50 protein-coding genes and 1 pseudogene are annotated in these 56,485 nt (G+C 73.0%); 25 read left to right on the top strand and 26 right to left on the bottom strand.

The genetic code is table 11. The features are described from left to right. Window positions 1-214 precede the first annotated feature (214 nt). The 3 genes from MRBLMG1_RS20090 (at window position 215) to MRBLMG1_RS20080 (ending at window position 2,568) form a co-directional block, all read left to right on the top strand. The gene (locus MRBLMG1_RS20090) at window positions 215-877 is read left to right on the top strand and encodes a DUF4097 family beta strand repeat-containing protein (RefSeq protein ID WP_367825467.1); all 663 of its coding nucleotides are present in this window, start codon (window positions 215-217) and stop codon (window positions 875-877) included. Window positions 878-994: 117 nt separating this feature from the next. Then, a complete protein-coding gene (locus tag MRBLMG1_RS20085; RefSeq protein WP_367825466.1) occupies window positions 995-2,311 on the top strand; it encodes a hypothetical protein in 1,317 nt (438 codons plus the stop codon). A gap of 32 nt (window positions 2,312-2,343) precedes the next feature. After that, window positions 2,344-2,568 (top strand): FmdB family zinc ribbon protein, encoded by a 225-nt coding sequence (locus tag MRBLMG1_RS20080; protein ID WP_367825465.1) that lies wholly within the window; start codon window positions 2,344-2,346, stop codon window positions 2,566-2,568. Between the two features lie 367 nt (window positions 2,569-2,935). On the opposite strand, the gene MRBLMG1_RS20075 is transcribed toward MRBLMG1_RS20080, so the two are convergent. From MRBLMG1_RS20075 to MRBLMG1_RS20065, 3 genes are read right to left on the bottom strand one after another with little or no spacing between them, the layout of a single operon-like run. Further along, window positions 2,936-3,769: an HAD family hydrolase gene (locus tag MRBLMG1_RS20075; protein WP_367825464.1), complete on the bottom strand. Its 834-nt coding sequence runs from the start codon at window positions 3,767-3,769 to the stop codon at window positions 2,936-2,938. Then, window positions 3,766-6,330 carry a phosphoribosyltransferase gene (locus tag MRBLMG1_RS20070; RefSeq protein ID WP_367825463.1) on the bottom strand — a complete coding sequence of 855 codons (2,565 nt, stop codon included), beginning with the start codon at window positions 6,328-6,330 and terminating at the stop codon, window positions 3,766-3,768. Before MRBLMG1_RS20070 ends, MRBLMG1_RS20075 begins: the two co-directional genes overlap by 4 nt. 18 nt (window positions 6,331-6,348) lie before the next feature. Then, window positions 6,349-7,533, bottom strand: coding sequence for an HpcH/HpaI aldolase/citrate lyase family protein (locus tag MRBLMG1_RS20065; RefSeq protein WP_367825462.1), 1,185 nt, complete (start codon window positions 7,531-7,533; stop codon window positions 6,349-6,351). Between the two features lie 186 nt (window positions 7,534-7,719). Here MRBLMG1_RS20065 and MRBLMG1_RS20060 point away from each other — a divergent pair, with 186 nt between their 5' ends. Next, a complete protein-coding gene (locus tag MRBLMG1_RS20060) occupies window positions 7,720-8,577 on the top strand; it encodes a TerD family protein (RefSeq protein WP_367825461.1) in 858 nt (285 codons plus the stop codon). A gap of 60 nt (window positions 8,578-8,637) precedes the next feature. Here MRBLMG1_RS20060 and MRBLMG1_RS20055 read toward each other — a convergent pair whose 3' ends face one another. The 6 genes from MRBLMG1_RS20055 to MRBLMG1_RS20030 all read right to left on the bottom strand — a co-directional run bounded on the left by MRBLMG1_RS20055 (window position 8,638) and on the right by MRBLMG1_RS20030 (window position 13,028). After that, the gene (locus tag MRBLMG1_RS20055) at window positions 8,638-9,375 is read right to left on the bottom strand and encodes a TerD family protein (RefSeq protein WP_367825460.1); all 738 of its coding nucleotides are present in this window, start codon (window positions 9,373-9,375) and stop codon (window positions 8,638-8,640) included. A gap of 103 nt (window positions 9,376-9,478) precedes the next feature. Continuing rightward, a complete protein-coding gene (locus tag MRBLMG1_RS20050; protein ID WP_367825459.1) occupies window positions 9,479-10,627 on the bottom strand; it encodes a DUF475 domain-containing protein in 1,149 nt (382 codons plus the stop codon). A 28-nt stretch (window positions 10,628-10,655) separates the two neighbouring features. Continuing rightward, the gene (locus MRBLMG1_RS20045) at window positions 10,656-11,231 is read right to left on the bottom strand and encodes a TerD family protein (protein WP_367825458.1); all 576 of its coding nucleotides are present in this window, start codon (window positions 11,229-11,231) and stop codon (window positions 10,656-10,658) included. An 82-nt stretch (window positions 11,232-11,313) separates the two neighbouring features. Further along, window positions 11,314-11,889 (bottom strand): TerD family protein, encoded by a 576-nt coding sequence (locus MRBLMG1_RS20040; protein WP_026058190.1) that lies wholly within the window; start codon window positions 11,887-11,889, stop codon window positions 11,314-11,316. Between the two features lie 138 nt (window positions 11,890-12,027). Continuing rightward, complete coding sequence (locus MRBLMG1_RS20035; protein ID WP_367825457.1) at window positions 12,028-12,486, bottom strand: peroxiredoxin; 459 nt, start codon at window positions 12,484-12,486, stop codon at window positions 12,028-12,030. 119 nt (window positions 12,487-12,605) lie between these two features. After that, complete coding sequence (locus MRBLMG1_RS20030; protein WP_367825456.1) at window positions 12,606-13,028, bottom strand: DUF3052 domain-containing protein; 423 nt, start codon at window positions 13,026-13,028, stop codon at window positions 12,606-12,608. A gap of 418 nt (window positions 13,029-13,446) precedes the next feature. Between MRBLMG1_RS20030 and aceE the strand changes: the two genes are divergently transcribed. Together aceE and MRBLMG1_RS20020 are read left to right on the top strand one after the other, a co-directional pair. Then, window positions 13,447-16,179 (top strand): pyruvate dehydrogenase (acetyl-transferring), homodimeric type, encoded by a 2,733-nt coding sequence (gene aceE / locus MRBLMG1_RS20025; RefSeq protein WP_367825455.1) that lies wholly within the window; start codon window positions 13,447-13,449, stop codon window positions 16,177-16,179. Between the two features lie 80 nt (window positions 16,180-16,259). Beyond that, complete coding sequence (locus MRBLMG1_RS20020; RefSeq protein ID WP_414721617.1) at window positions 16,260-17,030, top strand: potassium channel family protein; 771 nt, start codon at window positions 16,260-16,262, stop codon at window positions 17,028-17,030. Here the strand turns inward: MRBLMG1_RS20020 and MRBLMG1_RS20015 are convergent. Both MRBLMG1_RS20015 and MRBLMG1_RS20010 read right to left on the bottom strand, forming a co-directional pair. Next, window positions 17,011-17,499: a peptidase inhibitor family I36 protein gene (locus MRBLMG1_RS20015; protein ID WP_367825453.1), complete on the bottom strand. Its 489-nt coding sequence runs from the start codon at window positions 17,497-17,499 to the stop codon at window positions 17,011-17,013. The genes MRBLMG1_RS20020 and MRBLMG1_RS20015 overlap by 20 nt on opposite strands. Window positions 17,500-17,656: 157 nt before the next feature. Next, window positions 17,657-19,279 carry an MFS transporter gene (locus tag MRBLMG1_RS20010; RefSeq protein ID WP_367825452.1) on the bottom strand — a complete coding sequence of 541 codons (1,623 nt, stop codon included), beginning with the start codon at window positions 19,277-19,279 and terminating at the stop codon, window positions 17,657-17,659. A 117-nt stretch (window positions 19,280-19,396) separates the two neighbouring features. Between MRBLMG1_RS20010 and MRBLMG1_RS20005 the strand changes: the two genes are divergently transcribed. The 7 genes from MRBLMG1_RS20005 to MRBLMG1_RS19975 all read left to right on the top strand — a co-directional run bounded on the left by MRBLMG1_RS20005 (window position 19,397) and on the right by MRBLMG1_RS19975 (window position 27,276). Then, a complete protein-coding gene (locus MRBLMG1_RS20005) occupies window positions 19,397-20,032 on the top strand; it encodes a TetR/AcrR family transcriptional regulator (protein ID WP_367825451.1) in 636 nt (211 codons plus the stop codon). A gap of 144 nt (window positions 20,033-20,176) precedes the next feature. Then, window positions 20,177-21,391 carry an alpha/beta hydrolase gene (locus MRBLMG1_RS20000; protein WP_367825450.1) on the top strand — a complete coding sequence of 405 codons (1,215 nt, stop codon included), beginning with the start codon at window positions 20,177-20,179 and terminating at the stop codon, window positions 21,389-21,391. Window positions 21,392-21,465: 74 nt separating this feature from the next. After that, window positions 21,466-22,398 (top strand): DUF4429 domain-containing protein, encoded by a 933-nt coding sequence (locus MRBLMG1_RS19995; RefSeq protein WP_367825449.1) that lies wholly within the window; start codon window positions 21,466-21,468, stop codon window positions 22,396-22,398. A 219-nt stretch (window positions 22,399-22,617) separates the two neighbouring features. Further along, entirely contained in the window at window positions 22,618-24,090 is a 1,473-nt protein-coding gene (locus MRBLMG1_RS19990) for a sensor histidine kinase (protein WP_414721616.1), read from the top strand. Next, window positions 24,087-24,773 carry a response regulator gene (locus MRBLMG1_RS19985; protein ID WP_367825448.1) on the top strand — a complete coding sequence of 229 codons (687 nt, stop codon included), beginning with the start codon at window positions 24,087-24,089 and terminating at the stop codon, window positions 24,771-24,773. Before MRBLMG1_RS19990 ends, MRBLMG1_RS19985 begins: the two co-directional genes overlap by 4 nt. A gap of 308 nt (window positions 24,774-25,081) precedes the next feature. Next, window positions 25,082-26,062 (top strand): alpha/beta hydrolase, encoded by a 981-nt coding sequence (locus tag MRBLMG1_RS19980; protein WP_367825447.1) that lies wholly within the window; start codon window positions 25,082-25,084, stop codon window positions 26,060-26,062. Continuing rightward, complete coding sequence (locus tag MRBLMG1_RS19975) at window positions 26,059-27,276, top strand: acyltransferase family protein (protein ID WP_367825446.1); 1,218 nt, start codon at window positions 26,059-26,061, stop codon at window positions 27,274-27,276. The genes MRBLMG1_RS19980 and MRBLMG1_RS19975 overlap by 4 nt, the downstream gene beginning before the upstream one ends. 44 nt (window positions 27,277-27,320) lie before the next feature. Here the strand turns inward: MRBLMG1_RS19975 and MRBLMG1_RS19970 are convergent, their stop codons facing one another. Both MRBLMG1_RS19970 and MRBLMG1_RS19965 read right to left on the bottom strand, forming a co-directional pair. Further along, on the bottom strand, window positions 27,321-28,343 hold the full coding sequence (locus tag MRBLMG1_RS19970; RefSeq protein ID WP_367825445.1) for an aldo/keto reductase: 1,023 nt from the start codon (window positions 28,341-28,343) through the stop codon (window positions 27,321-27,323). Then, the gene (locus MRBLMG1_RS19965; RefSeq protein ID WP_367825444.1) at window positions 28,340-28,756 is read right to left on the bottom strand and encodes a MerR family transcriptional regulator; all 417 of its coding nucleotides are present in this window, start codon (window positions 28,754-28,756) and stop codon (window positions 28,340-28,342) included. Before MRBLMG1_RS19965 ends, MRBLMG1_RS19970 begins: the two co-directional genes overlap by 4 nt. Window positions 28,757-28,807: 51 nt before the next feature. On the opposite strand from MRBLMG1_RS19965, the gene MRBLMG1_RS19960 reads away from it, so the two are divergent. Continuing rightward, window positions 28,808-29,635, top strand: coding sequence for a serine hydrolase domain-containing protein (locus MRBLMG1_RS19960; RefSeq protein ID WP_367825443.1), 828 nt, complete (start codon window positions 28,808-28,810; stop codon window positions 29,633-29,635). Window positions 29,636-29,671: 36 nt separating this feature from the next. Here the strand turns inward: MRBLMG1_RS19960 and MRBLMG1_RS19955 are convergent, their stop codons facing one another. Genes MRBLMG1_RS19955 through MRBLMG1_RS19935 form a run of 5 tightly spaced genes read right to left on the bottom strand, consistent with a single transcriptional unit; the run spans window position 29,672 to window position 35,451 of the window. Then, on the bottom strand, window positions 29,672-30,259 hold the full coding sequence (locus MRBLMG1_RS19955) for a hypothetical protein (protein WP_367825442.1): 588 nt from the start codon (window positions 30,257-30,259) through the stop codon (window positions 29,672-29,674). Next, entirely contained in the window at window positions 30,256-31,824 is a 1,569-nt protein-coding gene (locus MRBLMG1_RS19950) for an ATP-binding protein (RefSeq protein WP_367825441.1), read from the bottom strand. The genes MRBLMG1_RS19955 and MRBLMG1_RS19950 overlap by 4 nt, the downstream gene beginning before the upstream one ends. 8 nt (window positions 31,825-31,832) lie before the next feature. Continuing rightward, window positions 31,833-32,516: a response regulator gene (locus tag MRBLMG1_RS19945; RefSeq protein ID WP_367825440.1), complete on the bottom strand. Its 684-nt coding sequence runs from the start codon at window positions 32,514-32,516 to the stop codon at window positions 31,833-31,835. 59 nt (window positions 32,517-32,575) lie between these two features. Beyond that, the gene (murJ, locus tag MRBLMG1_RS19940) at window positions 32,576-34,264 is read right to left on the bottom strand and encodes a murein biosynthesis integral membrane protein MurJ (RefSeq protein WP_367825439.1); all 1,689 of its coding nucleotides are present in this window, start codon (window positions 34,262-34,264) and stop codon (window positions 32,576-32,578) included. Continuing rightward, window positions 34,261-35,451: a lipid II:glycine glycyltransferase FemX gene (locus MRBLMG1_RS19935; protein ID WP_367825438.1), complete on the bottom strand. Its 1,191-nt coding sequence runs from the start codon at window positions 35,449-35,451 to the stop codon at window positions 34,261-34,263. Before MRBLMG1_RS19935 ends, murJ begins: the two co-directional genes overlap by 4 nt. 206 nt (window positions 35,452-35,657) lie before the next feature. Here MRBLMG1_RS19935 and MRBLMG1_RS19930 point away from each other — a divergent pair, with 206 nt between their 5' ends. Beyond that, a complete protein-coding gene (locus tag MRBLMG1_RS19930) occupies window positions 35,658-36,848 on the top strand; it encodes a L,D-transpeptidase (RefSeq protein WP_367825437.1) in 1,191 nt (396 codons plus the stop codon). 4 nt (window positions 36,849-36,852) lie between these two features. Here MRBLMG1_RS19930 and MRBLMG1_RS19925 read toward each other — a convergent pair whose 3' ends face one another. Then, on the bottom strand, window positions 36,853-37,527 hold the full coding sequence (locus MRBLMG1_RS19925) for a pirin family protein (RefSeq protein ID WP_367825436.1): 675 nt from the start codon (window positions 37,525-37,527) through the stop codon (window positions 36,853-36,855). A 253-nt stretch (window positions 37,528-37,780) separates the two neighbouring features. Here MRBLMG1_RS19925 and fasR point away from each other — a divergent pair, with 253 nt between their 5' ends. The 5 genes from fasR to fabF all read left to right on the top strand — a co-directional run bounded on the left by fasR (window position 37,781) and on the right by fabF (window position 42,712). Then, window positions 37,781-38,962: a fatty acid biosynthesis transcriptional regulator FasR gene (fasR, locus tag MRBLMG1_RS19920; protein WP_367825435.1), complete on the top strand. Its 1,182-nt coding sequence runs from the start codon at window positions 37,781-37,783 to the stop codon at window positions 38,960-38,962. A gap of 89 nt (window positions 38,963-39,051) precedes the next feature. Beyond that, a complete protein-coding gene (locus tag MRBLMG1_RS19915; RefSeq protein WP_367825434.1) occupies window positions 39,052-39,969 on the top strand; it encodes an ACP S-malonyltransferase in 918 nt (305 codons plus the stop codon). 18 nt (window positions 39,970-39,987) lie between these two features. Then, the gene (locus tag MRBLMG1_RS19910) at window positions 39,988-41,058 is read left to right on the top strand and encodes a ketoacyl-ACP synthase III (protein ID WP_367825433.1); all 1,071 of its coding nucleotides are present in this window, start codon (window positions 39,988-39,990) and stop codon (window positions 41,056-41,058) included. 63 nt (window positions 41,059-41,121) lie between these two features. Further along, window positions 41,122-41,370 carry an acyl carrier protein gene (locus MRBLMG1_RS19905; RefSeq protein WP_093876267.1) on the top strand — a complete coding sequence of 83 codons (249 nt, stop codon included), beginning with the start codon at window positions 41,122-41,124 and terminating at the stop codon, window positions 41,368-41,370. Between the two features lie 79 nt (window positions 41,371-41,449). Further along, complete coding sequence (gene fabF / locus MRBLMG1_RS19900) at window positions 41,450-42,712, top strand: beta-ketoacyl-ACP synthase II (RefSeq protein WP_367825432.1); 1,263 nt, start codon at window positions 41,450-41,452, stop codon at window positions 42,710-42,712. A 500-nt stretch (window positions 42,713-43,212) separates the two neighbouring features. On the opposite strand, the gene MRBLMG1_RS19895 is transcribed toward fabF, so the two are convergent. Continuing rightward, a complete protein-coding gene (locus tag MRBLMG1_RS19895; protein ID WP_367825431.1) occupies window positions 43,213-43,707 on the bottom strand; it encodes a DUF3145 domain-containing protein in 495 nt (164 codons plus the stop codon). Window positions 43,708-43,966: 259 nt separating this feature from the next. On the opposite strand from MRBLMG1_RS19895, the gene MRBLMG1_RS19890 reads away from it, so the two are divergent. After that, window positions 43,967-44,848 (top strand): SGNH/GDSL hydrolase family protein, encoded by an 882-nt coding sequence (locus MRBLMG1_RS19890; protein WP_367825430.1) that lies wholly within the window; start codon window positions 43,967-43,969, stop codon window positions 44,846-44,848. 57 nt (window positions 44,849-44,905) lie between these two features. Here the strand turns inward: MRBLMG1_RS19890 and MRBLMG1_RS19885 are convergent, their stop codons facing one another. Continuing rightward, window positions 44,906-47,356 carry a beta-glucosidase family protein gene (locus MRBLMG1_RS19885; RefSeq protein ID WP_367825429.1) on the bottom strand — a complete coding sequence of 817 codons (2,451 nt, stop codon included), beginning with the start codon at window positions 47,354-47,356 and terminating at the stop codon, window positions 44,906-44,908. A 159-nt stretch (window positions 47,357-47,515) separates the two neighbouring features. Here MRBLMG1_RS19885 and MRBLMG1_RS19880 point away from each other — a divergent pair, with 159 nt between their 5' ends. Continuing rightward, entirely contained in the window at window positions 47,516-48,091 is a 576-nt protein-coding gene (locus tag MRBLMG1_RS19880; protein ID WP_367825428.1) for a TetR/AcrR family transcriptional regulator, read from the top strand. Window positions 48,092-48,136: 45 nt separating this feature from the next. On the opposite strand, the gene MRBLMG1_RS19875 is transcribed toward MRBLMG1_RS19880, so the two are convergent. Next, the gene (locus MRBLMG1_RS19875) at window positions 48,137-48,931 is read right to left on the bottom strand and encodes an NAD(P)-dependent oxidoreductase (RefSeq protein ID WP_367825427.1); all 795 of its coding nucleotides are present in this window, start codon (window positions 48,929-48,931) and stop codon (window positions 48,137-48,139) included. Window positions 48,932-48,980: 49 nt separating this feature from the next. Here MRBLMG1_RS19875 and MRBLMG1_RS19870 point away from each other — a divergent pair, with 49 nt between their 5' ends. Together MRBLMG1_RS19870 and MRBLMG1_RS19865 are read left to right on the top strand one after the other, a co-directional pair. Further along, window positions 48,981-49,919, top strand: coding sequence for a LysR family transcriptional regulator (locus MRBLMG1_RS19870; RefSeq protein WP_414721615.1), 939 nt, complete (start codon window positions 48,981-48,983; stop codon window positions 49,917-49,919). A gap of 8 nt (window positions 49,920-49,927) precedes the next feature. Next, window positions 49,928-50,641 carry a carbon-nitrogen hydrolase family protein gene (locus tag MRBLMG1_RS19865; protein WP_367825425.1) on the top strand — a complete coding sequence of 238 codons (714 nt, stop codon included), beginning with the start codon at window positions 49,928-49,930 and terminating at the stop codon, window positions 50,639-50,641. Window positions 50,642-50,780: 139 nt separating this feature from the next. Here MRBLMG1_RS19865 and MRBLMG1_RS19860 read toward each other — a convergent pair whose 3' ends face one another. After that, window positions 50,781-52,970: a M4 family metallopeptidase gene (locus tag MRBLMG1_RS19860; RefSeq protein ID WP_367825424.1), complete on the bottom strand. Its 2,190-nt coding sequence runs from the start codon at window positions 52,968-52,970 to the stop codon at window positions 50,781-50,783. Between the two features lie 147 nt (window positions 52,971-53,117). Between MRBLMG1_RS19860 and MRBLMG1_RS19855 the strand changes: the two genes are divergently transcribed. Beyond that, a complete protein-coding gene (locus MRBLMG1_RS19855; protein WP_367825423.1) occupies window positions 53,118-54,092 on the top strand; it encodes a LysR family transcriptional regulator in 975 nt (324 codons plus the stop codon). A gap of 30 nt (window positions 54,093-54,122) precedes the next feature. On the opposite strand, the gene MRBLMG1_RS19850 is transcribed toward MRBLMG1_RS19855, so the two are convergent. From MRBLMG1_RS19850 to MRBLMG1_RS19840, 3 genes and pseudogenes are all read right to left on the bottom strand, one after another. Beyond that, window positions 54,123-54,941, bottom strand: coding sequence for a pectate lyase (locus MRBLMG1_RS19850; RefSeq protein WP_367825422.1), 819 nt, complete (start codon window positions 54,939-54,941; stop codon window positions 54,123-54,125). Window positions 54,942-54,952: 11 nt separating this feature from the next. Continuing rightward, window positions 54,953-55,780, bottom strand: a complete 828-nt coding sequence (locus MRBLMG1_RS19845; protein ID WP_367825421.1) for an EI24 domain-containing protein — start codon at window positions 55,778-55,780, stop codon at window positions 54,953-54,955. Window positions 55,781-55,822: 42 nt separating this feature from the next. After that, a pseudogene (locus tag MRBLMG1_RS19840) lies at window positions 55,823-56,485 on the bottom strand (serine/threonine protein kinase); the annotation flags it as partial.

Here is a 56,485-nt window from a genome sequence, read left to right as displayed (position 1 = left end):
AGGGTACATGGGGCGGGGGTGGGTGGGGCAAACCGGTTGGGGGTGGGGGTGGCTGGATGGGGTGGGGGGTGGGGGCTCGTACGGTCGGGGGAGGGGTTGGTCGGGTGGGTGGGAGGGGTGGGGGTTGTGGGGTTTGGGGTGCGGGTGTGGGGGGCGGGTTTGGGGGCGGTGGGGGCGGTTGGGGGTGTGGGGCCGGGGATGTGGAGGGGCGCCGGTGGAGGGGAGGGTGTTCGGGTTTGTGGGGGAGGTGTTGACGGTGGATGCGGATGATTCGGAGTTGGTGATCACGGCGGCGGATGTGACGGGGGTGAGGGTGGAGAGGCAGGTGGACGGGTGGGTGTTCATGGGGTCGGGGCCGGAGGCGAGCTGGAAGTTGGTGGACGGGCGGCTGACGTTGCGGGTGGAGTGTGGCGGGGTGGCGTCGAGCTGTGGGGCGGTGCATCGGATCCAGGTGCCGCGGGGGGTCGCGGTGACGGTGGAGGACGACAACGGGGATGTGACGGCGGAGGGGTTCGAGACGCCGTTGAAGGTGCGGTCGGACAACGGGGACGTGCGGGTGCGGAGGGGTGGCGGGGCGCTGGACCTGGGGAGCGGGAACGGGGATGTGGTGGTCGAGGAAGGGGTCACCGCGCCCGAGCTGGTCGCCCGGTCCGACAGCGGGGACGTGAGGATCACCCTCGGGGCCGTACCGCGCAGGGTCGACGTCGTCACGGACAACGGTGATGTGAGCGTGTCGGTGCCGAGGGGCGAGTACGAGGTCGCGGACGGCAGTGACAGCGGGGACGTCCGGTTCGACGTGCCGCGGCGGGACGGAAGCGGGCATGTCGTGAGCGTGCGCACGGACAACGGCGATGTCGTGGTGCGGACGGTGAACTGATCGGCCCGTGTGTTCGTCCTTACCGGGTGGGAGAATGAACCCGGACCGGGCACGGCGGACACAGCACGGGAGAGGTACGTGGCGGCGAGCGATACGAGGGACAGCGCGACGCCCAGGATGACGTCCACGTTCCGGCTGGCTCTCGCGTTGCCGCTGCTGGCGGGGGCGCTGCTGCCGCAGGCCTTCGCCGGCGGGGGGACGCGGCGCTGGTTCGGCGGGCGCGGGGAGAGTCAGCGAGCCGAGGCGCAGGCCGCGAAGGACGCGGCCGCGGCGGCGTTCTACGAGCTCGACACCGCCCAGCGCGGGTTGCGGATCTCCATCGAGACGATCACGGCGGTGGACAGCTCCCCGGAGGCGCGCCGGGCCGTCGAGGGGTTCGAGGCGCTGGGGCGCCGTATCGACGAGGTCAGTCACGCGTACATCAGTGCCGTCGACGCCCACGATCTCGACCGTGACGAGCTGGACGCGGCGACCGCGAACCGGGCCCGCGGCGAGCTGCACCACGCCAAGGAGGAGCTGGACCGGGTCAAGGGCGAGTTGGACCGGTTCGAGGAGGGGCTCGCTCCGCTCCTCGTACGGGCCGAGACGCAGCTCGCGCGGCTCGCGCCGGCGGTCGAGCGGGCCCGGCAGGCCTTGCGGGGTGCGAGCGGCGCCCTCGACGCGGTACGGGAGAGCGGGCTGCGCGCCGACGACCTCGCGCTCCGGCTCGCCCAGCTGGGGCCGGAGCTGACGCGGCTCAACGAGGGCGCGGGGCGCCACGGCGTCCCCGAGACCCTCCAGCGCGCCGACCGGGTGTTGCGGGACGCCGAGGCGGTACGGGCGGAGGCCGAGCGGCTGCCGGAGCGGGCCGCCGAGATCGACCGGCGCCTGGTGTCCCTCCGTACCCGCACCGAAGCGCTCACCACCCGTGCCGGCGGTGTCGAACCGGTCCTCTCCGAGCTGCGGCGGCGGTTCTCCGCGGCCTGCTGGCAGGACCTCCAGCACCTCCCTGAGCAGGGAGCGGAGAGCCTCAAGCAGGCCGGAGAGCGGCTCGCGGAGGCCGGGAGGGCGCGGGCCGAGCAGCGCTGGCCGGACGCGACCTCGCTGCTGTCCACGGTCCGCGCGCTGCTCGACTCGACCGACGAGGCCGTCTCGGCCGCCGGGGAGCGGCTGCGTCGTCTGGACGCCGTCGCGAAGGACCCGACGGCGGAGGTCGACCGCACCCGGTTCGCGGTGCGGGACGCCCAGCGGCTGGCGATGGCGGGCCGGAACACCCCCGACCCGCGCCATGCCCGGCCTCTCGACGAGGCCGTCGCCCGGCTCGACCGGGCCGTCGGCTCCCTGGAGGGCCGCCACCCGGACTACTGGCACTTCCTCACCGAGCTCGAGGCCGTCCGCGCGTCGGCCGCGCACGTCGTGGGTCTGATCCGGGAGGAGCGCGGGGCCGGTCACTGATGCCGGGCGCGTCCCGCCGCTAGCCTGTCCCCATGCCTCGTTACGAATACCGCTGCCGCACGTGTGGCGACACCTTCGAGCTCAGCCGTCCGATGGCCGAGTCCTCCGCTCCCGCCGCCTGCCCCGCCGGGCACGACGACACCGTGAAGCTGCTCTCGGCCGTGGCCGTCGGCGGCATCAGCGGCGGCACCGCCACGCCCGCACCGAGTGCGGGCGGCGGCGGTGGCGGCTGCTGCGGCGGGGGCTGCTGCGGCTGACCCCCCAGGTCAGGGGCTCGCGCCCCAGGTCGGCAGGGCCGGCTGATCCCCCGGGGGGACAGCCGGCCGAGTCCTGGTTCTCACCCGCTGATCCGCGCGGGATTCGTGACCGAGCTGATCCGCGCGGGCTCGTGTCCGAGCTGATCCGCGCGGCGCTCGTGACCGAACCGGCGGGCCCGGTTGGCCCGACGGGCCCGGCCGACCTGGCTGGCCCAGGGGCCCGGCTGGCCCGGCCGACCCGGCTGGCCCAGGGGCCCGGCTGGCCCCGCCGACCGGCTGCCCGGCCGACCCCGGCCGACCCCGCCGACCCAGGGCCCCAGCCGGCCCGACGCCCCCCCTTACTCGGTGACGCCGTTTCCCTCCCGGGTCAGGCGGTGACCGCGGCGCGGAAGCGGCGGAGGATCTCCTCGCCGGCGGCGACGCCGCGTTCCGCGAGGACGTCGAGGTGGGGGGCGGTCCAGTCGTTGTCGGCGAGTTCGCCGTGGCCGGGGCGCCAGGCCCGGTCCGCGGCGAGCAGCAGGTCGGCGTCGAGGAGGGAGTCGCCGGCGGCGAGGGTGAGGGTGGCGCCGATGCGGCGGGCGACCTCGCGGACGGCGGCGCTCTTGGTGAGCGGCTTGGGTACGGCGTACACCTTGCGGCCCTGGAGGGAGACGGTCCAGCCGCGCTCCCCCGCCCAGGCGCCGAAGCGCGCCAGCCAGTCCTCGGGGAGTCGTTCCCGCTCGACGACGAGGTAGGCGAACAGGTCCTCGGCCACCCGGTGCTTGCGCACCCAGGACAGGTCCGTGGTGGCGGTGAGGTAGGCGCGGATCTCGGAGAGCGGCGCGCACTCGTCGGCGAGGCGGTGGAGTACGGATTCGTGCCAGTCGCGGTCGGAGACGCCGTCGACGAGGATGTGCCCGCCGTTGGCGCAGATCGCGTACCGGGGTGTGGCGCCCGGGAGTTGGATGCGCTGGTACTGCTTGCGCGTCCGGGTGGTGGTGGGGACGAAGACGGTTTCGGCGGCCAGGCGGGCGAGGAGGTCGGCCGCGTCCTCGGTCATGTAGGACAGCGGCTTGGACTCGTGGACCTCGACGCAGAGGAGGCGGGGTGCCTGGGCGTCGGGCATGCCGAGGGAGAGGGCCGCGGACGAGTAGATCAGGGTGCGGTCGAGGTCGCTCGCGACCAGCGTCGTCCGCCCGTTCGTCGTCGCAGGGGTGCTCACTGGGATACCACCGCCTTGCCGTCGGCGCCTGTCGCGCCGCGGGTGTACTGAGGGTGGATCAGTCCGACGCAGCTGTACGGGAGTTCGTCGACCTCCTCGACCGGTACGCCGCGCTGCTCGGCGAGCAGGCGGACGTGGGCGAGGTCGGCGTCGGCGCCGCGCTTGGCGAGGATCTTCCAGGGGACGCGGCGGAGCAGGACCCGGGTGGTCTCGCCGACGCCCGGCTTGACGAGGTTGACGTCGTGGATGCCGTACTCCTCGCTGATCCGCTCGACGGCCGCCCAGCCCTCCCAGGTGGGGGTGCGGTCGGTGGCGAGGAGCTCCTTGACGTCGGTGTCGACGGTCTCGGCGACCTCGTCGAAGCGGGCGGCGACGGCGTCGAGGAAGTCCTCGGAGACGTCGGCGCCGGCCAGTTCGCGGTAGTACTTGGCGCCGTGGAAGTCGTGCGGTCCGACGAGGTCGGAGCGGAGCACGGTCCGCGATATCAGGCCGGAGACCGTGGAGTTGAGGCAGGCGGAGGGGATGAGGAAGTCCTCGCGGGTGCCGTGGACGCGGACGCAGGAGCCGGGGTCGGCGAGGACGGCGATCTCCGGGTCGAAGCCCGTGATCCCGTCGCTCGCCTCGAACTCCTTGAGCGCGTCGGCGAGTTCGCGGGTGATCGCGCCCTTGCCGGTCCAGCCGTCGACGAACACGACGTCGGCCGGGTCGTGGTGGGCGGCGAGCCAGCGGAGCGCGTTGGCGTCGATGCCGCGGCCGCGCACGATGGAGACGGCGTAGTGCGGGAGGTCGAGGTCGTGGCGGGCCAGTGCCCAGCGGCGCATGAGGACGCCGACGGGGGTGCCGGCGCGGGCCAGCGAGACCAGGACGGGGGTCCGGCCGGGGCGCTCCGCGAGGACGGTCTCGGTGACGGTGCCGACGGCGCGGGCGATGCGGGCGGCGGAGCTCTCCAGGGCGGTGTGGAACAGCTCCTGGTAGCGCTCGCTGGGCTGGTACTCGACGGGGAGCGACTCGGCGTAGTGCGCGCCGCCGCTCTGGATGGCTTCCTCGCGTTCCTCGGTGGGCGCCTCCAACTCGACGTCCGAGAGGTCCTGGAGCAGCCAGCCGACCTCCTCGGGTGCGTACGACGAGAAGGCGGGGCCGCGGAGGGGCTCGGGCAGCATGGAGCTCCTTTCGGGAGCTTCGGAGACCGTGGGCGTGTACGGGGCGCCCGTGGGCGCGTACGACGGGACCGTGGGCATGTACGAGGGGACGACGGCGAGGACGACGCGCGGGATGTGCGCGGCGAGCCGGGCGAGCAGGCCGTCCGGGGCGTGCAGGGCCGGGGTGTCGGCGGTGGAGTCGACGACCACGACGACGGCGTCGAAGCCCGCGCCGGCCACGTTGTACGCGTAGCGCTCGCCGGGGCCGTCGGCGGGGTCGTCGTGGGCGGGGAAGACGAGCCGGGTGCGGATCGCGTACCCCGGGTCGTCGACGGCGAGCACGGGTGACCGGGTCGTGGTGGAGTAGCGGACATCGTGGCCCGCCTCCTCCAGGGCCGTGCCGAGCCGCAGCGGCGCGTACATCAGCTCCTCGAAGCCGAGGACGAGCACGCGGGGCCCGGCCACCGGGTCGCGGCGCAGGGCGTCGGCGATCCCGTCCGCCGGGTCGCGGCGCAAGGCCTCGGCGATCCTGTCCGCCATGGCCGGCAGGGCCGCCTCAAGGCCGGCCCGGTGGTCGGGGGTGAAGCCGTGCCGCCCGCCGTCGGGGAGCCCTTCGGGCCAGTCGAGCCCGACCCGTACGGGAGCCTCGGCGACGCCGGGCGCCTGGGGGGACGGCGCGGCGGCGGGTGCGCCATCGGCGCCGGCCTCGGCCCCACCGGCGGCCCGTTCCTGCGCCGCGACGAGGGCCTGGCCCTTTTCCAGGACGTCTTCGGGGAGTCGTACGGTGCCGGCGGCGCCGGAGACGAGGTCGACGCGGGCACCGATCTCGGCGGCGAAGGCGTCGAGGCGGCCGAGGTCGGCGGCGGAGCGCATGTCGACGAGGGCGACGACGACGTAGCGCTCGCGCGGGTAGCGCTCGTGGAGGGCGCGGACGGTGTTGAGGACGGTGTTGCCGGTGGAGAACTCGTCGTCGACGAGGACGAGGGGTCCGTCGCCGGCGAGGAGCTTGGGGTCCTCGGGGAGCAGGAGGTGCGAGGTGGCGTGGGAGTGGGACTCCTCGAAGCCGCCCGCGCGGGCGACCCCGGCCACCGGCCGCCGGGTGGAGTGGAGGTACGGGGCGAGGCCGAGGCCGTCGGCGACGGCGTGCCCGAGGGCGGTGGCGGTCTCCGCGTAGCCGAGGACGACGGAGCGGGCGGCCTCCTCGTCGCCGAGGAGTGCCCGGACGCGCCGGCCGAGGTCGAGGCCGGAGCCGTACACGACCGAGGGGCGCTGCGGCACGTGCTTGCCGAGCACGCTGGAGACCAGCAGATGCGCCCGCTTGGGGTTGCGGCGCAGTGCGAGCCCCAACAGGGTCGGCAGCTCCTCGTCGCCGATCAGTTCGACGCCCAGTCGCTCCGCGACCCACGTTCCGGTCCACACCACGTCGTCGACGTCCCTTCGTCAGCCGGCAAGTCCGGCGGTGAGCAGATCCACGAAGCCGACGTCTTCCTTGGCGACGCCGAAGACCTCGGCGCGCTGGAGGGTGCGTTCGGCCCACGCGCGATGCGGCTTCACTTCGTTCATCTTGTTCGTATAGGAGGAGCGGAGCACTCCGCCGCCGCCCTGTTCGGGCCGCAGGATGTCCTGGGCGTCGCTCCACTCCTCGTGGCTGACCACGGAGAGGGCGTGCACCGGCACCACGTGGGTGGGGTGGATGCAGGTCTTGCCGAGGAGGCCGTTGGCGCGGTCGAGCTCGATCTCGCGGAGGAGCCCGTCGAGGTCGTGTTCGATGAGCGCGGTGCGCAGGTCCTCGGCGCGGCCCTCCAGGAAGGGGCTGCGGCGCAGCTGTGGCTTGAACATGCGCTCGCCGGGTCGGAAGTACTCCCAGACGGGTCCGGTGACGGTGAAGCCGGTGCCGTCGGAGCGGCCGAGGACGTTGACGACGTCGGCGATGACGTGGGCGACGATCTTGACGTCGTACGCGGTCATGTCGGGCGAGCGGCGGAGCCCGTAGGCGGAGCAGAAGTCGGTGACGCCGAGGCGCAGGGCGAGGACGCGGTCGCGGTACTTGTCGGTGATCGAGGCGATCCCGGCGAGGGTCTCGGCCCGGGTCTCCAGGTGGAGGAGCTCGGGGGACTCGAGGACGGGCATGGCGAAGAGGCGCCTGCCGCTGGTCCGCTCGGCCTGGGTGAGCGCTTCGAGGAAGGCGCGGCCACGGTCCGCGGTGAACTTGGGCAGTACGAATCCGGACAGCAGCCGAACCGTTTCGCCGAGGCGGTCGACGAGGTCGGTGATCTGCCGCGGTTCGCGGACCCGGATGAAGAGCAGGGGCACGTCCGTGGCGGTGTCGGCGTCCGTCACGGTGCCCGCGGCGAGGTCGGCGAACTGTCGGACGAGGTTGTCCTCGCCCGCCTCGACCTCGGCGTCGCCGATGGAGTCCTCCAGGCAGAGCACCATGGAGACCACTCCGCGGGCCGCCTGCTTGCGCACGTCGTCGGCGAGCCGCGGCCGGGTGGCCGGGCTGTAGAGCGTGGCTCCGAGCGCGACGGCGAGCGTGCGCGCGGGTGAGTCGGACGTGAAGTCGACCGGCTCGCGGTGGAACAGCCCGGCCCGCGTTGCGGACGGGATGTGCCCGAAATGACGCATGTAAGTATCCCGTCTGCCCCTCTGGGCCCTGACAACAGGTGGCCGGTAATAGTACGTAGGTGCGGGTGTCCGTAGTTCCCTCGGTGCATGAAATTCAGGTAACTCGTCAGCATCCGTCGTCTCGGCCCGGTATCGGTGGTGCCCCCGCGTTGTCCGCGGGTCGGCAGGGAGGGCAGGATTGCGGTCATGACGCACGCGATGCTGAAGGGCTCCAACGTCCCTCTCGACACCGCGGCCGTACGGGCCGTGCTCCGCTGGACCCCGGGCCCCGGGGTCCCCGACGTGGATGCCTCGGCCCTCCTGCTCGGGCCGTCCGGGCGCGTGCGGTCCGACGAGGACTTCGTGTTCTACAACCAGCCGCGCCATCCCTCGGGCCTGGTGCGGCGGCTGCCGAAGAAGCGGGTCGCCGAGGGTCTGACGGACACCGTCGAGGCCGACCTGGCCGGCCTCGACGGTTCGGTCGACCGGGTGGTGATCGCGGCCTCCTCGGACGGCGGCACCTTCCGCTCCGTCTCGGACCTGCGGATCCTGGTGTACGACGCGGCAGCCGGGCCGGACCGCGAGCCGCTGGCCTTCTTCGACGTGACGGCCGAGACCGGCGAGGAGACGGCGGTCATCTGCGGTGAGCTGTACCGGCGCGGGGACGCCTGGAAGTTCCGCGCGGTGGGACAGGGCTACCCGACGGGCCTGATCGGCCTCGCCACCGACTTCGGCATCTCGGTGGACGAGGACGCCGCGCAGGAGGCCGCCCAGGAGGCCCTGGACGGCTCCGCCGGCGTCCTGGAGGGCTCTCCGGGCGGCTCCCCCGACCTGGACCTGACCCTGGTCCACACGCCCGCACCCGTGCCGCCACAGCCGACGGTGCCGCCCCGGCCCGACCGGGCGCCCGGCTACGGCTACCCGCCGCAGGGCCCGGGGGGACAGCCGGCGCACGCCCCGGCCCCCGCGTACGGCTATCCGCAGCCCGTGGCCGCCGCCGAGCACCACCCGGCGCCCGACTTTCGGATGCCGCCGATGGGCCCGCAGTTCGTCAGGTCGTCCTGAGGACGCCGGCGACCGTCCCGCGGTCGCCGGCGCGTCCGCGCGCGGCCGCGTGGGCAAGGGCTATGCCTTGGTCTTGTAGCCGCGCCCCCACTGGAGCCCCCAGCCGTACAGGCGGTCCAGCTCGGCCTGGAAGCCGTACACGAACCGCACCTCGCGGCGGACGGTCAGCTCGCCCTTGACGTTCTCCATGGAGAAGACCGCGCAGGAGCGGGCCTGCGGGGCGCGCTCGTCGAGCTCGATCTCGATCCGGGGCCCGTTGCTCGGGTAGAGCGTGACCTTGGCGTGCGTGCGGTCGAAGGCCGGCGTCTGGTCGTAGATGTACGCGAAGAACAGCAGCCGCTTGATCTCGTCGCGGTGGTCCAGATTGACGAAGATCGTCTCCCCGGAGGAGCCCCCGAAGCGGTCGTCCCCGCTCAGCTTCACGTACGGGGCCGCGTTCAGGTCCCCGAAGAAGCCGCCGAGCGGCTGGACCACTCCCTTGCTGCCGTCGGTCAGCTCGTAGAGGCAGCCCAGGTCGAGGTCGACGTTGACCATGCCCTGGGTGTGGGCCTGGACGACCTCGGGCTTGAAAAGCTGCGCCGGGTTCCGCAGCAGCCGTCCGCTCTGCCGGGAGCGGCCCTCGATGTCGGAGGTCCGCATCCGCCACGAGAGGTTCACCCGGAGGTTGCCGGTGGCGGCGCCCTGCTTGGTGAGCGACACGGACGGGCGCCGCTTCGTCAGGTCGATCGCGTTCGACGCGGCACTGCCCGAGTCGAACTGTGCCGTCCTTCCCGGAAAAAGGTTGTCCCAGAAGGCCATGACGCCTTCACCCCCCACTGTTCTTCGTCTGCCCGCACATGCCTGCGGGGCGGCCGGGTGCACCGGCCGCCCCGCAGAGAAGCGTTCCTCGTTGCCGGGGGTGTCACACCCCGGACGGCACCTCGGTCTTGTCGTCCGAGGAGCCGGGCCCGCCCTCGGCCGCCGCGAGCGCCTTGTTGCGCCGCACGGAGGACCAGAAGGACCAGCCGATGAGCGCGACGCCGAGGCCGCCGGTGACGACCTCGGGGATCTCGTACTGGATGGTGACCAGGAGGAGGACCGCGAGGGCGCCGATCGCGTAGTGCGCGCCGTGCTCCAGGTAGACGTAGTCGTCGAGGGTGCCCTGGCGGACCAGGTAGACCGTGAGCGAACGGACGTACATGGCGCCGACGCCGAGGCCGAGCGCCATCAGGACGATGTCGTTGGTGATGGCGAAGGCGCCGATGACGCCGTCGAAGGAGAAGGAGGCGTCGAGGACCTCCAGGTAGAGGAACATGAAGAAGGCGGCCTTGCCGGCCAGCTGGACCGCGGAGACCTTCTTGCCGGTGCGCTTGGCCTCTTCCTCGGCCTCCTGCTCGCGCTCCTCTTCCTCCTCCAGCTTGTTCTCGAAGTAGCCGGAGAGACCGCCGACGACGAGGTACGTGATGAGGCCGGCGATGCCGGAGATCAGGACCGTCTGGGCCTTGTCGACGTGCGTGCCGCCGTGCTGGTGGGCGTGGGTCGCGAAGGTCATGGCGCTGACGAGCAGGACGACGAGCGCGATGCAGACCGACAGCATGTCGACCTTGCCGAGCTTGGCGAGCGGGCGCTCGATCCAGCGCAGCCACTGGATGTCACGGTCCTCGAAGATGAAGTCGAGGAAGATCATCAGCAGGAACATGCCACCGAACGCGGCGATCGACGGGTGCGCGTCGGTGACCAGTTCCTGGTAGCGGTCGGCGTCGTTCAGCGCGAGGTCGACGGCCTCGATGGGGCCGATCTTCGCGCTGATGGCGACGATCACGACGGGGAAGACGAGCCGCATGCCGAAGACGGCGATGAGCACACCGATCGTGAGGAAGATCTTCTGCCAGAAGGCATTCATCTTCTGCAGGATTCCGGCGTTGACCACCGCGTTGTCGAACGACAGCGAGATCTCGAGGACGCAGAGGATCGCGACGATACCGAAGGCCTCCCAGCCCCCGTAGAGCACCGCGGCCGCCAGGCCGAGCACAGTGATCGCGAACGACCAGCCGAAGGTTTTCAGAATCACTGTCTACCCCATCGTGGAATTCATGGCTTTACGAAACGTTGACCCCGAAGTCTAGAGCGATGCCCCGGAGCCCGGACGCGTACCCCTGACCCACCGCCCGGAACTTCCATTCGCCGTTGTAGCGGTAGAGCTCGCCGAAGATCATCGCGGTCTCGGTGGACGCGTCCTCGGAGAGGTCGTACCGGGCGAGTTCCTGACCGTCCAGCTGGTTCACGACGCGGATGAAAGCGTTGTTGACCTGGCCGAAGCTCTGACCGCGGTTGTCGGCGTCGTGGATCGACACCGGAAAGACGATCTTGTCGCAGTGCGCCGGGACCTTGTCGAGGTCCACGATCAGCGACTCGTCGTCACCGTCACCCTCGCCGGTGAGGTTGTCGCCGGTGTGTTCGACGGAGCCCTCGGGGCTGCGCAGCTGGTTGTAGAAGACGAAGTACTCGTCCCCGAGCACCCGGCCGGCCTGGCACAGCAGGGCGCTGGCGTCGAGGTCGAAGGGGGCTCCGGTGGTGGAGCGCGCGTCCCAGCCGAGTCCGACGAGGACCTTGGTGAGGTTGGGTGCGGCCTTGGAGAGGGAGACATTGCCTCCCTTGGCGAGCGTGACGCCCATGATGCGGTTCCTCCCCGGTGGTGATGAGGCACGTCCGGCGCCGCACGGGAGGTGCGGCGCCGGACGTTTCGAACGGTTCGGCTCAGACGTTGACGCCGAAGTCCTGCGCGATGCCGCGCAGGCCCGAGGCGTAGCCCTGGCCGACGGCGCGGAACTTCCACTCGGCGCCGTGGCGGTACAGCTCGCCGAAGACCATGGCGGTCTCGGTCGAGGCGTCCTCGGAGAGGTCGTACCGGGCGATCTCGGCACCGCCGGCCTGGTTCACGACGCGGATGAACGCGTTGCGCACCTGGCCGAAGGACTGCTGGCGGTTCTCGGCGTCGTAGATCGACACCGGGAAGACGATCTTGGCCACGTCGGCCGGCACGGTGGCCAGGCTGACCTTGACCTGCTCGTCGTCGCCCTCGCCCTCGCCGGTGAGGTTGTCACCGGTGTGCTCGACCGAGCCGTCGGCGCTCTTCAGGTTGTTGAAGAAGACGAAGTCCTGGTCGTTGCGGACCTTGCCCTCCTCGCTCACCAGGATGGCGCTGGCGTCGAGGTCGAAGTCCGTACCGGTGGTGGTGCGGACGTCCCAGCCCAGACCGACGGTCACGGCGGTGAGGCCAGGGGCCTCCTTGGTCAGCGAGACGTTGCCGCCCTTGCTGAGGCTGACTCCCACGAGTCCCTCCATACGTTTTCAGGGGCAGCGCCCCAGTCGTGCGTTGGCATCGGATCAACGACTGGATCCTAGTGACGGGTTCCCGGTCGAAACAGTCGATTCGACCGGTGATTCCGAGGGTGTCGGCCCCGGACCGGCTCAGATGGCGTCGAGCGCCTTCAGGTAGTCGCCGAGGTCGCGGGCGTCGGACAGGGCGTTGACGACGGTCCAGCGGACCACGCCGTCCCGGTCGATGACGAAGGTGCCGCGCACCGCGCAGCCCTTGTCCTCGTCGAAGACGCCGTAGGCGCGGGAGGCCTCGCCGTGCTTCCAGAAGTCGGAGAGCAGCGGGAAGTCCAGGCCCTCCTGGTCGGCGAAGACGCGCAGGGTGTGGATCGAGTCGTTGGAGACGGCCAGGAGCTGGGTGTCGTCGTTGACGAAGCTCGGCAGGTGGTCGCGCAGCTCGCGCAGCTCGCCGGTGCAGACGCCGGTGAACGCGAACGGGTAGAAGAGCAGCACCACGTTCTTCTCGCCGCGGAAGTCCGAGAGCCTCACGGTGCGGCCGTGGTTGTCCTTCAGCTCGAACTCCGGGGCCTTGGTGCCGACCTCGATGGCCATCGCGTACGCATCCCTTCGACGGACCCGGACCTCTGGGCCGAATCGGTGAGACCCACCCTACGGCCTGTGCACGAAAGCCCCCGCCGGCGGACCGGCGGGGGCTACTCGCAGCGTGGTGATCAGCGCTTGGGGGCCGTCAGGCGGGTGCCCGTCCAGTCCTTGGCGACGCTGATGCTCTTGGTCTGGGAGAGACCCGCAGTCTGCGCGGCATCGTTGATGTCGGACGGCTCGATGTAGCCGTCACGGCCCGTCTTCGGCGTCAGCAGCCAGATGGTGCCACCGTCCTCCAGAAGACCGATGGAGTCCACCAGGGCGTCGGTGAGATCACCGTCCTCGTCGCGGAACCAGAGCACGACGGCGTCGGCGACGTCGTCGTAGTCCTCGTCCACGAGGTCCTGGCCGATGATGGACTCGATGCCTTCACGGAGATCCTGGTCGACGTCGTCGTCGTAGCCGATCTCCTGGACCACCTGTCCGGGCTCGAACCCCAGCCTGCCGGCCGGGTTGGTCCGCTCCTCCGCGTGGTCCGCGGTCGCGCTCACGGCTTGCCTCCTGCTCATTCGGAAAATGCTGTGGGCCACGCGTAGGCGCGTGGCGCTGGCCGTAGTCCACACGTGCCGGGGCTGATCGCGCAAGTACCAGGCCGCGGAGACCGCCGAAACGGTGACGTTTGGGGCCGTCTCGCCCCAACTTTCGGCACGCTCGGAGCCTCCTTCGTGATCAGGCACACATGGTTCGTCCTGGTTTACCGACTTCTGCCGTTTCAGTCTGCCGAACGCCCGGACGAAACGCATGCGCGAGTTGAGCGTAAGGTTGCGATTTGACCGCACCCGGCGATGTGGAGGACACCCCTGGGGGTTACCCCCCGGTAAGTGTGACGTCTGGCGTCAGCGGGGTACACGATGGACATCCCGACCACTCCGTGGCCTCGTGGGCACCACCGAACAGCGAAGGAAGAGCGTGGCTCCCGGATCCGATCGCAACCCGATCATCATTGGCGGCCTTCCCAGCCAGGTCCCGGATTTCGACCCGGAAGAGACCCAGGAATGGCTCGACTCCCTCGACGCGGCAGTCGACGAGCGGGGTCGTGAGCGGGCCCGCTACCTCATGCTCCGGCTGATCGAGCGGGCCCGTGAGAAGCGCGTGGCCGTGCCCGAGATGCGCAGCTCGGACTACGTCAACACCATCGCCACCAAGGACGAGCCGTTCTTCCCCGGCAACGAGGAGATCGAGCGCAGGGTCCTCAACGCCACCCGGTGGAACGCGGCCGTGATGGTCTCGCGCGCCCAGCGCCCGGGCATCGGCGTCGGCGGTCACATCGCGACCTTCGCCTCCTCCGCCTCGCTCTACGACGTGGGCTTCAACCACTTCTTCCGCGGCAAGGACGAGGGCGACGGCGGCGACCAGATCTTCTTCCAGGGCCACGCCTCCCCGGGCATCTACGCCCGTGCCTACCTCCTGGACCGGCTGGACGACACCCAGCTCGACGGCTTCCGCCAGGAGAAGTCGAAGTTCCCGAACGGCCTTTCGTCGTACCCCCACCCGCGGCTGATGCCGGACTTCTGGGAGTTCCCGACGGTGTCGATGGGCCTCGGCCCGCTCGGCGCGATCTACCAGGCCCGGATGAACCGGTACATGGAGGCGCGCGGCATCGCCGACACCTCCCGGTCCCACGTCTGGGCGTTCCTCGGCGACGGCGAGATGGACGAGGTCGAGTCGCTCGGCCAGCTCTCCATCGCCGCGCGCGAGGGCCTGGACAACCTGACCTTCGTCGTCAACTGCAACCTGCAGCGCCTCGACGGCCCGGTGCGCGGCAACGGCAAGATCATCCAGGAGCTGGAGTCGATCTTCCGGGGCAACGGCTGGAACGTCATCAAGCTGATCTGGGACCGCTCCTGGGACCCGCTGCTCGCGCAGGACCGCGACGGCATCCTGGTCAACAAGCTGAACACCACCCCGGACGGCCAGTTCCAGACGTACGCGACGGAGACCGGCGGCTACATCCGGGAGCACTTCTTCGGCGACGACCACCGGCTCCGGGCGATGGTCGAGGGCATGTCGGACCAGCAGGTCCTGCACCTGGGCCGCGGCGGCCACGACCACAAGAAGATCTACGCGGCGTACGCGGCGGCGAAGGCCCACGCGGGCCAGCCGACCGTGATCCTCGCCCAGACCGTCAAGGGCTGGACGCTGGGCCCGAACTTCGAGGGCCGCAACGCGACCCACCAGATGAAGAAGCTGACGGTCGACGACCTCAAGCGCTTCCGCGACCGGCTGCACATCCCGGTGACGGACCGGCAGTTGGAGGACGGCCTGCCGCCGTACTACCACCCGGGCCCGAACTCCGAGGAGATCCAGTACATGCACGACCGCCGCAAGGCGCTCGGCGGGTACGTGCCGACCCGTGTCGTGCGGGCGAAGCCGCTGGCCCTCCCCGACGACGCGACCTACGCGGCGGCGAGGAAGGGTTCCGGCCAGCAGTCGATCGCCACCACGATGGCGTTCGTCCGCATCCTGAAGGACCTCATGCGGGACAAGGAGATCGGCAAGCGGTTCGTGCTGATCGCCCCCGACGAGTACCGCACCTTCGGCATGGACGCGTTCTTCCCGAGCGCCAAGATCTACAACCCGCTGGGCCAGCAGTACGAGGCGGTGGACCGCGAACTCCTCCTCGCCTACAAGGAGTCGCCGACCGGCCAGATGCTGCACGACGGCATCTCCGAGGCCGGCTGCACGGCCTCGCTGATCGCCGCCGGATCGGCGTACGCCACGCACGGCGAGCCGCTGATCCCGGTGTACGTCTTCTACTCGATGTTCGGTTTCCAGCGGACCGGCGACCAGTTCTGGCAGATGGCGGACCAGCTGGCGCGCGGCTTCGTGCTCGGTGCCACCGCCGGCCGGACCACGCTGACGGGCGAGGGCCTCCAGCACGCGGACGGCCATTCGCACCTGATCGCCTCGACGAACCCGGCCTGCATCGCGTACGACCCGGCGTTCGGTTTCGAGATCGCGCACATCGTCAAGGACGGTCTGCGGCGGATGTACGGCTCCGCCGCCGAGGACGTCTTCTACTACCTGACCGTCTACAACGAGCCGATCCAGCACCCGGCCGAGCCCGCGGACGTGGACGTGGAGGGCATCCTCCAGGGCATCCACCGCTTCAAGCCGGCCGAGGCCGGCGCGGTCCCGGCGCAGATCATGGCCTCGGGCGTCGCGGTGCCGTGGGCGATCGAGGCGCAGAGGATCCTCGCCGAGGAGTGGAACGTGCGGGCCGACGTCTGGTCCGCGACCTCCTGGACCGAGCTGCGCCGCGAGGCCGTGGCCGTCGAGGAGCACAACCTGCTCCACCCGGACGAGGAGCTGCGCGTCCCGTACGTGACGCGCAAGCTCCAGGGCTCCGAGGGTCCTTTCGTGGCCGTCTCGGACTGGATGCGCGCGGTGCCGGACCAGATCTCCCGCTGGGTGCCGGGCCGGTACACCTCGCTGGGCGCGGACGGCTTCGGCTTCGCGGACACGCGGGGCGCGGCCCGTCGCTACTTCCACATCGACGCCCAGTCGATCGTGCTGGCCGTGCTGACCGAACTCGCCCGCGAGGGCAAGGTCGACCGCTCGGCCCTGAAGCAGGCCGTGGACCGCTACCAACTGCTCGACGTGGCGGCCGCCGACCCCGGCGCCGCGGGCGGCGACGCCTGAGTCCGTCACGCATAGCACCTGGTGAGGGGCGGTGGGGCCGGTGGCTCCGCCGCCCTTCGGCGTTCTCTACGATGCCCGGCATGAAGGATCGCTGGGAAGAGCGCACGCAGGTGCCGCTGCTGGTGCTGGCCGTGGCGTTCGGCCTCGCGTACGCCGTGCCGATCGTCGCCCCCGGCGCCGACCCGTGGGTGCACCGGCTGTGCACCCATGTCGAGTGGGCCGTGTGGGCGGCCTTCGCCCTGGACTACCTGATCCGCCTCGCCATCGCCCCGGCCCGGTGGGCCTTCGTCCGCTCGCATCCCGTCGACCTGCTCGCGGTGCTGCTGCCGATGGTGCAGCCGCTGCGGCTGCTGCGGGTGGTCTCCACACTCCTCCTGGTGGGTCGGCGGGCCCGGATGGCCCCGCAGATAACGCTCACCACCTATGTGGCGGGCGCGGTGGTCGGACTGATGATGTTCGGCTCGCTCGCCGTGCTGCACGTCGAGCGGGACGCCCCGAACGGCAACATCAAGACGCTCGGGGACGCCGTCTGGTGGTCGTTCACCACGATGACCACCGTCGGGTACGGCGACCACGCTCCGACCACCGGTCTCGGCCGGGTCCTCGCGGTGGGCCTGATGCTGTCGGGCATCGCCCTGCTCGGTGTCGTCACCGCCAACATCGCCGCCTGGTTCATCGCCCGCTTCGACCGGGACGACGCCGTGGAGCGCCGGCAGACCGAGCTCCTTGAGGCGCTGACCCTGGAGGTCCGCGAGCTGCGCGCGGAGGTGGCCCGGCTCTCCTGCCCGGCGGGGGCGCCGGCGGCGGACGGGGCGCGGGAGCTGCCCGCCGCTACCGCTCCCAGATCTTGAACGCTCTGACCTCGTAGGGAGCCTGCGGCACCCAGGTCCCCCGGCCCGGGTAGGTCTCGAACTCGCCCGCTTCCGCGCACTCGGCGGACTGGTACGTGGTGACCGGCCGTCCCGTGCGGTTCGCCAGGGACTGGGCCGAGGTGCCCGCCGGCAGGGCGATGCAGCTGTCGATGTCGGTCGTGGCCAGCTCGTGGGTCTGCGCCCGGCCCTTGAAGTCGGGCTTGGACCAGAGGCAGAGCCGGCCCGGACCGCAGGCCCCGAGAACGGTCCCGGACGGCGCGGCCGCCACTTGGGCCGCCGAAACAGCCGGTGCCACCGAGGCCGCCGAAGCCGCCGAACGCGCCGGCGCCGCCAGGCCGGCCGAAGCCGCCGAAGCCGCCGGTGCCGCCGGTGCCGCCGGTGCCGTCAGGACCGTGGTCGCCGCGGCGGTCAGGACGGCCGCCGCGGCGAGCAGGGTCTTCGTATACATGTACATGCTGATGAACCCCCGTATCGTCACTCTCTGTAATCAAGAGCATGGCGGAGGTCGTCGGCCGACGGAAGAGGGGCCGCCCCCGTTCACGCGAACGGGTGACGGCCCCTTACGGGAACCCATGCGGGAACCCTGGCGGGAACGGGGACGGACGTCAGATGTGGCCGCCCATGCCGCCCACCTCGGCGTTCTCGCCGCGCTTGGTGAGCGTGGCGACGAGGGCCGCGACGACGGCGACGCCGCCGGCGACGGTGAAGGCCAGGCCCATGCCGTCGAGGAAGGTGTCGTGGATGACTCCGGAGATCTTGTCGAACAGGTCGGGGGTCATGCCCGGCGCCTTCGCCAGCTCCGGCGGCGCCATGCCGAACTCGGCGGCCTGCTCCAGGCGCGGGTCGGCCGGGACCGGGATGCCGGCCTCCTTCCAGTTGTCCTCGAAGACGCTTGAGACCTTGGAGGACATCACGGCGCCGAGGACCGCCGTGCCGAGCGCGCCGCCGACCTGCATGGCGGCCTGCTGCAGGCCGCCCGCGACGCCGGAGAGCTCCAGCGGCGCGTTGCCGACGATGACCTCGGTGGCGCCGACCATGACCGGGGCCAGGCCCAGGCCGAGCAGGGCGAACCAGAGGGACATGACGAAGGTGCCGGTGCCGGCGGAGAGCGTGATCATGCCGAACATCGCGACGGCGGTGCAGACCATGCCGCCGACCAGCGGCACGCGCGGGCCGAACTTGGTGATCAGCGCGCCGGCCAGCGGCGAGGAGACGATCATCATCGCGGTCAGCGGCAGCAGGTGCAGACCGCTGTCGACCGGGCTGAGCCCCTTCACGCCCTGGAGGTAGAAGGTCACGAAGAACAGGCCGCCCATGAAGGCGAAGGCCATCAGGACCATCAGCACCACGCCGGCCGACAGCGGCACGGAGCGGAACATGCCCAGCGGGACGAGCGGCTCCGCGACCCGGGTCTCCCAGAAGGCGAACACGGCGAAGAGCAGCACCGCGCCGATCAGGCAGCCCCAGGTCTTGCCGCTGGTCCAGCCCCAGGACTCGCCGGCCTTGATGAGGCTCCAGACGAGGGAGGCCATGGCGCCGGAGAGCAGCAGGATGCCGACGACGTCGAAGGAGCGCGGCGCGTTCTCGGCGCGGTGGTCCCTGAGGATCACCAGGCCGAGGACGAGCGCGACGACGCCGACCGGCACGTTGACGAAGAACACGGACTGCCAGCTGACGTGCTCGACGAGCAGGCCGCCGACGATCGGGCCGCCGGCCGTGGAGGCGCCGATGACCATGCCCCAGATGCCGATCGCCATGTTCAGCTTCTCGGCCGGGAAGGTGGCGCGCAGCAGGCCGAGCGCGGCCGGCATCAGCAGGGCGCCGAAGAGGCCCTGCAGGACGCGGAAGGCGATCACGGCGCCGATGGAGTCGGAGAGGCCGATCGCGCCGGAGGCGGCGGCGAAGCCGGCGATGCCGATGAGGAAGGTCTGACGGTGGCCGAAGCGGTCACCGAGCTTGCCCGCGGTGATCAGGGCGACGGCGAGGGCGAGCAGGTAGCCGTTGGTAATCCATTGGACCTGGGCGAGCGTGGCGCCGAGGTCGGTCTTGATGGCGGGGTTGGCGATGGCGACGATCGTGCCGTCGAGCGCCACCATCATGACGCCCACGGCTACGGCGAACAGGGTCAACCACGGGTGCCCGCGCAGTCCCTTCGCCGGGACCGGATCGGGTTCCCGGACGCCCCCCTGACCCTGCGGGGTCTTTTCCACGGTGGTCTGACTAGTCATGCGAACGAGGCTAGTGACAGTCACTGACAATTGACAAAGCGGTTCACGCGTCGGTAACTGTCATGTAGCTCACAGGTACCCTGAGGCGGACAGAACGGCGGAGAAGAGGAACCGGACGTGACCGTGCCCGGCCTGCGCGAGCGCAAGAAGCAGCGCACGCGCGACGCGCTGATCCGGGAGGCCCTGGAGCGCTTCACCACCCAGGGGTACGAGGGGACCACCGTCGACGAGATCGTCGAGGCCGTCGAGGTCTCCCAGCGCACCTTCTTCCGCTACTTCTCCTCCAAGGAGGAGGTCGCCTTCGCCGTCCAGCAGATGGTGGAGGAGCGGTTCGTCCGCACCCTCGGCGAGCGCCCGCCGGACGAGGGACCGCTCGACGCGCTGCGCAACGCCGTCCTCTCCGCCTGGGACACCATCGGCGAGGCCATCACCGAGGTCGTGCCGGTGGAGCTGTACCTGCGGACGTTCCGGCTGATCGAGTCGACGCCCGCGCTGCTCGCCGTCCACCTGCGCCGCTCCACGGAGATGGAGGAGACGATCTCCCGGATCATCGCCGACCGCGAGGGCCTCGACGTCGACGAGGACCCGCGCCCCCGGATCGCGGTGGCGGCGTTCAGCGGCGTCATGCGGGTCACGGGGCAGATGTGGGGCCGGGGCACGGACCAGAGCCTGGAGACCATCCGCGCCCTCACCGAGCAGTACCTCGACCACCTCGGCCCGGCGCTGGCCCCGCGCTGGCGGGACGCTTCCTGAGGCCCTGTCCGGAATGCCCACCCGGCTCCGTTTCCGGGGCAGGGCCCACGCGCGTTCCCGCCGGTCGGGCCCCGCGCCGGCGGGACCGGTACGGCGAGGGGCTCGGCTCCGCTCCGTAACCCGCGCCCCGTAGGGTGGCGCCCCGTGACCTCAGCCGATGCCTCCCCCACCCTCACCGTCGCGCGCGCCCTGCTGGCGCTCGGCGTGGTGTTCGTGCTCCTCGCGCTCACCGGGTGGACGACGATCCGGCACCGGCCGGTGCCGGGCCCGTCGCGCGCGACGGCGCTCGCCGCCTGGGCGCACGACCGGATCGACCACCGTCCGCTGCCCGACCCGGCGACCGCGCCGGCGCGTGCCGTCGCCGCGTTCTTCGCCGGGCTGGGCCCCGCGCGCGGGGCCCGGCTCGCCGAGCGGCACCCGCTCGTCGTCGGCAACCTCAACGGCGCCCCGGTCACCCTGCGCTACCGCGCCAACCGGATCACGCTCGGCCGGGCGCTCGACTCCGAACGGCTCCGGGTCGACGACACCCGGCTGTCCTCCGAGGGCCGCCACGAGGCGCGCCGCCGGTTCGACCGCTTCGCGTCGCTCATGCGGCCGGGCCGCCAGATACTCGCGTTCGACCCGACGGGGACCGGACGGACGGCCGAGGTCCTCGGCGACCTGGAGCGGGCCCGGCGGGTCTCGGTCATCGTGCCCGGCGTCGACACGAACCTGCTCACCTTCCAGAAGACCCGCGGCCGGTACGGGGCCCCCGAGGGCATGGCCAACGCCCTGTTCACCGCCGAGCGGCAGGCCTCGCCCCGCGCCCGCGTGGCCGTGATCGCGTGGGCCGACTTCACCTCGCCCGCCGGGGTGGGCGTCGACGCGGCGACGGGCCGACTGGCCGAAAGCGGCGCCGTGCGGCTCGTGCAGCTGACCGAGTCGCTCCCCGGGGACGCGCGCGTGGCGCTTTTCTGCCACAGCTACGGCTCCGTGCTGTGCGGGGTCGCCGCGCCCCGGCTGCCCGCCCGGGTGACGGACGTCGCCGTGGCCGGGAGCCCCGGCATGCGGGTGGAGCGGGCGACGGAGCTCGCCACCCACGCGCGCGTGTGGGCGATGCGGGACGCCGACGACTGGATCGCCGACGTGCCTCACCTGGAGCTGGGCGGGGTCGGGCACGGCGCCGACCCGGTGGCTCCGGAGTTCGGGGCGCGGCTGCTCTCGGCGGACGGCGCGGTCGGCCACAGCGGTTATTTCGAGCCCGGCACGGAAAGCCTCGGGAACTTCGCCGCGATAGGCGTCGGCGCCTTCCCGAGTCTCGTCTGCGCACGTGCCGACAGCGCCTGCCACGACGGAATATCCGGCGCGGAAGGGTCCTGACGCGCGTAGATCCCGCGATTTCCGGACCTTTCACAGGGGCGACGCAGCGGCACACGCCGCTTACGATGAGGCGTATGGGTGATGTGCTGGCCGGAAATCATGCCACCTGGGAGTTCGAGAGCGACGCCCTCCTCATCCGCTTCGATCGGGGGAACCGCACGCCGAAGCTCCTCAGTGTGCTGCGCGAACGACGAGTACCGCACGAGGCGTTGGCGTCCGTGACGCTGACGCCCGGCAAGCGGGGCACCGTGGTGCTGCACGCGGTCCCGAGACCGGGCGCCGATCCGCTGATGGAAGTGGCCGCGGGGCAGCTGAAGGAGGCCTGCGACCCGTACCGGCTCGTGCTGCCCGCCGACCGGGAGACGCTCGCCGAGTACTACCGGGACGAGCTGCGGGCGCGCCTCCCCGCGGGCGCCGGGGTCGGTACGGACGCCGGGGCCGATGCGGACGCCGGGGCCGCGGGGGCCCCGACGCCCGCCGACCGTTTCCTGGTGGAGCCGCCGCAGGGGCCGCAGTCGTTCAAGACGTACGACGGGAAGGCGAGTTTCGACGGGGTCTCGGAGGTCTCGTTCCGCTGGTCGTGGACCGGGGCGTCGACCGAGAAGTGGAAGGCGGGCGACCAGACCTTCTCGGTGCGGGACCTGTGCGGGGTCGAGTGGCGTTCGCCGGAGGTCCTCGACGGGTACCTGCGCCTGGTGCCCCGGGGCGGGGCGCCGCGGGCGACGCAGCCCGACCTGGACCCGGCGTCGGTCGTGTTCGGCCTCGGCTACGGGCCGGTCCACCTGTCGCTCCCCTTCGCCGCGGCGGTCCTCGCCGCGATCCGGGGCCGCGCCACGGACCGCGTGCCCGTCCCGGTCTCCGTCCCGGCCGGGATGCGCGACGGGGCGAGCCGTGACCCCGGGGCGGTCGCGGAGCGGATCCGGCACCTGGGCGAGCTGCACCAGGCGGGTCTCGTGACGGACGCGGAGTTCTCGGCGAAGAAGGCGGAGCTCCTCGCGGAGCTCTGACGAAGGGACCCGCGGGTATCTGACGACGAGCTCCTCGCGGAGCTCTGACGAAGGGACCCGGGGGTATCTGACGACGAGCTCCTCGCGGAGCTCTGACGAAGGGGCCCGGAGGTCCCTGACGACGCCGCCGGGGCCGGTTGTCATACCCCGGTATCAGGTCGCACCCCGGTCCCCGGTATGACGTCGGGGGCGGGGTGGGCTGCCTACCCTGAGCGGGTCATGGCTACCGAACCGCGGCCCGAGCCGCCCACCGCCCGCCCGACCGCCGGAGGGCCGCCCGCCGCCCGCCCGCACACCGGAGCGCCGCCCGCCGGCGGTCCGTCCGGTGCCCGCCGGCTCCGGCTCCGACAGCTCACCGCCCGGACGGGCGGGATGTTCCAGGGGCTCGGGTCGGCGCTGACAACGCCGTCGACGCCGGGGGCGCCGTTGCTCGCCGACGCGTCCTCGCGGTGGGTGCGGCTGCTGCCGTACGCCGTGGCGCTCGCGTGTGTCGGGGCCCTCCTTCCCTCGTCGATCGTGCTGCTCATCGGGGACTACGGCGTCAACGGCGCCCTCGCCGGGGCGCTCGGCACCGCGCAGACGCTGCCGCTGCTGCTCGCCGTGGCCCGTCCCCTCCAGGCCTGGTGGATCGTCTTCGCCGCCGATGTGCTCGGCGCGCTGGTGCTGCTCGGCGCGGACGGTGCGCGGGCGGACTACTGGCCGTGGCCGCCGCCGGTGCTCGTCGGCTACTGCGTGCTGATGGTCGCGCTGGGCCTGCGGGAGTCGCGACGGGCGCTGTTCGGCGTGTGGCTCGCCACCGGGGTGGCCGGCTACGTCCTTGAGGCGTTCCGGCCGGACGGGTACACCAGCATCCACACCCTGCTGCTGGTCCTGAGCGGGGTGCTGCTGCTCCTCACCTCGGCGGTGCGCGCCCGGGGCGACGCGCAGCGGCGGCTCGTGGAGCAGGAGACGATCAGCGAGGCGGAGCGGGCCCGCCGCACGCTCCTGGAGGAGCGGGCGAGGATCGCGCGCGAGCTGCACGACGTGGTGGCGCACCACATGTCCGTGATCACCGTGCAGGCCGACTCGGCCCCGTACCGCATTCCCGGACTCCCGGACGCGGCCCGCGAGGAGTTCACCTCGATCGCGGCGAGCGCGCGCGAGTCGCTGGCCGAGATGCGGCGGCTGCTGTCGGTGCTGCGCAGTGACGGAAGCGAGGGCGAACGGGCCCCGCAGCCGGGCCTGGACCGGGTCCAGCAGCTGGTCGAGGCGACGGTGCGGGCCGGGGTGCCGGCCGAGTTGCGGCTCGCCGCCGATCTCGGGGACGTACCGCAGGCGGTCGACCTGTCGGCGTACCGGATCGTGCAGGAGGCGCTGGCGAACGTCGTGCGGCACGCGCCGGGTGCGTCGACCCGGGTGTCGGTGCGGGCGGAGGACGGCTGGCTGACGGTCCTGGTCGTCAACGGGCCCGCGACGGAGGCCGGTTCCGCGGTGGAGCGCGGCGCGGCGGGCACCGGGCACGGGCTCGTCGGGATGCGGGAGCGCGTACGGTTGACCGGCGGCTCGCTCGACACCGGGCCGCTGCCGGACGGCGGTTTCCGGGTGGCCGCCCGGCTGCCCCTGGCGCCGGACCCGGTGCCGTCCGAGGACCCGGCCCGGTCGACGGCGCACGCCGGGCCGGCACCCGCCACGACCCCTGAGGACCCCGAGTGACCATCCGCGTGATCATCGTCGACGACCAGGCCATGGTGCGGGCCGGTTTCGCCGCGCTGCTCGCCGCCCAGCCCGACATCGACGTGGTCGGCGAGGCCCCCGACGGCCGCCGGGGTGTGGAGGTGGCGCGGTCGGCGCACCCGGACGTGGTGCTGATGGACGTGCGGATGCCGGAGCTCGACGGGCTCGCGGCGGCGCGGGAGATCCTGCACCCGCCGACCGGTGTCACGCACCGGCCGAAGGTGCTGATGCTGACCACCTTCGACGTCGACGACTACGTGTACGAGGCGCTGCGGGCGGGCGCGTCGGGCTTCCTCCTGAAGGACGCGCCGCCCGCCGATCTCATCGCGGCGGTACGGGTGGTGGCGGCCGGCGAGGCGCTGCTCGCCCCGTCCGTGACCCGGCGCCTGATCGCCGACTTCGCCGCCTCCCGCCCCGCACCGCGCCGCGACACGACCGCGCTGCGCCTCAACGGCCTCACCCCGCGCGAGACCGAGGTGCTCGAACTGATCGCGCGGGGCCTGTCCAACCAGGAGATCGCGGACCACCTCGTGCTCGCCGAGCAGACGGTGAAGACCCACATCGGGCGCGTCCTCGCCAAGCTGGACCTGCGCGACCGGGCGCAGGCGGTGGTCTTCGCGTACGAGTCGGGGCTGGTGACCCCGGGCGACGCAGGCCGCTGACCTGGGCGGTTCCGACCGCCGTCCCCGGGCTCCTCCGGCCACTGACCCCGGGGCAGTTCCGGCCGCCGCCCCCGGGCGACTCCGAGCAGCACCCCCGGGCGACTCCGAGCAGCACCCCCCGGGGCGGTCCCCGCCCCGGCCCTCGCCCGGGGGAAAACCCCACCCCTCGCCGGGGGTTGGCTGCTCAACCACCCCTACCCCGGTATCAGCCGGGAGTTGGCCCCCGGGTGTGACGTGCCGTCACCCGTCGTCTTCCTACCTTCCTCTCGCCGACGAACGAGCGAGTACCGGAGAGGGAGGGCGACCCCATGCGCCGCTTTGCGAGGACCCTGACGACCGTGGCCCTGGTGGCCACCGCGATGGCGGGGACGGCCGGCTGGGCGTCCGGGAACGCCCAGGAGGCGGTGACCGGGGCGCCGGCGGGGACGGGGGTGTGGCGGGCGGCGGGGCTGCCGGACCCGGAGCGGATGGGGCCGGCCGAGGTGGCGCGGTACTTCGCCGGCCTGAGCCCCGTACGGCAGAGGGAACTGGCCCGGACGTACCCGACGGTCGTCGGAAACCTGGACGGCGCGCCGCTGGAGCTGCGGTACGAGGCCAACGGGCTTTCCGCGTACGGGGAGTTCGACGGGGCGCGGGTGCTGGCCCACGATCCGCGCGGCCGGGGGCAGGTGGCCCTGGTGTACGGGGACCTGGCGCGGGCGGAGCACGTGGCCGTGATCGTGCCCGGGTCCGACGTGGACGCCGGTCACGTCCGGCCGCTCGCGGACATGGCGGCCGCGCTGCGCCGGGCGACCGGCGGGCGTACGGCGGTCGTCGCCTGGGTCGGGTACACGACCCCCGTCGGCGTCGGCCTGGACGCGGCCACCGGCCGGCTCGCCGAGGCCGGGGCGGTGCGGCTGACCCGGTTCACGGACGGTCTCGCGGCGGTCGGCGCGGCCGAGCCCGCGGTGTTCTGCCACAGCTACGGCTCCGTCGTCTGCGGCCTCGCCGCCCGCGATCTGAAGGCCAAGGACCTCGTCGTCCTCGGCTCCCCCGGGATGCGCGCCGGGAACGTCGCCGAGCTCGGCACCTCCGCCCGCGTCTGGGCGGCGAAGGACCCCACCGACTGGATCGACCGGATCCCGAACGTCGAGGTCGCGGGCCTCGGGCACGGCACCGACCCCACCGACCCGGACTTCGGGGCCCGCCGGATCCCGGCCGACGACGCCGTCGGCCACGGCGGCTACTTCGCGGCCGGCACCGGCTCCCTGCGTGCCTTCGCCGCCATCGCCGAGGGGGACGTCCGATGAGCGCCCTCGCCACCGCGGCCCGGAAGACGGCCGCCAGGATCGAGTCCGGCACCCCCGCCCACCGCGACCGGGCGATCGACGGGCTCCGCGCCCTCGCGCTGCTCGCCGTGCCGACCGGGCACTGGCTGCTCGGCGGCTTCACGCTCTCCGCCGACGGGGCGATCCACAACGCGAGCCCGCTCGGTACGTTCGCCGGTCTCGCCCCGGTCAGCTGGATCCTCCAGATGCTGGGGATCTTCTTCCTCGTCGGCGGCTACGCCTCGGTCCTGTCGTACCGGCGCCGCGAGGGCTCCACGGGCGAGTGGCTGAAGGGGCGGCTGGCGAGGCTCGGCCGCCCGGTCCTCGGGGTCACCGCCGTGTGGGCGGCGCTGCTGCCGCTGCTCCACTTCGGCGTCGGGGTGCCCGTGGACACCTTGCGGACGGCGTCGACGCTGGTGGTCCAGCCGCTCTGGTTCGTGGGCGTGTACACGGTGGTCACCGCGCTGACCCCGTACTGCGTCCGGCTCGCCCGCCGGCTCGGCGTGTGGGCCGCGGCGCCGCTGCTCGCGTCGGTCGCCGTCGTCGACTTCCTGCGGTACGGGCCGTTCGCCGACGCCGTGCCGTCCTGGCTGAGCCTCCTGAACATCCTGCCCGGCTGGCTCTTCGCCTATCAGCTCGGCGTCTCGTGGGGCGAGGGCCGGGTCACCCGGCGGCACGCCTGGGCGCTGCTGCTGGGCGGGGCCGCGCTCTTCGCCGCCCTCCTGGTGTTCTTCGGCTACCCGGCGTCGATGGTCGGCGTCCCCGGCGAGGCCCGCACCAACTCGCATCCGCCGTCGCTGCTCGTCCTCGCCCTCGCCGCCGCGCAGGGCGGCGCGGCGATCCTGCTCCGCGACCGCCTTGGTGCGTTCCTGAGGCGGCCGGCGCTGTGGGCGCCCGTCGTGATCGTCAACCTGTCCGCGATGACGATCCTGTGCTGGCACCAGACGGCGATGCTCACGGCCGCGATCCCCGCCTCGTACCTCGGGGAGGTCCCGGGGCTCGTCGGAGCGCCGGACTCGGTCGGCTGGATCCTCGCCCGGCTGGCGTGGATGCCGGTCTTCGCCGGGCTCCTCGTCCTCGTCGGGCGGTACGCGCGGGGGTTCGAGTCCCCGTGGGCGAAGACCGGCCCGGCCCGACGCGCCGCGGCGGGGCTGCTCGCGGCGGGCTTCGCGGTCTTCGCCCTGGGGCTCGCGTGATCCGGCCGGGCCGACCGGGGCGCGTCGGGTGGGCGCGGCCGGGCTCAGACCTCCCGGTGCACCGCCGTGTGGCTCATGTCCGGGTAGCGGTCGCCGGCCACCAGGCCGGCGATCGGCTCCAGTTCGGCCAGTTCGTCGGCGGTGAGGGCGATGCGGGTGGCGGCCGCGTTCTCCAGGAGCCGGGAGCGCTTGCGGGTGCCGGGGATGGGGACGACGGTGAGGCCGTGGACGGAGGCCTGGTGGTGGACCCAGGCGAGGGCGATCTGCGCCGGGGTCGCCCCGTGCGCGGCGGCGATCTTGCGGACCGGGTCGAGGAGGGCCGCGTTCCGTTCGGCGTTCTCGCCGGTGAACCGGGGCTGGTACTTGCGGTAGTCGCCGCCCGACAGGTCCTTCGAGGCGTCCGCGAACGCCCCGGTCAGGAAGCCGCGGCCGAGCGGCGAGTACGGCACGAAGGTCACGCCGAGCTCGGCGGCGGCGCCGACGGCGCTGCGCTCGACGTCCCGGGAGAAGAGCGACCACTCCGACTGGAGGGCGGCGATCGGGTGCACCGCGTGGGCCTCGCGCAGCTCGGGCCCGGTGACCTCGCTCAGGCCGAGGAAGCGGACCTTGCCCTCCTGGACGAGTTCGGCCATCGCGCCGACGGACTCGGCGAAGGGGACCGCCGGGTCGCGGCGGTGCATGTAGTAGAGGTCGATGGTCTCGACGCCGAGGCGGCGGAGGCTGTCCTCGGCGGCCTTCCTGATGTAGGCGGGGTCGTTGCGGACGCCCCGGTGGGTGGGGTCGTCGGCGCGCCGCTCGATGGCGAACTTGGTGGCGAGGACGACCTCGTCGCGGTGCGCCGCGAGGAAGGGCGCGAGGAACTCCTCGTTGGCTCCGCTGCCGTAGATGTCGGCGGTGTCGATGAGGGTGACGCCGGCCTCCAGGGCCGCGTCGAGCGTGTCGCGGGCCGCTGCCTCGTCGGTGTCGCCGTAGAACTCGCTGATGCCCATGGCCCCGAAGCCCTGGACGCCGATCTCGGGTCCGTCCTGGCCGAGCCGCACGGTGTCGATCCTGGTCACGCTGGTCATGACGTTGTGCCTCCGCATGCAGTGCCGTAGTGGCCGATCTTGATGTCGAGCACGGCGAGCGTGTCCTGGAGCTCGGTGATCCGGGCGAGGACGTCGCGCCGGGTGGTCTCCAGGAGTTCGCGGCGCTCGTCGCGGGTGTGGTCGCCTTCGCGGACGAGTTCGGCGTACCGGACCATGTCGGCGACCGGCATCCCGGTCAGCCGCAGCTTGCCGACGAAGGCCAGCCATCCGAGGTCCCGCTCGGTGAAGCGCCGCTGCCCGGTGTGCGAACGGTCGACGTGCGGCATCAGGCCGATCCGCTCGTACCAGCGCAGGGTGTGCGCCGAGAGGCCGGTCAGGGCGGCGACCTCGCTGATGGTGTAGTGCGCCCGGGTGCCGTCCGTACGCGGGGCCGTGCTCGCGATCACGCTCATGCCCCCACGCTAAAACGTTGGAGTGCACTCGAAGCAAGTAGGCTCGGCGCCATGAGCAACTTGTCCAGTCTGGCGTCGATCGAGAACTGGCCCGTCCCCACCGCGGCGGCGGCCGTCGTCCGCGCGGACGGCACCCTGGCCGGGTCCCACGGCCCCACCGGGCAGCGCTTCCCGCTCGCCTCCGTCACCAAGCCGCTCGCGGCGTACGCCGTCCTCGTCGCGTACGAGGAGGGGGCGATCGACCTCGACGAGCCCGCCGGGCCCGAGGGCGCGACCGTGCGCCACCTGCTCGCCCACACCTCCGGGCTCGCCTTCGACGAGAACCGGGTCATGGCCGCGCCCGGCACCCGCCGGATCTACTCCAACACCGGCTTCGAGGCGCTCGGCGACCACGTCGCCAAGGCGACCGACATCCCGTTCGCCGAGTATCTGCACCAGGCGGTCCTGGAGCCGCTCGGCATGACGTCGACGACCCTGGACGGCTCGCCCGCCAAGGACGGCGTGTCGACCGTGGACGACCTGGTGCGGTTCGCCGCCGAGGTGCAGGCGCCGCGGCTGCTCGACGCCCGGACCGTGCTGGACGCCATGACCGTGACGTACCCGGGTCTCGCCGGCATCCTGCCCGGCTACGGGCGCCAGCAGCCGAACGACTGGGGTCTCGGCTTCGAGATCCGCGACTCCAAGTCCCCGCACTGGACGGGCGCCACGTCCTCGCCGCGCACCTTCGGGCACTTCGGGCAGGCCGGCACCTTCCTGTGGATCGACCCCGAGGCGGCGGCCGCGTGCGTCGCCCTCAGCGACCGGCCCTTCGGGCCGTGGGCGGTCGAGGCCTGGCCGCCGTTCACGGACGCGGTCCTGGCGGAGCTGCGCGCGCGCTGAGCTGGTTCGCGGCGTCCGAGCGGGCCGCGCGGCGGGTCAGACCCGGCAGCGGGTCGCGGGAAGGCCGCCGTCGGGGCCGCTGAGGGCCACCTCGACCATGCCGCCCGGGTCCTCCGAGAAGGCGGCCGTGCACACCAGCTGCTGGACGGCCTCGTCCGTCAGGTCCCCGACGGGGAACGGGGCGCTCAGCCGGAGCAGGCTGCGGCCGTCCGTGAGTCCCGCGGCCTTGTCCACCTCGGCGTGCGGGTTGCGCCCGAGGCGCGGTAGCCCGCTGGTCATCCCCACGGCGGTCTCGGGGCCGTTCGGGCCGGCCAGGAGCATGGCGAGCACCTTGTCGGTGGCGACGGCCGTGTCCCGGCCGGTCTCCATGCCCGAGCCGCTGCCGATCGCGTGCTCCGGGGCCGTCCACTCGTCGGAGAACCGCCCGAAGTCGCGGACCGTGGGCAGCGGCCGGCCGTCCGGTCCGAGGAAGTAGAGCACCACCCGGTCGGCGCCGGGTGCGGGGTGGACGGCGACGGTCGCGGCCCCGCCCGCTTCGACGACGTCGGTCCGCTGTATGCCGCAGCCGGCGAGCGCCAGCAGCGCGAGGGGAGCGAGCAGGGCCGCGGCCGTCCGGCGCGTCACAGCGGCATCCGCACGGTGAAGACCGCACCGCCCTCGGGACGGTTGGCGGCGTCCACGGTGCCGCCGTGCAGGCGTACGTTCTCCAGGGTGATCGCCAGGCCGAGGCCGCTGCCCGCCGAGCGGGTCCGGGCCCGGTCGGCCTTGTAGAAGCGGTCGAAGACGTGCGGCAGGACGTCCGGGTGGATGCCCGGTCCCCGGTCGGCGACCTCCGTCACGAGCCGGTCCCCCTCGGCGTACAGCCGCACCGTCACCGGCGCCGCGCCGTGCCGCAGGGCGTTGCCGACGAGGTTGGCGACGACGACGTCGAAGCGGCGCGGGTCGAGGCGGGCCCTGATCCCCCCGTCGAGGTACGGGACGACCTGGGCCGGATCGGTCCAGTGCCGGTGCTGGAGGGTCTTGCGTACGCAGTCGGCGGCGTCGACCTCGTCCGGGTGGAGCTCGGCGGCGCGCGCGTCGAAGCGGGAGATCTCCATCAGGTCCTCGACGAGCACGGCGAGCTTGCCGGTCTCGGCGCTGATCAGGCGGACGGCGCGGGCCGTGTCGGTGTCGAGGAGGCCGGCGTCCTCGTCGAGGACCTCGGTGACCGCGAGCATGCCGGCGAGCGGGGTGCGCAGTTCGTGCGAGACGTCGGAGGCGAAGCGGCGGGCCCGCTCCTCGGCGTCCCGCAGCTCGGCGACGGAACGTTCCAGCGCCGCCGCGGACTCGTTGAACGTACGGGCCAGGTCGGCGAGTTCGTCGCTCCCCTTGGCGTGGATGCGGGTGTCGAGCCGGCCCCGTCCCATGCTGTGGGCCGCGCGGCGCAGCTCCCGCACCGGGCGGAGCACCCCGCGCGCGGCGATCAGCGCGGGGATCAGGGCCACGGCGAGGGCGGGGAGGGCGCCGTCGCGGGCGGCCGCGACCATGGCCTCGATGTTGGCCTCCTCCTCGTCGAGCTCCATGACGGCGTAGACGACGAGGCCGGTGTGCTGGGCCGTCCCCTCGGTCGGGTGGGTCCTGAAGACCGCCGGGACGGCCATGGTCAGGTACGGCGTGCCGTTCTTCACCACGCGCTGGAAGCTGCCGTGCGGGCCCGTTTCCCTGGCCGTCGCGCGGGCCCGCAGTTCGGGGGTGATCACGGAGGAGGTGGGGCGGTCCGTCGAGGAGGCACGGACGGTGCCGTACTCGGCGTAGACGCGCCAGGGGCGGGGCTTGCCCTGCCGGGCGATCTGCATGAGCGAGTCCCGCAGCGAGTCGGCCTCCACGGGCAGCGTGATGCCGAGGGCGTCGACCTGTTCCCGGAACGCGGAGACCGCGGTGTCCTGGGTCTGCTCCAGGATCGCGTTGCGGGCGGCCCGGTAGGTGAGCGCTGCGGTCGTGCCGCAGCCGACGGCCGCGACGAGCAGGAAGGCGAGGACGAGCCGGGTCCGCAGGCCGAAGGGGTGCGGACGGAGGCGCGGGGTGCGGGGCTTGCGGCGCCGGCGAGGTGCCGCGCCGGCGGCCTCCGTGGTCGCTCCCGTCGCCGTCGCTGTCGTCCTGCGGCCGGCCGGCGCCTCGGGTGCCTCGAAGGCCTCGGGGTCCGGGCTCACACAGGCCTTCACAGCGGGCCGAAGCGGTAGCCGAAGCCCCGCAGGGTCTGGATGTAGCGCGGCTCGCCCGGGGTGTCCTCGATCTTGTTCCGCAGTCGGCGGACACAGGCGTCGACCAGCCGGGCGTCGCCGTGGTAGCTGTGCTCCCAGACGTGCTCCAGGAGCTGCTGCCGGCTGAACACCTGCTCGGGCGCGGCCGTCAGATGCAGCAGCAGCTTCAGCTCCGAGGGGGCGAGGGCGACGCGCTCGCCCGCCTTCGCGACGGTCAGCCCGGCCCGGTCGATCGCCAGCTCCCCGTGGAACTCGACGGCGGAACGTCCGGAACCCGGCTCCTCGATGCGGCGCAGCACCGCCCGTATCCGGGCCTCGATCACCTCGGTGCGGGCCGGTTTGACGATGTAGTCGTCCGCCCCCGCCTCCAGGCCGACGACCACGTCGAAGTCGTCGCCGCGCGCCGTGAGCATGATGATCGGCAGCTGGCTGCTCTCCCGCACCCGGCGGCACACCTGGACGCCGTTCATCCCCGGCAGCATCAGGTCGAGCAGCAGCAGGTCCGGTCTGAACTCCCCCAGCGCGGCGAGCCCCGCCTCGCCCGTCGGCGCGGTCCGCACGTCGTGGCCGCGGCGGCGCAGCCCGAGCTCGACACCCTCCCGGACCGAGGGGTCGTCTTCTATCAACAGCACGCGGGGCATCTGCGAAGTATCCCAAGCTCGATCGGGTCGGTCCGCCGGGGACCGCACGGGGGTGGAGGTCACCGCGGGCGGAGGCGGGTGAGGAGGGTGTGGAGTTCGGTGAGGCGGAGGGGGCGGGCGAGGAGGGCGAAGGTGGTGACGAGGGTGAGGGCGCCGGCGAGGCCGGAGACGACGGGCCCGGCCACGTCGGTGAGGCCGACGGCGAACAGGGCGTACCCGGTGGCCGGTACGGCGGCGGCGAGGAGCCGCGCGAGGGCGGCGGCCGTTCCCCCGGAACCGCCGTCCGTGCCGCCGTCCGGGTCGACGGCGGACGGGATGGCAGTGCCGCCGTCCGCGCCGGCCCCGCCCGCCGGGCCGTCGCCCGCCCTCTTGCCCCGCAGCCGCCGGCGCAGGGCGTACGCCGTGAGGGCCCAGCCCGCCCAGAGGGCGAGGGAGTAGGCGGCGGCCATGCCGGCGACGGCCCAGTGGGGCGGGAGCACCTGGTAGGCGGTGAGGGAGAGGGCGGCGTTGAGGGTGGCGATGACGAGGTTGAGGAGGAACGGGGTGCGGGTGTCGCGGAGGGCGTAGAAGGCGCGGGTGCAGACGTACTGGCCGGAGAGGGCGACGAGGCCGGGGGCGAAGGCCATGAGGATCCAGGCCATGGCGCGGATGTCGTCGCCGGTGGTCGCGCCGTACCGGTAGACGACGGTCATCAGCGGTACGGCGAGCGCGAGGAGCGCGCACGCGGCGGGGACGATCGCGGCCGCGCTGGTCCGCAGGGCGTACGAGACGTCCCGGCGGACGGCGGCCAGGTCGCCGTCCGCGGCGGCGGCGCTCATACGGGGCAGCAGGGCGGTGACGAGGGAGACGGTGACGATGCCGTGCGGGACGGTCCAGAGCAGGTAGGCGTTGTTGTACGCGGCGAGGCCGGAGCCGCCGGTGGTGACGGAGCCCACCGAGGTGGCGAGCCAGGTCGTCACCCAGTACGCGCCCTGGTTGGTGAGGACGAGCAGGACCAGCCAGCCGGCCGCGCGCAGCGGAGCGGCGAGGCCGCTGCCGCGCCAGTCGAGACGGGGGCGCCAGCGGAAGCCGGCGGCGCGCAGCGAGGGGACGAGGGCGACGGCCTGGAGGGCGATGCCCGCGGTGGTGCCCCAGCCGAGGAGCGCGGTCTCGCCGGGGGTGAGGGTGCCGCCGTCGCTGACGAGGAGGAAGAGGGAGAACACGGCGACGGCGACGACGTTGTTGAGGACGGGCGTCCACATCATGGCGCCGAACCGGCCGCGGGCGTTGAGGACCTGGCCGAGGAGCGTGAAGAGTCCGAGGAAGAGGATCTGCGGCAGGCAGGCGCGGGTGAAGGCGAGGGTCATCTCGCGCTGCGCGCCGGTGTAGTCGGTGTAGACGTCGACGATCAGGGGGGCGGCGAGCACCGCGGCCGCGGTCAGCGCGGTGAGGGCGAGCGCGCAGAGGGTGAGGAGCCGGTCGGTGTAGGCGACGCCGCCGTCCTCGTGCTCCTTGGCGGCCTTGACGAGTTCGGGGACGAAGACGGCGTTGAGGGCGCCGCCGAGGAGCAGCATGTAGACGATGGTGGGGACGGAGTTGCCGACCGCGTAGCCGTCGGCGACGAATCCCGCGCCGAGGGCGGCGGCGACGACGGAGGCACGGACGAAGCCGGTGGCGCGGGAGACGAGGGAGCCCGCGGCCATGAGCGCGCCGCTGCGGAGGACCGAGCGCTTCGGCTCGGCCGGTGCCGCGGTGAGCGTCGCCGTCACCGGCGGGCCAGGTACGCCTGGAAGGCGCGGAACAGTGCCTGGTTGGTCGTGCCCTGCATCGGAATCTCCCACTCCCCCAGCGTCTCGACGACCTGTCCGCCCGTGCCGAGCTTCCAGCGCAGGAGCCCGTGGGCGCGGTCGCCCGGATCGAGGGTGGAGGGTACCCCGCGCAGGTCGTAGACGGCGGCGCCGACGGCGTGGGCGTCGAGGAGCATGCGCCACTGGAGGGCGTTGGAGGGGCGGACCTCGCGGCGGTGGTCGGCCGAGGCGCCGGTCTGGTACCAGACGCGCCCGCCGACGGTGATCATGGTGTGGGCGGCGAGTACCTCGCCCTCGTGGCGGGCGAGGTAGAGCTTCATGCGGCCGGGCTGTTCGGCGTTGAGGACGGCGTGCTGGCGCTCGTAGTAGGCGAGGTCGCGGCCGAGGCGGAAGCCGTCGCGTTCCTCGGTGATCCGGAGCAGCCGGTGGAACTCGGGGAGGTCGGCGGCGGAGCCGACGGTGATCTCGACGCCGGACTTGCGGGCCCTGCGGACGTTGCGCCGCCACTCCTGGTTGAGGCCGGACCAGAGGTCGTCGGTGGAGCGGCCGGTGAGCGGGATCCGGAAGACGTGCCGGGGCTGGGCGTCGGCGCCGTCCCCGGAGTCGCCGCCGCAGCGGCGCCAGCCGCGGGCCCGGAGCCGGTCGGCGACGACGGTGCCGAGCGGGTCGACGTCGTCGGCGAGGACGTCGGCCAGCCGGCGGCCGGCTCCGGTGCCGGCCTTGAGGGTGGCGGCGTCCCACCGGCGGTAGGCGGGTCCGGGGCCGATGCGCACGGCGAAGGCGCCCGAGGCCCGCAGATGGGCGAGGAGCGGTCCGAGCCAGCCGTCGAGGTCGGGGTCGGCCCAGTCGGCGACGGGTCCCTCGGGGAGGTACGCGAAGTACTTGCGGGTGCCGGGGAAGGGGCGGAGGAGGACGAGGGCGACGCCGGTGAGGGGTCCCGACTCGGGTCCCCAGCCGATCAGTTGGTGGCACCAGCCGTCCTTCACCCGCGCCCAGGAGGGCAGTTGGAGGAAGCTGGGCCCGTCCGCCCCGGTGGCCCGGGACGCGAGGAACGCGCGGTGGACCTCGGGGGTCACGGGGCCGACCCTGACCGGGCCGGCCGGGGCGCGGCGTTCGGCGGGTGCGGCCGTCACGAGCAGCGCAGACACAACGGGAGCCTCCTGGTTCCGCCCCTCGGTGGTGGGGCGCACAGCAGGCTCACAGCCGAATTCGACGGGTGCGCGCGTCGTATGTGACCGGACCGTGACCGTTGTGCCGCAGCCCCCGTCACATGGCCGTTCGGCGCCCCGCGGGCGCCTTCGCCGACCTACAGTCCGGACATCCCGCTCTTCTCCCCTCTCCACGGAGGTCTTCCGTGCTGCCGATACGCACACGCCGTCCGCGCACCACCCGTCCCGTCCTCGCGGCCGTCGCGCTGGTCGCCTCCGTCACCGCCTGCACGGCCCAGGCCGCGGACGGCGGTGGCCGGCCGGGGGCGCGGGACCACGGTTCCGCGGCGCCCGCGGCGAAGGTGACGGTCGTGGACCCGGCGGCGGGCAGTCCGGTGACCGTGCGGGCCTCGGGCGGCACGATCGCCGCGGTGAAGGTCGTCGACGCCGACGGCGGGACGCTCACGGGCCGTACGGGCGCGGGCGGTACGAGCTGGGTGTCGGACCGCAAGGCGGTGCCGGGGACCTCGTACACGGTGGAGGTGACCTCCCGTTCCGGCGACGGCGGGGAGTCGACGAGCCGGTCCTCGTTCAGCACGCCCGAGCCGGCGAAGGTCAACAAGGTGACGCTCGCGCCGGGCAAGAACACCACGGTGGGCGTCGGGCATCCGCTGTCGATCGTGTTCGACCTGCCGGTGACGCGGAAGGCGGACGTGGAGCGCCAGTTGAAGGTCAGCACCTCGAACGCCACGGAGGGTTCCTGGGGCTGGGTCAAGGACTACTCGGGCCGCGACCGGGCCGACTGGCGGCCGAAGGAGTACTGGAAGCCCGGCACGAAGGTCACCCTCGCGGCGGACCTGAACGGCACGGACTCGGGCGGCGGTTGGTTCGTCCGCGACTACCGCACCGGCTTCACCGTGGGCACCTCGCAGATCGTGAAGGTCGACCTGGACGCCCACCGGCTGACCGTGGTCCGCGACGGCCGCACCGTCCGGACGACCCCGGTCTCCGGCGGCACCCCGGGCGGCGACAAGCGGTCCTGGCGCGGCACGGCCGTCCTGATGGCCAAGGAGGGCACCATCAACATGAACTCCGAGACGGTCGGCCTCGGCGACGCCTACGACAAGATGGTCGACTACTCGATGCGGCTGACCTGGTCGGGCATGTACGCCCACGCGGCCCCGTGGAACGCGGCCTACTTCGGCAGGGCCAACAAGAGCTCCGGCTGCATCGGCATGAGCAACGAGAACGCGGCCGCCTTCTACGCCTCGGTGAACGTCGGCGACCCCTTCGAGATCAAGGGCGCCGAGACCAAGGGCACGGTCGCCGAGGGCAACGGCTACGGGGCGTGGAACGTCGGCTGGGACGAGTGGCGGGCGAAGAGCGCCCTGCGCTGACGGTTCAGCCCACAGCCTTGCGCCAGTCCCGCATCTCCCAGACCAGTACCTCCGCGTCGGTCGCGGCGGCCAGTTCGAGGCCGCCGGCGCCGGTGAGCCGGGCCGCGTCGCCGGGGCCGAGCTCCTCGCCGCCCAGGCGTACGGTCCCCCGGGCCACGTGGACGTAGACGAGGTCGGCGTCCGGTACGGCGGCGCGGGCGCCCGGCCCGACGCGGCGGACGTGCAGCCGGGCGTCCGCCGCCGGCAGCTCGTACGGGACCGGGTCGACGATCCCGCGCACCACCTCGTACGAGGGGTCCCCGCCCGGGGTCAGCGGGGCGAGCCACATCTGGACGAAGACCAGGGGCACGTCGGCGTCGTTGCGTTCGACGTGGCGGACGCCCCCTGCGGAGCTCAGCCGCTGGAGGTCGCCGGCGCGGACGACCGTCTCGTGGCCGGCGGTGTCGTGGTGGGTGAGTTCGCCCTCGACGACCCAGGTGACGATCTCGGTGTGGCTGTGGGGGTGCTCGTCGAAGCCGGCGCCCGGTGCGAGCCGCTCCTCGTTGACGGCGAGGAGCGCGCCGAAGCGGAGGTTGTCGGGGTCGTAGTGCGACCCGAAGGAGAAGGCGTGCCGGGTCTCGATCCCGGCCTCCGGGTCTCCGCCGGGGTAGCGCTCGCCGGCGCGCTGGATGCGTATCACGGGGCCCACCGTAGCCGCCGGACCGCGCCGCGCCGCGGATCCGGACCGGCGGCCCGCGACGGCCCGCGCCGGATGCGAACCGGCCGGCCCGAGGACCCCCGCCGGCAGCGGACCCGCCTCGGCCCCGGACCCTCGCGGCGCCCGACACCGCGGGCCGGACCCACCGGCCCGAGGGCCCCCGCGACGCCCCCCGTCGGAGGCGAACCCGCCCCGACCCCGCACGCCGGCGTCCCGATAAGGCAGTCTTGTCCCCGTGCCAGAACCCGTGAACGCCGCTCATCAGCACTCCGCGACCCTGAAGCGCCTCGAACAGTCCTCCGGGCGGCTCGCCGCCGGGGCCATCGCCCGCATGGACGAGACGCTGCCGTGGTACCGCGCGATGCCGCCCGAGAACCGGTCGTGGATCGGCCTGGTCGCCCAGGCCGGCATCGCCGCGTTCACCGAGTGGTTCCGGCACCCCGAGACCCCGCAGGCGATCTCGACGGACGTCTTCGGCACCGCGCCCCGCGAACTGACCCGTGCGATCACGCTGCGGCAGACCGTGGAGATGGTCCGCACCACGATCGAGGTCATGGAGTCGGCGATCGAGGAGGTCGCCGCCCCCGGCGACGAGTCCGTGCTCCGCGAGGCACTGCTCGTCTACGCCCGGGAGATCGCCTTCGCCACCGCCCAGGTGTACGCGCAGGCCGCCGAGGCCCGCGGCGCGTGGGACGCGCGCCTGGAGTCCCTCGTGGTGAACGCGGTGCTCTCCGGCGAGGCCGACGAGGGCGCCGTCTCGCGGGCCGCCGCGCTCGGCTGGAACTCGCCCGACCACGTGTGCGTGATCCTCGGCACCGCCCCCGACGGCGACAGCGAGCTGACGGTGGAGGCGATCCGCCGGGCCGCCCGGCACGCCAAGCTCCAGGTCCTCACCGGGGTCCTCGGCAACCGACTCGTCGTCATCGCGGGCGGCAACGACAATCCGCTGGCGGTCGCGAAGGCGCTGATCGGCCCGTACGCGGCGGGTCCCGTCGTGGCCGGCCCCGTCGTACCCGACCTGCTCGCGGCGACCCGGTCCGCGCAGGCGGCCGCCGCCGGCCTCAAGGCGTGCTCGGCGTGGCAGGACGCGCCCCGCCCCGTTCTGGCGGACGATCTCCTCCCGGAGCGCGCCATCGCCTCCGACCCTTCGGCGCGCGAACAGCTGGTGGAGGAGATCTACAGACCGCTGGAGGAAGCGGGCTCGGCGCTGCTGGAAACTCTCAGTGTCTATCTGGAGCAGGCGAGCAGCCTGGAAGGCGCGGCCCGGATGCTCTTCGTCCACCCGAACACCGTGCGCTACCGGCTTCGACGTGTGACCGACGTCACCGGCTGGTCACCCTCCGATGTGCGCTCGGCCTTCACGCTGCGGATCGCCCTCATCCTGGGGCGCTTGGCCGACGGAGATCCCCAGTCCTAGACTTTTGTCGAAGACCAACAATTCCCCCGACGGTTCTTCGTCCTTGTCCCCACGGGCGCCGGGAGCCGTCCGCAAGAGAGAGTGTGAGGGTGCTCGTACTCGTCGCTCCCGGCCAAGGCGCTCAGACGCCCGGCTTCCTGACTCCCTGGCTCGAACTCCCCGGCGCCGCCGACCGCATCGCGGCCTGGTCCGACGCCATCGGGCTCGACCTCGCCCACTACGGCACGAAGGCGGACGCGGAAGAGATCCGTGACACCGCCGTGGCGCAGCCGCTGCTCGTCGCCGCCGGCCTGCTGTCGGCCGCGGCGCTCGGCGACGTGTCGCCCGGCGTCGTCGCCGGTCACAGCGTCGGCGAGTTCACCGCCGCCGCGTTCGCCGGTGTACTCGACGACACCGCCGCGCTGCGTCTCGTCCGGACCCGCGGGCTCGCGATGGCCGAGGCCGCCGCGATCACCGCGACCGGCATGTCCGCGCTGCTCGGGGGCGACCCCGAGGTGACCGTCCCGCACCTCGAGAAGCTCGGCCTGACCGCGGCCAACGTGAACGGCGCCGGCCAGATCGTGGCCGCCGGCACCCTGGAGCAGCTGGCCGCCCTGGAGGCGGACAAGCCCGAGGGCGTCCGCCGGGTCGTCGCGCTCAAGGTCGCCGGTGCCTTCCACACGCACCACATGGCCCCGGCCGTGGCGCGGCTGGAGGAGGCCGCGGCGCAGCTGTCCCCGGCCGCCCCGGCCACCCGCTACGTCTCCAACAAGGACGGGCAGGTCGTCACCGACGGCGCCGAGGTCGTGGCCCGCCTGGTCGGGCAGGTCGCGAACCCGGTCCGCTGGGACCTGTGCATGGAGACCTTCCAGGCCCTGGGCGCGACGGCGCTGATCGAGGTGTGCCCCGGCGGCACCCTGACCGGCATCGCCAAGCGCGCCCTGCCGGGTGTGGCCACGGTCGCCCTCAAGACTCCCGACGACCTCGACGCGGCCCGTACGCTCATCGCTGAGCACGCGGCCGTCTGACAAGGAGTGTCGAGAAGCATGTCGAAGATCAAGCCCAGCAAGGGCGCCCCGTACGCACGGATCCTCGGTGTCGGCGGCTACCGCCCCACCCGGGTCGTGCCGAACGAGGTGATCCTCGAGAAGATCGACTCGACCGACGAGTGGATCCGCTCGCGCTCCGGCATCTCCACCCGCCACTGGGCCTCGCCGGAGGAGACCGTCACCGCGATGTCGGTGGAGGCCTCGGGCAAGGCCATCGCGGACGCCGGCATCACCGCCGAGCAGATCGGTGCCGTGATCGTCTCCACGGTCTCGCACTTCAAGCAGACCCCGGCCGTCGCCACCGAGATCGCCGACAAGGTCGGCGCGGGGAAGCCGGCCGCGTTCGACATCTCCGCCGGCTGCGCGGGCTTCGGCTACGGCCTGACGCTCGCCAAGGGCATGATCGTCGAGGGTTCGGCGGAGTACGTCCTCGTCATCGGCGTGGAGCGGCTCAGCGACCTGACGGACCTGGAGGACCGCGCGACGGCCTTCCTGTTCGGCGACGGCGCCGGTGCCGTGGTCGTCGGCCCCTCGGACGAGCCGCACATCGGCCCGACCGTCTGGGGTTCCGAGGGCGACAAGTCCGAGACCATCAAGCAGACGGTCCCGTGGAACGACTTCCTCCCCCAAGCTCTCGGCTCCGCTCGAGCAGGGGGGACCCCCACCGGCGACGTCTCCAAGCTCCCGCTCAACGAGCAGGGCGAGGTCAAGTTCCCCGCCATCACGCAGGAGGGCCAGGCGGTGTTCCGCTGGGCCGTCTTCGAGATGGCGAAGGTCGCCCAGCAGGCGCTGGACGCCGCCGGCATCACGGCGGACGACCTCGACGTCTTCATCCCGCACCAGGCGAACATGCGGATCATCGACTCGATGGTGAAGACTCTGAAGCTGCCGGAGCACGTGACGGTCGCCCGTGACGTGGAGACCACCGGCAACACCTCGGCCGCCTCGATCCCGCTCGCGATGGAGCGGCTCCTGGAGACCGGGCAGGCGAAGAGCGGTGACACCGCGCTCGTCATCGGCTTCGGGGCGGGTCTCGTCTACGCCGCGACGGTCGTTACCCTCCCCTAGGCACCGGATCCGTCCGGAAGCCTCCCCCTATTTACCGAAGTAACCGCAAGAAGGAGCGCCACTATGGCTCACACCCAGGAGCAGATCGTCGAGGGTCTCGCCGAGATCGTCAACGAGATCGCCGGTATCCCTGTCGAGGACGTCCAGCTGGACAAGTCCTTCACCGACGACCTGGACGTCGACTCGCTGTCCATGGTCGAGGTCGTCGTCGCCGCCGAAGAGCGCTTCGACGTCAAGATCCCGGACGAGGACGTCAAGAACCTCAAGACGGTGGGCGACGCCGCCGACTACATCCTGAAGCACCAGGCCTGATTCGGCCCCTGCTGACTCGGTCCGCCACCCCGCGGTGGCGCCGTATTCCGACCATCACACACATGGAGAACGAATTCCTGTGAACTCGACCAATCGCACCGTGGTCGTTACCGGTATCGGCGCAACCACACCGCTGGGTGGCGACTCCGCGTCGACCTGGGAAGGCATGCTCGCGGGACGCTCCGGCGTCAAGCCCCTGGAGGGCGAGCGCTTCGCCGAACTGCCCGTGCAGATCGCCGCGACGGCCGCCGTCGACCCCGGTGACGTCCTTCCCCGCCCGCTGGCCCGCAAGCTGGACCGCTCGGCGCAGTTCGCGCTGATCGCGGCCCGCGAGGCGTGGGCCGACGCGGGCTACACCGCCCCCGCCGGCGAGGACGAGAAGGTCGTGCCCGAGCGGCTCGGCTCCGTCATCGCCTCCGGCATCGGTGGTGTCACCACGCTGCTCGACCAGTACGACGTGCTGAAGGAGAAGGGCGTCCGCCGCGTCTCCCCGCACACCGTGCCCATGCTCATGCCGAACAGCCCCTCCGCCAACGTGGGTCTGGAGGTGAACGCCCGGGCGGGCGTCCACACCCCGGTCTCCGCGTGCGCGTCGGGTGCCGAGGCGATCGGCTACGCCGTCGAGATGATCCGCACCGGCCGTGCCGACGTGGTCATCGCCGGCGGTACCGAGGCCGCGATCCACCCGCTGCCGATCGCCGCCTTCGCCAACATGATGGCGATGTCCAAGAACAACGACGAGCCGACGAAGGCCTCGCGTCCGTACGACACCGGCCGTGACGGCTTCGTGCTCGGCGAGGGCGCGGGCGTCGTGATCCTGGAGTCCGAGGAGCACGCGAAGGCGCGCGGCGCGCGCATCTACTGCGAGGTCCTCGGCCAGGGCCTGTCGGCCGACAGCCACCACATCGCGCAGCCCGAGCCGACCGGCCGGGGCATCGCCGCCGCGATGCAGAACCTGCTCGACTCGACGGACCTCAAGCCGTCCGAGGTCGTCCACCTCAACGCCCACGCCACGTCGACGCCGCAGGGCGACGTCGCCGAGATCAAGGCGCTGCGCAAGGTCCTGGGCGACGACCTCGACCACGTCGCGATCTCCGCGACCAAGTCGATGACCGGCCACCTCCTCGGCGGTGCCGGCGGCATCGAGACCGTCGCGACGGTCCTGGCGCTCCACAACCGTCTCGCCCCGCCGACGATCAACGTCGACGAGCTGGACCCCGAGGTCGAGGCGGACATCGTCCGCGGCGAGCCCCGCGAGCTGCCCCAGGGCACGATCGCGGCCATCAACAACTCGTTCGGCTTCGGCGGCCACAACGTCGTCCTGGCGTTCCGCACGGTCTGACCCGACCACGCCCGCAAGGCCCACCCCACACCGGGGTGGGCCTTCGCCACACCCGCCGGACAGCGTCCGGCACAGCGCCCCGAAGCCCGCGAAGCGACGCGAGGGACGCACGAGGAAGAGGCCAACTCGTTCGGCTTCGGCGGCCACAACGTCGTCCTGGCGTTCCGCACGGTCTGACCCGACCACGCCCGCAAGGCCCACCCCACACCGGGGTGGGCCTTCGCCACACCCGCCGGACGGCGTCCGGCACAGCGCCCCGAAGCCCGCGAAGCGACGCGAGGGACCCACGAGGAAGAGGCCAACTCGTTCGGCTTCGGCGGCCACAACGTCGTCCTGGCGTTCCGCACGGTCTGACCCACGCCTGACGCGAGAGGCCCACCCCGGTCGGGGTGGGCCTCTCGCGCGTGTCGGCGCGGGTGTGGGTCAGCGGAGGGCGACCCGGTCCTCGGCGCGGACCTCACAGGACCGTGCCGTCGCTCCGGCGCGTCGGTGAGTGCCCGTCAGACGACCTGGTGGAGCCAGCGGACGGGGGCTCCCTCGCCGGCGTAGCGGAAGGGCTCCAGTTCGTCGTCCCAGGGTTTGCCGAGGAGTTTGGCGACCTCGGCCTCGAGCTGGGTCTCGCCCTGTAGGGAGCGCGCGAGGGCGGCCCGTAGCCGGTCCTCGGGGACGAGGATGTCGCCGTGCATGCCGGTGACGGCGTGGAAGATGCCGAGGTCGGGGGTGGCGCTGTAGCGCTCGCCCTCGGCGGTGGGGCAGGGTTCCGCGGTGACCTCGAAGCGGAGCATCTGCCAGCCGCGCAGAGCGGAGGCGAGTTTGGAGGCGGTGCCGGTCTGGCCCTGCCAGGAGAACTCGGCTCTCCAGGTGCCGGGGGACGCCGGCTGGCGGATCCAGTCGAGCTGGACCCTCGCACCGAGGACGCCCGCCACCGCCCATTCGACGTGCGGGCAGAGCGCGCGCGGTGCGGAGTGAACGTACAGGACTCCACGTGTCGTCACCGGGACCTCCAGTGTGGGACGAGGTTCGCCTTTCCCAGCGGCCTCAGTAAACAGCATCAGGAGCAAAACGTCACAAACCGTCAAAAAGGGGACAGGAGGTGACGTGATGTAATTTACCGGAGCCGGTCGGCAAAGGTGCCTCTGGTTCGACGGGGGAAAAGCTACCGTGCCGCACCGGCATCGGTGTGACGTACGGTCGGTCCGGGGGCGGGTGAACACGAAGCTTTCACTCGCCAGGACGCCGAAGGAGGGGCCGGGGATGCGCGGCCGACGCCGATTCCGTACCGCCGTCGCCGCCGCGACGGCGGGACTGCTGTGCGCGGGGGCGCTCGCCGGCTGCACGGCCGTGGAGCCGGCGGCGAAGGCCCCCACGGCGAGACCGGTACCGAAGGCGACGCCCCTCTGGGACGTCTCCCCCGCCTCCGTCGCCGCCGTCGGCGACTCCGTCACCCGTGCCTTCGACGCCTGTTCGGTCCTCGCGGACTGCCCCGAGGTGTCGTGGGCGACCGGGACGGACGCGGCCGTCAACAGCCTGGCGCTGCGGCTGCTCGGCCCGGCGAAGGTGGCCACGCACAGCTGGAACCTGGCCCGGACGGGCGCCCGGATGGCGGAGCTGCCGGAGCAGATGGCGGGCGCGGCGGCGGAGAAGCCCGAGCTGGTGACGGTGATGATGGGCGCGAACGACGCCTGCCGGCCGACTCCCGGCCTGATGACCCCGGTCGCCGACTTCCGCGCCTCCTTCGAGGCGGCGCTCGCCCGGCTGCGGGCGGGCGCGCCGAAGGCGCAGGTGTACGTGTCGAGCGTGCCGGACCTGAGGCGCCTGTGGTCGACGGGGCGGGTCAGCCCGCTCGGCCTGCGGGTGTGGAAGCTGGGGATCTGCGGCTCGATGCTCGCGGACGCGGAGGACCTCGGTCCCGCGGCGGAGCGGCGGCGGGCCGAGGTGCGGGACCGGGTGGTGGCGTACAACCGGGTCCTGAAGGAGGTCTGCGCCGGGGACGCGCGGTGCCGGTACGACGGCGGGGCGGTCTTCGGTTTCCGGTTCGGCGGCGGCCAGTTGAGCCCCTGGGACTGGTTCCATCCGAGCAAGGACGGACAGGCGCGGCTCGCGGAGCTCGCGTACCGGCGGATCACGAAGGAGTGAGGACCCCGGGGCGGTTGTCAGGTTCCGCCCCGGGGCCGGTGAGGGGGACGTCCGGGATCAGACGTCGAGAGCGGTCGTCAGGCGGGCGTCCGCGAGGGAGTGGGCGGCGACGACCTCGTAGGCGCCGGTGACGAGGGTCCAGTCGTTCTTCTCCTCGTCCCAGATCTCGAAGGCGCGGCGGGGCAGCGCGATCCCGGCCTCGACGGTCTCGCCGGGTGCGGCCTCGACGCTCGCGAAGCCGGCCAGCCAGCGGGCGGGGCGCTCCACCGTGTCGTCGGTCGGCGCCAGGTAGATCTGGACGACCTCGCGGCCGGTGCGGTCGCCGGTGTTGGTGAGCCGGACGGTGACCGTGGCGCCGTCGCCGTCGGGGCCCGCGACCAGGGAGTCGTACGACCAGGTGGTGTAGCCGAGGCCGTGGCCGAAGGGGTAGGCGGGGACGGCGCCGGCCTTGTCCCAGGCGCGGTAGCCGACGAAGACGCCCTCGGCGTAGTCGAGTTCGCCGTCGGTGGGGGTGACCTCGGTGACGGGGACGTCGGCGAGGGCGACGGGCCAGGTGGTGGGGAGGCGGCCGCCCGGCTCCTCCGCGCCGGTGAGGACGTCGGCGAGGGCGGCGCCGCCCTCCTGGCCGGGGAACCAGCTGAGGAGGATCGCGGCCACGTCCTCGCGCCAGGGCAGTTCGACCGGGGAGCCGGCGTTGACGACGACCACGGTGTGCGGGTTGACGGCGGCCACGGCGCGTACGAGGTCGTCTTGGCGGCCGGGGAGGGCGAGGTCCTTGCGGTCGAAGCCCTCGGATTCGACGCGCTCGGTGGTGGCGACGACCACGACGGCGGTGTCGGCGGCGCGGGCCGCTTCGACGGCTTCGGCGATCAGTTCGTCGGGGTCACGGCGCGGACCGAGGTGGACGAAGGAGAACATGACGGCCGGCAGCGGGGCCGCGAACTCCTTGTCGAGGGTGTGGAGGAGGGAGACCTCGACGGTCTCGCCGGCGGTGAGGGCGACCTTGGCGCGCTCGACCGGGGAGCCGAAGAAGGCCTCGAAGGGGTCGGTCTCGGGGCCCATGGTCTGGACGCCGTCGAAGACGGTCCGGCCGGCGACGGCGAGGGTGAAGGCGCCGAGGCCGCGGGTGCCGAAGGAGTGCTCCCCGCTCTCGCGCGGGGTGTAGGTGCCGACGACCTCGATGGAGGCGAGGGCCTCGTGGGTGACGCCGGCCGGCAGGTCGTCGCCGATCCACTGGACCTGGCCGTTGGGCAGGGAGCCCTCGCCGAGGAGTCGGCCCTCGGCGTCGCGGCAGCGGGCGCGGAGGGTGAACCCCTGGTCGGCGGGGGTGAGTTCCTCGCTGGGGTCGGCTCCGACGGTGAAGGTGAGGGCGCCGTCGGGAAGGGCGGCGGTGAGGCCGTCGAGCGGGGAGACGACGTGGTCGGGGAAGACCTGGGCGGAGCCGCCGCCGAGGACGCGGGCGTCGCGGGCGGCGGCGCCGGAGAGGGCGACGGTGCGGCCTGCGGCGAGGGGCAGGGCCGTGTTCTCGTTGCGTACGAGGACGAAGCCGCGGCGGGCGACCTCGCGGGCGAGGGCGTCGCCGTCGATCGGGGCCGGGGGCTCGGCGACGACCGGCGGGGCGCCTTCGAGGGCGCCGACGCGGGCGGCGAGCCGCAGGACGTTGCGCACGGCCGCGTCGACGGCGGCCTCCTGGACCTCGCCGGCGCGGACGGCGGCGGCGAGGGCCTCGCCGTACACGGTGACGGGGCCGGGCATGGCGACGTCGAGGCCGCCCTCGATGTCGCCGGTGGTGGAGCGGGCGGCCATCCAGTCGGAGACGTTGTAGCCGTCGAAGCCCCACTCGCCGCGCAGGACCTCGTTCACGAGGTACCGGTGCTCGGTCATCGTCACGCCGTTGACCTGGTTGTAGGCGGTCATGATGCCCCAGGGGTGGGCGTTCCTGACGATGGCCTCGAAGGGGGCGAGGTAGACCTCGCGGAGCGGGCGCGGGGCGATCCTGTTGTCGACGGTGAAGCGGTCGGTCTCGGCGTCGTTGGCGACGAAGTGCTTGACGGTGGTGCCGACGCCGCCGTCCTGGACGCCCTGGACGTAGCCGGTGCCGACGGCGCCGGTGAGGAAGGGGTCCTCGCTGTAGGCCTCGAAGTGGCGGCCGCCGAGCGGGGTGCGGTGCAGGTTGACCGTGGGGGCGAGGAGGACGTGGACGCCCTTGCGGCGGGCCTCCTGGGCGAGGAGGCGGCCGGCCCGGCGGGCGAGCGCGGGGTCCCAGGCGGCGGCGAGCGCGGTCGGGGACGGCAGGGCGACGGACGGGTCGTCGGCGGTCCAGCGGACGCCGCGGACGCCGATGGGGCCGTCGGACATGACCAGGGACTTCAGGCCGATCTCCGGCAGGGCGGGCAGGGACCACATGTCCTGGCCGCCGAGCAGTCGCGCCTTGGTGTCCAGGTCGAGCTTGCCGAGCGCCGCCTCGACGGCCGCGTTCCTCACGGTCTCCGCGCTGTTCTCCGCCATGGCCGTACCTCCTCGTTGACGTACCGATGACCCCGATGCGCCCATCGTGCACCCACCTACCTGTAGATCGGTAGGTTACGTTATTGATCCGTTATCTCAACGGCGGGGCGAAGGGGTACCGTCCTGTCGGGACGAACCTGCGAGAGGAAGGCCACGGCGATGGTGCGGGCCAGGAGCGAGGAGCGACGCGCGGACATCCTGCGCGCCGCCCTCGAAGTGATCGCCGAGCGCGGCTACCGGGGCGCCACCCTCGGCTCCGTCGCCGAGCGCGTCGGACTGACCCAGCAGGGGCTGCTGCACTACTTCCCGACGAAGGAGGCGCTGCTCGTCGCCGTCCTGGAGGAGCGCGACCGCTGGGACACCAGCGGCGGCCGGGACCGCGAGGGCTGGCGGCTCGACCTGCTGGAATCCCTCGTCGAGTACAACGCGATGCGGCCGGGGATCGTGCAGACCTTCTCCGCGCTGCTCGGCGAGAGCGTGACCGACGGCCACCCCGCCCGCGTCTTCTTCACCGAGCGGTACGCCCAGGTCAGGGCCAACATGGCCGACGTCCTCCGGCTGGAGTTCGGCGACCGCCTCCCCGGCGGGCTCACCCCCGAACAGGCGGCGCCGCTGCTCACCGCGGTCATGGACGGGCTCCAGTACCAGTGGCTCCTCGACCCCGCCGCGGTCGACATGCCGGGCGCCTTCCGGGACTTCCTGCGCCTGCTGTACGGGGGCGAGGACCGCCCCTGAGGGGCGTCTCGTCGACGAGCCGGGCCTGGTCGACGAGACATCCCCCTAACGGGCCACGGCCGCCAGGTCCTGGCCGAGCAGCGACGGGTCCTCGGTCAGCGCGGTGTGGACGGCCTCCAGGACGGGGAGCTTCGCGAGCGCCGTCGCCAGGGCGACGTCCTTCGCGGCGAGGGCGACGGGGAAGTGCGAGCCCGTCGCGGTGGCGCGGCCGACGGCCCCGGCGAGCGGGCCCGCGCCGAGGGTGCGGAGCGCGAGGTCCCGGGGCAGCCCGAGGGCGCCGGCGAGCGCGAGGGCCTCGGCGACCAGGGCGACCCCGCCGATGACCGCGTTGATGAGGACGAGCTTGAGGGCGGCGCCGGTCCCGGGCCCGCCGCACGGGGTGGTCGCGCCGAGCCGGTCCAGGACGGCGGCGACGGGCGCGGTGTCGCCGCCCGCGAGGATCAGCAGGTCGCCGGAGGCGGCCCGGTCCACGCTGCCCATGACCGGCGCGTCGATCAGGGTGACCCCGGCCGGGAGCCGGGCGGCCAGGGCGCGGACGGTGTCCGGGCCCACCGTCGAGGTGTCGATCCAGTGGGTGCCGGGGCGCAGCGCCGGGATCAGCTCGTCCGCGACGGCGAGCGCGGCGGCCGGGTCCGCCAGCATCGTGACGACGACGTCGGCGTCCCGGACGGCCTCGGCGGGGCTCGCGGCGCGGATCGCGCCGTCGGCGACGAGGGCGTCCGCCTTGGCGGCCGTGCGGTTCCAGACGGTCAACGGGTGTCCGGCGTCGAGGAGTCGGCGGGCCATGGGGAGCCCCATGGACCCGAGGCCGAGGAAGGCGATCTTCTGCTTGTTCTCCATGTCCTCGACGCTAGGTCCGGCCCTTTCATGCGACAAGCGAATGTCTAGCATGGTCAGCATGCCCGTCTCGCATGGTCTGTACGAAGCGTTCCTCGCGGTCGCCCGCGAGGGGTCCTTCACCGCCGCCGCCCGCGTCCTCGGCTACACCCAGTCCGCGGTCTCCCGCCAGGTCCAGGCCCTGGAGGACGAGACGGCCGCGGTGCTCTTCGAGCGCCTGCCGCGCGGGGTGCGGCTGACCGAGGCCGGCCGGGTGCTGCTGCCGCACGCCGAGGCCGTACGGGACCGGCTGGTCGCGGCGCGGGCCGCGCTGGAGGCGCTGCGCACCCTGGAGGGCGGCCTGCTGCGGCTCGGCTCGTTCTCCAGCGCCAACGCGGCGCTCGTCCCCGGCGCGCAGGCCGTGTTCCGGGCGCGTCATCCGGGAGTCGCGGTCACCCGCACCGAGGGGCCGTCCGCGAAGCACCTGGGGCTGCTCGCCGCCGGGGAGCTGGACCTCGCCGTGGTCAGTCCGGCCTTCACCGCTCCCCCGCCGGAGGGCGTCACCCTGCACCACCTGCTGGACGAGCCGATGCTGGTGGCCCTGGCGCGGGGGCACGCGCGCGCGGGGCGGCGGGCGGTGCGGCTCGCCGAACTCGCCGGGGAGGAGTGGATCGTCGGCGACGAGCGCCTGGAGGACACCCTCTTCCGTCCGGCGGTCGCCGCCGGGTTCCGGCCGCGGACGGGGCTGATCGCGCAGGACTGGATCGCCAAACTGGGCGCGGTGGCCGCCGGGCTCGGCGTCACGCTCGTCCCGGCGCTCGCGGCGGCGTCCGTGCGCAGGGACGTCACGCTGGTCCGGATCCATCCGGACGACGTCCCGTACCGCCGGATCCACGCGGCGGCCCCACCGGTCCCCTCGGCGGCGGCGACCGCGTTCCTGGAGGTGCTGCGGGAGACGGCCGAGGCACTGCGGGGCTCCCCGGGGTTCCCGCGCGGCGGCCGGGCGGGATGATGGGGGCCATGATCGTCGCAGCCACCCAGTTCGCCCCGGTCGCCGGGGACATCGACGCCAACGTCCGTACGATCGCCGGGCTGGTCCGGGCCGCCGGGGCGGAGGGGGCCCGTGTGGTCGTCTTCGCGGAGCTGTGCCTGACGGGGTACGAGCCGTCCCTGATACGGGACGCCCCCGGCCTGGTCCTCGCCGAGGACGACCCCCGGCTCGAACCCGTCCGGGAGGCGTGCCGGGCGGCCGGTGCGGCGGCCGTGGTCAACGGGCCGGTGCGGACCGGCGGTTCACGGGCCGGGATCACCACGCTCGTGATCGGCCCGGACGGCTCGCTCCTCACCCGCTACGACAAGCGGAACCTGTACGGGGTGGAGGCCGAGGTGTTCGCGCCGGGCACCGCCGACGGCCGGTTCACGCTCGACGGGGTCCGGTTCGCGCTGGCCACCTGCTACGACAACCGCTTCCCCGAACTGGCCGAGCGCGCCGCCGCCGACGGCTGCGCGGTGTACCTGGCGAGTTCGGTGCTGTCCGCCGACAACGACTCGTTCGCGACCGTGTATCCGGCGCGGGCCCGCGACTTCGGTCTGTACGTGGTCCTCGGCAACGTCCTGGGGCCCAATGAGGACGGGGTCGGCGCCGGCCGGGCCGGCGCCTGGGGTCCGGACGGCGGGCGGATCGCGGACGCGGGCGACGCCGGCGCGGGCTTCGTGCTCGCCGAGGTCGGCTGACCGCCCGGGACGGGACGCGCCGACCCCGTCCTCGCCGGGCCCGGGACGTGCGGAAGCCGGGCGGCCGTGGGACATACGGCCGCCCGGCTCGTGGACCGCCGTCACGGAACCCCCGGTCCGTGACGCCGCCCCGCCCCCGTTACGGGGCGCTCAGACCCAGCGTGTACGCACCGGAACCGCTGTACGCGTGGACCACGTACCGGTAGTAGCCGGCGGTGCCGTAGTAGCTGGTGTTCTCGTCGGCCGTCGCCGTGCCGCCGACCGCCACGTCCGCCCAGGCCGACCCGTTCCACTTCTGCAGGTACAGGTCGAAGTCGGTGCCGGCCGGGCCGCGCAGGCAGCCCTTGTGGGTGCCTGCGGTGGCGGAGTAGTAGTACGAGCCGTCCGGCTGCGCCTGGGCCTGGCCGGAGGTCAGGGTGCCCTGGTAGGTGTTCTCGGCGCCGTCGCAGCCGGTGGGCGGGGTCGTGGTGCCGACCGACAGCTGGTACGTGACCGTGTGGGTGGCGGAGCCCGTGCCGGTGACGGTGATCGGGTAGGTGCCGTTGGCGGTGCCCGCCGCGACCTGGACGGTCATGGTGGACGAGGAGCCCGAGGTCACCGAGGCGGGGCTGAAGGAGACGGTGACGCCGCTCGGCGCGCCGCTCGCGGAGAGCTGGACGGTCTGCGCGCTGCCGCCGGTGGTGGAGGTGTTCACCGTGGAGGTGACGGAGGCGCCCGCCTGCACCGAGCCCGAGGACGGGTTCAGGGCGAGCGAGAAGTCCGGGGTGGTGGTGCCGCCGCAGTCGGTCTCACCGGACTGGGCCGGGACGCCGACCGCGTTCCAGGCCGCCTTCACCGCGTTGCACTCGACGCTGCCGTAGGTGTTCTTGGCGCTGGTCAGCGTCGCCTTGCGGGCGGCGAGGTGGTTCCAGGAGGAGGTCTTCATCAGCAGGGCGCCCATGAAGACCTTGCCGGCCTTCTGGATGCCGATGCCGGTCACCGAGGACGGACCGCCCGAACATATGGGGCTGCTCGGCTTGCCGCCACCCGGGTTGGAGCCCTCGGCGAGCAGGTAGAACCAGTGGTTCTGCGGGCCGGCCGCCGCGTGCACCTCGGTGCCCGAGGTCAACTGCGGGTAGCAGTTGGGGTCGTTGCCGACGAGCGAGGGGTTGTACATGTTCCGGATCGGCTTGCCGTCGCCGAAGAAGTTGACCTTCTCGCCGACCGTGTAGTCCGGGGTGTCGTTCGGGTTGTTGGCGTAGTGCTCGGTGAGCGCGCCGAAGATGTCGCCCGTCGACTCGTTCATGCCGCCGTTCTCGTTGGACGAGCCCGAGCTGCCCGGCGTCCGGTCGAAGATCTCGTGGCCGTACTCGTGCGCCACGACGTCGATGCCGGTGAGCTGGTTGGAGCCGGTCTGGGCCCGCCCGTAGGTCGTCTTCGTGCCGTCGTAGTAGGCGTTGACCTCGGAGAGTCCGGCGCGGGCCGGGACCATGCCGCCCTGCCCGTTCTGGCCGTTGTAGCCGAACCACTCCTTGAGCATGGAGTGTTCCTTCTGCGCCGCGTACATGATGTCGACGCACGCGGTCACCAGGTCGTTGGCGCCGTTGTTGCCCCAGGGCGAGGAGCCCGTGTAGGCGCTGCCGTTCTGGCCGCCGCACTTGAAGCCGCCGCGGCTGGTGTCGGTCATCGAGGAGGCGGCGGTGTCGATGGTGACGTTGCCGTTGTGGTAGCCGCGGCCGTCGGCGTGCAGGATCTTGTCGGTGGCGCGGGCGACGGCGCCGGTGCGCGCGTCGACATAGGTGTCGAGGGAGCTGGGCGCGTCCTGCGCGGTCCGGCCGATGACCAGGGTGTGCCAGGTCAGCACGGCCTTGCCGCCCTTGAGGAGGACGGTCAGCTCGGGGGCGCTCGCGCTCTCGACCGACGCCAGCTGCCCGCGGGCGGTGGCGAGGGCCGCGTCGGCGGTGACCTCGGCCTTGATGGAGAGCTTGATCGCCGGGGCGGGGGCGCCGGTGACCTCGCGGACCTTGCCGGTGCTGTCGGTGAGGACGACCGCGTCGCCGCCGCCGACGACCGGGAGGCCGCGGTAGGTGCGCTCGTACGACGCGTAGTACAGGCCGTTCGCCCAGGGGGTGACGGACGTCCGGACGAGGTCCTCGTCGGCGCCGTGCCGCAGCTCGTCGAGGCCGCTCGCCGCGGCGCCGTCGGCCGCCGCGAGCGCCAGGGACTTGCCGTGGCCCGGGGGTACGGGCTGCGCCTGCGGCACCGCGGTGGCAGTGCCGGCGAGGGCGGTCGCGAGGCTCGCCGACAAGGCCAGGGCGGCCACGGTCGCCGTGAGTCTGGTGGGGTGCAACGTCTGCTCCGATCAGGGTGGGGATCGAGGTGGGGGAGACGGATCGTCGCGCCGAGTATGGGCGTGGACATGGCCAGTTCGGGACATCTCACGCGGCATAAGACGCGGGTTATGGTGCGCCCGCGCGGTGCTGCGTACGCTGCTGAAATGCAGCTGGAGTTGAGGCATCTTGAGGCCGTCTGCCGGATAGCGGAAGCGGGCAGTCTGGGGCGCGCGGCCGGGCGCCTCGGGGTCTCGCAGCCGGCCCTCTCCGCGCAGCTGCGCCGGATCGAACGGGTCGCGGGCGGGGAGCTCTTCCTCCGCGGCCGGCACGGCGTGGAGCCCACGCCGCTGGGCGAGTTCGTCCTCTCGAAAGCGCGCCTCGTGCTCGGCGAGATGGACGCCCTGGCCGCCGGGGCCCGGGCCGTCGCCCCGCACACGCCGCTGCGCCTCGGCTGCATCCTGCTCGTCCTCGTCGACCGGCTGATCGGGGAGTTGGAGCAGGTCATGGCGGGGCTCGGCACCGGGCAGGACGTCTCGGTGAACGTGGAGCACTCGGCGACGACCCTGACCCGGCAGCTCGGCGCGGGACGCTACGACGCCGTCCTGTACGGGGAGGTCAACGACCACGAGGTGGCGCTGCCCGAGGGGACCACGGCCCGGACGCTCGTCCCCAAGGAGCCGTTCTGCGTGCGGCTCTCGGCGGCGCACCCACTGGCCGGGAAGGACCGGATCGCGCTGTCCGAGCTGGCCGGCGAGTCCTGGATGACGCTGGTCGAGGACGACGACGGCGGCCCCGAGGCGCTGGTCGCGGCCTGCGCGAAGGCCGGCTTCACGCCCGTGCTGCGGCACCGGGTGGCCGACCGGCAGATGCACTACGGCCTGATCGCCGCCGGCCGGGCGGTCTCGATGAGCCAGCCGACGGCCCCGCCCGCCGAGGGGACGGTGCTGCGCCCCCTGGAGGGCGACCCGGTCACCGGGCGGATCCGGCTCGCCTGGAACCGGGCCGCGGTCCCCGCCCCGCACGCCGATCTGCTGTACCGGGCGGCGGCCCGCGCCTACCTGGCGAACGTCGACAACAACGCCTTCTACCGGGCCTGGTGGGACGCCCGCCCGGAGCTGCACCCGGTCCTCGAAGGCTGAGTCCCCCGAGGACCGGACGCGGTGCGGCGACTAGTCGTACGAGAGGTCGCCGGCCGCGTAACGGCAGGTGGTGCCGTCCGGGCCGGTACCGGTCTCCGTGGGCTCCTTGCCGGTGTTGTTGCCGGTGAAGCGGGTGCAGGGCTTGATCTTCTTCTTGGCGTCGCCGTGGATCCGGATGTGGCGCAGGGTCGCGGTGTCGCCGTAGTTGGCGTTGACGCCGACGATCGACTTGCCGGGCGCGGTGACGTCCACGTCGTTGATCAGGATCGTCCGCGGGTACTGCTTCTTGCAGTTGCCGCAGGAGCGGACCAGCTTGCCGAAGTCGGCGACCTGGAACTTGGTCACGACCAGCTTGCCGGCGCCGTTGAACTGGAAGACCTTGTCGGAGGCGCCCTTCGCGCCGCCGCCGTAGACCGCGTACACCGAGGACGCCGAGGTGCCCTTGAAGGTGGCGGCGTCCTCACCGACGTTCTCCCACCAGACGTTCTGGAGGGTGCAGCTGCCGAGGCAGTGCACCCCGTCCGCGGCCGGGGTGCCGATGACGACGTTCTTGAGGACGGCGCCGTCCTTGAGGACGAAGACCGGCTTCTGGCTCTCGCTCTGGCCGTCGGAGCCGAGCTCACCGGTGCCGTAGAAGCGCTTGAGCTTTCCGTCGTAGGTGCCGGACACCTCGATGGTGGCGGCGACCGGCTTGCTGCCCTTGGCCTCCGGCCAGGCGGCGACGGCGCCCGCCGCGCCCGCCGGGGCGAGCAGGGTGCTGGTGACGATCGCCGCCCCGGTGACACCGAGGGCGCTCAGGCCGCCGATGACCGCGCGGCGGCGGCCCGTCTTCCGCTTGTGTGACGTCATGTGTTCCTTCTTCAGTGGGGGAGGTGGTGCACCTCCTGGTCGCCACCGGCCGAAGGAAGGTTGCCGCCTTCTTGATCGTTTTTCCCGGAGTCGTCGCCGCCCGTCTCGCCGCGCAGGTCGCGCACCATCAGCGTGGCGCCCGCGACGGCCCCCGGCATCAGGAAGACGGCGACGAACGGCACCAGGAAGGCGAGCGTCAGCGGCACACCGAAGCCGAGGGTCGCCAGCCTGCGCCCGCGCAGCATCCGCAGCCGCTCCTTGAGCTCCACGCCCCGGCGCTGGAGCGCCACGGCCGTCAGCTCCTCCGCGAGGAAGAACCCGGACACGCAGAAGCCGAGGACGGGCACGACGGTCTGGCCGACGACCGGGATGAAACCGCAGGCGAACAGCAGGACGCCGTAGAACGCGACCCGCAGCACCACCCGCAGGCTGTCCCGGGCCGAGATCCACAGCTCGCGCCAGAGCGGCAGCCCGGACTCGGGCACCTCGCCGCCCTCGCCGCGGTCGACCGCCTCGGAGAGGGACTCGTAGAACGGCTGGCCGACGAGCAGCGTGACGGCGGTGAAGGTGATGACCGCGAGGAAGCAGCCGAAGGCGAAGACGAGCGCCGTCAGGGTGCCGCGGAAGATCCCGAGCCAGGGCGAGGTCCAGTCGTCGGCGAACGGCGTCGCCCAGGCCGCCAGGTCGTCGGCGCCGTAGCCGAGACCGACGAGCGCACCCGCGTACAGCACGAGGGTCACCAGGCCGGGCAACAGCCCGAACCCGAACCACCGCCCGTGCCGGCCCACCCACTTCTGGCCCTGCAGCAAGTACTTGAAACCCACCCCGAGATCACGCATGGAAGTCACCCTATCGGTGCCCCGGGCACCCCTCCGGGCAGGTCAGCGGCCGGACGTACGGAAGGAGTCCAGGGCCGTGTCGAAGTGCCGGCGGCCCTCCCCCGCGCGGTCCACCGGGGCCGACGCCCACACGTCGTACAGCGTCCCGGCCTGCTCCCAGCAGACGTCGACGGTGCGCCGCGGCCCCTCGGCGCTGGTGAAGCCGTTCCACGTGAACTCCCAGCGGGCGGCGGGCAGCCCCTTGTACCGCGTCTCCTCGACCGTGGCGTCGCGGTACCCCCGGTTCGTCCTCGGGCCGTCCGCGTCCGCGCTCCGCATCACCCCGATCGCCCCGCCGGCCGGGATCGCCCTGATCCGCACCCCGACCCAGACCGCCCCGTCCCCCGTCGTGTAGAACACCCGCTCCCCGTCGGTCGAGCGGCGCGCCCCGGCCGGAACGGCCAGCGTGAACCCGCGCTCGTCCTCGACGGTCGTGTACCCGGCGGGCGCGGGGCCGGCCGCGGGCGTGACCGTCGTCGTGGGGGACGACGAGCCGGACCGGGGGCCGTCCGCCCCCGTCGACGGCTGGTCCCGCCCCGCGAGCAGCACCGCCACCGTCACCGCCGCGACGGACGCGGCGACGGCCGCGACCGTGACCGGCAGCGCGAGACCGCCCCGCCGGCCGGCCCCGGCGCCGACCGCCCGTCCCGCCGCGGGGTCCGTACG

This window comes from Streptomyces sp. LMG1-1-1.1 (genome assembly GCF_040815545.1).
Classification (GTDB): Bacteria; Actinomycetota; Actinomycetes; order Streptomycetales; family Streptomycetaceae; genus Streptomyces.
This window is presented reverse-complemented; position numbering and strand designations above follow the sequence as displayed.

Coding starts and splice junctions, on each gene's coding strand:
- MRBLMG1_RS19980 (WP_367825447.1), top strand. CDS start 25,082: ATGCGCCGCTTTGCGAGGACCCTGACGACCGTGGCCCTGGTGGCCACC.
- MRBLMG1_RS20045 (WP_367825458.1), bottom strand. CDS start 11,231: ATGGGCGTCACGCTCGCCAAGGGAGGCAATGTCTCCCTCTCCAAGGCC.
- MRBLMG1_RS19960 (WP_367825443.1), top strand. CDS start 28,808: ATGAGCAACTTGTCCAGTCTGGCGTCGATCGAGAACTGGCCCGTCCCC.
- MRBLMG1_RS20055 (WP_367825460.1), bottom strand. CDS start 9,375: ATGGCCTTCTGGGACAACCTTTTTCCGGGAAGGACGGCACAGTTCGAC.
- MRBLMG1_RS19880 (WP_367825428.1), top strand. CDS start 47,516: ATGGTGCGGGCCAGGAGCGAGGAGCGACGCGCGGACATCCTGCGCGCC.
- MRBLMG1_RS19890 (WP_367825430.1), top strand. CDS start 43,967: ATGCGCGGCCGACGCCGATTCCGTACCGCCGTCGCCGCCGCGACGGCG.
- MRBLMG1_RS19945 (WP_367825440.1), bottom strand. CDS start 32,516: ATGCCCCGCGTGCTGTTGATAGAAGACGACCCCTCGGTCCGGGAGGGT.
- MRBLMG1_RS19995 (WP_367825449.1), top strand. CDS start 21,466: ATGGGTGATGTGCTGGCCGGAAATCATGCCACCTGGGAGTTCGAGAGC.
- MRBLMG1_RS20085 (WP_367825466.1), top strand. CDS start 995: ATGACGTCCACGTTCCGGCTGGCTCTCGCGTTGCCGCTGCTGGCGGGG.
- MRBLMG1_RS19965 (WP_367825444.1), bottom strand. CDS start 28,756: ATGAGCGTGATCGCGAGCACGGCCCCGCGTACGGACGGCACCCGGGCG.
- MRBLMG1_RS19865 (WP_367825425.1), top strand. CDS start 49,928: ATGATCGTCGCAGCCACCCAGTTCGCCCCGGTCGCCGGGGACATCGAC.
- MRBLMG1_RS19855 (WP_367825423.1), top strand. CDS start 53,118: ATGCAGCTGGAGTTGAGGCATCTTGAGGCCGTCTGCCGGATAGCGGAA.
- MRBLMG1_RS20035 (WP_367825457.1), bottom strand. CDS start 12,486: ATGGCCATCGAGGTCGGCACCAAGGCCCCGGAGTTCGAGCTGAAGGAC.
- MRBLMG1_RS19875 (WP_367825427.1), bottom strand. CDS start 48,931: ATGGAGAACAAGCAGAAGATCGCCTTCCTCGGCCTCGGGTCCATGGGG.
- MRBLMG1_RS19845 (WP_367825421.1), bottom strand. CDS start 55,780: ATGCGTGATCTCGGGGTGGGTTTCAAGTACTTGCTGCAGGGCCAGAAG.
- MRBLMG1_RS20060 (WP_367825461.1), top strand. CDS start 7,720: ATGACGCACGCGATGCTGAAGGGCTCCAACGTCCCTCTCGACACCGCG.
- MRBLMG1_RS20015 (WP_367825453.1), bottom strand. CDS start 17,499: ATGTATACGAAGACCCTGCTCGCCGCGGCGGCCGTCCTGACCGCCGCG.
- MRBLMG1_RS20020 (WP_414721617.1), top strand. CDS start 16,260: ATGAAGGATCGCTGGGAAGAGCGCACGCAGGTGCCGCTGCTGGTGCTG.
- MRBLMG1_RS20065 (WP_367825462.1), bottom strand. CDS start 7,533: ATGCGTCATTTCGGGCACATCCCGTCCGCAACGCGGGCCGGGCTGTTC.
- MRBLMG1_RS20080 (WP_367825465.1), top strand. CDS start 2,344: ATGCCTCGTTACGAATACCGCTGCCGCACGTGTGGCGACACCTTCGAG.
- MRBLMG1_RS19905 (WP_093876267.1), top strand. CDS start 41,122: ATGGCTCACACCCAGGAGCAGATCGTCGAGGGTCTCGCCGAGATCGTC.
- MRBLMG1_RS19970 (WP_367825445.1), bottom strand. CDS start 28,343: ATGACCAGCGTGACCAGGATCGACACCGTGCGGCTCGGCCAGGACGGA.
- MRBLMG1_RS19975 (WP_367825446.1), top strand. CDS start 26,059: ATGAGCGCCCTCGCCACCGCGGCCCGGAAGACGGCCGCCAGGATCGAG.
- MRBLMG1_RS20010 (WP_367825452.1), bottom strand. CDS start 19,279: ATGACTAGTCAGACCACCGTGGAAAAGACCCCGCAGGGTCAGGGGGGC.
- MRBLMG1_RS19885 (WP_367825429.1), bottom strand. CDS start 47,356: ATGGCGGAGAACAGCGCGGAGACCGTGAGGAACGCGGCCGTCGAGGCG.
- MRBLMG1_RS19910 (WP_367825433.1), top strand. CDS start 39,988: ATGTCGAAGATCAAGCCCAGCAAGGGCGCCCCGTACGCACGGATCCTC.
- MRBLMG1_RS19870 (WP_414721615.1), top strand. CDS start 48,981: ATGGTCAGCATGCCCGTCTCGCATGGTCTGTACGAAGCGTTCCTCGCG.
- MRBLMG1_RS19850 (WP_367825422.1), bottom strand. CDS start 54,941: ATGACGTCACACAAGCGGAAGACGGGCCGCCGCCGCGCGGTCATCGGC.
- MRBLMG1_RS19990 (WP_414721616.1), top strand. CDS start 22,618: ATGGCTACCGAACCGCGGCCCGAGCCGCCCACCGCCCGCCCGACCGCC.